We start from the raw sequence: 44,307 nt of genomic DNA, 5'->3' as shown, positions 1-44,307 counted from the left end.
TTCGCTCACCCCAAGGCCGAATACACGACTGCAACCGATTCATTCACCCCGCATCGACTGCTGCAGCACTCCGGGCTAGTTGCATGAGGAGTCCATACACGAGTTGTTAGAACTTAGCCGCGCCACTTGGTTACGCGACCTGAGGTTCGCTCCACCAGGAACCAAGCGACGCTCCCCATGAAGCCAAGAATGCAGATGAAGATAGCTGCGAAGACCATCATGTAGGCGGCATGCCAGCCAAGTTTTACACACGCAAAGGCAGCGCCCATGAGTATTGCAGCCACGCCCCAGCAAGCCAGCCCAATGACAAACGCCTTTGGGAGATGCGCCGGAATTTTTTCTGCGAGCCATCGAAGCATGGTGAGTTCTAACTCAAAGTAGATCCCAAAATGCAATGTAATCCCGCAGCCTATCCCGCGCAGTCAACGCGCGCAGCACGGCATTGCCCTACAAGAATCAACGACTTTCTCCCCTGTGTGCAGCCTAATCCTGCCGCCTAATCTCGCAGCGTTTGGCCACGCTGGAGACGATGATGACCGCATCCTTCCACGAAGCGGCACAAGGGGCAAGCGACGCGGCGGAACGGCGCCCGAAGCTGCTGGATCAGGTGCGCGGGCGCATGCGCAGGCTGGGCATGGCCCGGCGCAGCGAGGAGGCGTATGTCGGGTGGTTACGGCGCTTCATCCTGGCCCATGGCAAGCGGCACCCGGCCGACATGGGCGCGCCGGAGGTCGAGCGGTTCCTGGCCATCCTGGCGGTGCGGGAGCCGTTGCAGGCGCAATTGCGTGAAACCGCACGCCTGCATGAACGCGACAAACTGGCCGGCTTCGGGCGGGTGTGGCTGCCCGGCGCACTGGCCCGGAAATACCCCGATGCCGCCATCGAGTGGGGATGGCAGTACGTGTTTCCCGCGTCGGTCCGCAGCCTGGATCCGCGCGACGGTACCGAGCGGCGCCATCACCTCGACGAATCGTCGCTGCAGCGCGCGGTGAAGTCGGCCCGGGTCCGGGCCGGGATCGCCAAGCCGGCCACCTGCCATACCCTGCGCCACTCCTTCGCCACGCACCTGCTCGAAGCCGGGCACGACCTGCGCACGATCCAGGAACTGCTGGGCCACAAGGACGTGAAGACCACGCAGATCTACACGCACGTGTTGAACCGCGGCGGGCACGGCGTGACCAGTCCGTTGGACCGCTGAACACCGGCATCCCGCGCCCGGGCAAAGCGGTGCGTTTCCTGCGCCGCATCACGCCATCCCCGTCGCCCGCGCACGCTAAACTGGGCCGATGGCACCCACCCCGCGCAAGCGCCAGCGGCGCAGATCCCCTCCCCCGGCGTCGTTGCCGACGCGACGCGCGGCCGCACCGGCCACGGCGCGTCCGGCCGACAGCTCCACCCGCGCCAGCCGCGTGCTGGACTGGCTGCTGCACAAGCTGCCCCCGCGTTACCGCGAGAAGGCGCACGACTACCTGGTGCTCACCCGCATGGACCGCCCGATCGGCGCGCTGCTGCTGCTGTGGCCGACGTGGTGGGCGCTGTGGCTGGCGGCGGGCGATTTCCCGCCGTGGAAGCTGCTCGTGATCTTCACCCTCGGCGTGTTCGCGATGCGCGCGGCCGGCTGCGCGATCAACGATTTCGCCGACCGCAAGCTGGACCCGCAGGTGGCGCGCACCGCGGGACGGCCCATCGCCAGCGGCCGGGTGACCCCGCGCGAGGCGCTGGTGGTGTTTGCCGCGCTGCTGGCGTTCGCCTTCGTGCTGGTGCTGTTCACCAACGCGCTGACGATCAAGCTGTCCTTCGCCGGCGCCGCGCTGGCCGCGACCTACCCGTTCACCAAGCGCTGGACCTACCTGCCGCAGGTGGTGCTGGGCGCGGCGTTCGGCTGGTCGATCCCGATGGCGTTCGCCGCCGTGCTGGGCACGGTGCCGCCGCTGGGCTGGCTGCTGTTCATCGCCAACATCCTGTGGTCGGTGGTGTACGACACCGAGTACGCGATGGTGGACCGCGACGACGACCTGAAGGCCGGCGCGAAGTCCACCGCGATCCTGTTCGGCGACGCCGACCTGCCGATCCTCGGCATCCTGATGGCGACGCTGCTGCTGGCGATGCTGTTCGTGGGCCAGCGCGCGCAGCTGGGCTGGCCGTACTGGCTGGCGCTGCTGGTCGCCGCCGGCCTGTTCGCGTACCAGCTGTGGCTGATCCGCAGGCGCGAACGCGGCCCGTGTCTGGCCGCTTTCCGCCACAACAACTGGTGGGGGCTGGCGGTGTGGATCGGCATCGTGCTGGCGCTGGCGGTGAAGTAGATCGTCAGCCCGGCCCGACCTGGCGGCGCCGATACGCGTAGAGATCTTCGTCCCCGTCCCTGACGACCACGGCACCGAACGGGCGCCCGCCGCAGCCCGCGTTGTCGTGGGCCAGGGTGATGGCCTCGCGCAGGAACTGTTCGTCGACGGGCATGGGGGCTCCTGGCCGGGGCGCGGGCAGGGGGCGCCTGACGAAGTGCGGCACGCGGCCAAGGCATGCCTGCGTCCCGACCCGCGTCCGTGGAGGGGCACGCATGCTGCGCGTGACCAGCTTGGCAGCCGCCCTTGCGTCCGATTGCCGCCTCCACGCCGGCCCCGGACAGGCGCCATGCCGGCCCTTCCGCTAACCGCGCGGCGACGGCGCACGCGCCAAGGCCCACACGTCCACCCGTCGCACGCCGGCGCGCTTCAGCGCGCGGGCGCATTCGGCCAGGGTGGCGCCGGTGGTCATCACGTCGTCGAGCACCGCCACGTGGGCGGGCAGCGCCAGGCCGGCGCGCACGGCGAAGGCGCCGCGCACGTTGCGGCGGCGCGCGGCGGCGTCGAGTTCGGTCTGCGCGTCGGTGGCGCGCAGGCGTTGCAGCACGTCGTGGCGCAACGGTACGCCGCAATGGCGCGCCAGCGGCCGGGCCAGTTCCAGCGCCTGGTTGTAGCCGCGCCGGCGCAGGCGCGCGTGGTGCAGCGGCACCGGCAGGATCAGTTGCGGCAACGGGAGGACCGGCGGCTCGCGCTGCCACAGCGCCGACAACGCGCGACCGGCGGCCAGCTCGGCACCGAACTTGTAGCCCGATTCCAGCCGGCTCAGCGGCCACGCATAACGGAATGGCGCCCAGGCCGCGTCCCATGGCGGCGGGTGTCGCTGGCACAGGCCGCACAGCGCGGCGGGCGCGGCCAGCGGCAAGGCGCAGCGCGCGCAGCAGTTGCGGTTGCGCGGCAGCTCCGCGGCGCAGGCGGCGCACAGGTCGATGTCGCCGTCGCCAGCGACGCCGCACAACAGGCAACGAGGCGGCAGCAGCCAGCGCCCGATGCCGGCGATCCATGCCTGCGCGTTCTTCCGCACGTCCGTTCTCCCTGTGTCCCGATGCCGATGGTAGTGCCGCCATGCGCCGGCGCATCGTCAACTGTCAGTCCATGTCTCATGGTTGACAGCTTGTCGGGCGGCTTCCACACTCGCCGCCCGTCTCCCCACGAAGCCATCGCCGTGACCGATACTCCGATCCGCCACGACTGGACGCGCGACGAAGTGCTCGCGCTGTTCGACCTGCCGTTCAACGAACTGGTCTACCGCGCCCACACGGTGCACCGCGCGCACCACGACCCGAACGCGGTGCAGGTGTCCACCCTGCTCTCGATCAAGACCGGCGGCTGCCCGGAGGACTGCGCCTACTGCCCGCAGGCGGCCCGCTACGACACCGGCGTGCAGGCGCAGAAGCTGATGGACGTGGACGACGTGCTGGCGCGCGCGAAGGCCGCCAAGGCCGCCGGCGCCAGCCGCTTCTGCATGGGCGCGGCGTGGCGCGGGCCGAAGGACCGCGACATTCCCAAGGTGGCCGCGATCGTGCGTGCGGTGAAGGACCTGGGCCTGGAGACCTGCGCCACGCTGGGCCTGCTCGGCGACGGCCACGCGCAGCAGCTCAAGGACGCGGGCCTGGACTACTACAACCACAACATCGACACCGCGCCGGAGTTCTACGGCGAGATCATCCACACCCGCGAGTACCAGGACCGCCTCGACACGCTGGAACAGGTGCGCGACGCCGGCCTGAAGACCTGCTGCGGCGGCATCGTCGGCATGGGCGAGACGCGCGCGCAGCGCGCCGGCCTGCTGCAGGCGCTGGCCAACCTGCCCGCGCACCCCGAGTCGGTGCCGATCAACCAGCTGGTGGCGGTGCCCGGCACGCCGCTGGCGAACCAGGAGAAGCTCGATCCATTCGAGTTCGTGCGCGCCATCGCGGTGGCGCGCATCCTGATGCCGCGCTCGGTGGTGCGGCTGTCCGCCGGCCGCCAGCAGATGGACGACGCGGTGCAGGCGCTGTGCTTCTTCGCCGGCGCCGGTTCGATCTTCTACGGCGAGAAGCTGCTTACCACCGGCAACCCCGACGTGGAACACGACCAGGCGCTGTTCCGCCGGCTCGACCTGCGCGCGATGGAGGTGGTCGAGCAGCCGGGCACGGTGCACGCCGACATCCTGGAAAGCGAGGCGGCCGGCTGCGGCCACGGCTGCGGCTGCAGCGCGGCAGCGTGATCCGTGGCCGTCGCGCGGCGGAGTCTTTCTCCGGCTGTCGGGAACGGGGTTCACCCGGTGGCGCCCGTGCAGTGCGCGGGTGGGGTCGCCGGTACGCACCGGGCCCCTTGAACTGAAGCACACGTCGTGACCCGTCCAGACCTGCTCCAGCGCATCGCCGTCCAGACGGCCGCACGCGAACGCGACGGCCTGCGCCGGCGCCTGCGCGCGATCGACCACGCCGAGGGCGCCTGGCTGGAAGCCGGCGGCCGCCGCCTGCTCGGCTTCTGCGGCAACGACTACCTGGGCCTGGCGCAGCACCCGCAGCTGATCGCCGCACTGAAGCGCGCCGCCGACGACGAAGGCGTGGGCAGCACCTCGGCACACCTGATCTGCGGCCACCGCCGCGAACACGCGATGCTGGAGGAGGCGCTGGCCGAGTGGACCGGCCGCGAACGCGCGCTGCTGTTCTCCACCGGCTACATGGCCAACCTCGGCACGCTGCAGGCGCTGCTGGAACGCGGCGACGTCTGCGTCGAGGACAAGCTCAACCACGCCTGCCTGCTCGACGGCGTACGGCTCGCCGGCGCCGAGCTGAAACGCTACCCGCACGCCGACGCCGACGCCGCCGCGCGCCAGCTGCAAGGCCGGCCGGGCGCCGCCGCCCTGCTCGCCACCGACGGCGTGTTCAGCATGGACGGCGACGTGGCGCCGCTCACCGCGCTGGCCGCGCTGTGCGCGCGCGAACACGCCACGCTGATGGTGGACGACGCGCACGGCCTCGGCGTGCTGGGCACGGACGGCGCCGGCAGCGTGGCCGCCGCCGGCCTCGGCCCGCGCGAGGTGCCGGTGCTGATGGCCACGCTGGGCAAGGCGCTGGGCTGCAGCGGCGCCTTCGTCGCCGGCTCCGCCGCGCTGGTCGACGGGCTGGTGCAATTCGCCCGCCCCTACATCTACACCACCGCGATGCCGCCCGCGCTGGCCGCGGCCGCCCATGCCGCGGTCGTCCTCGCGCGCGGGGAAGGCTGGCGCCGCGAAAAGCTCGCCGCGCTGGTCGCCCGTTTCCGCGCCGGCGCGGGCGAACTCGGCCTGCCGCTGCTGCCGTCGCCCAGCGCGATCCAGCCACTGCTGCTGGGCGATGCGCAGGCCGCGCTGGAGGCCGCGCGGTCGCTGGAGCAACGCGGCTTCCTGGTCGGCGCGATCCGCCCGCCTACCGTGCCGCGCGGCCAGGCGCGGCTGCGCATCACCCTGTCCGCGGCGCATGGGGAGGCCGACGTCGACCGCCTGCTCGATGCGCTGGCCGATTGCCTGCATGGCCACGCCCCGGAACCCGGTCATGCCGCCGCTACAGGCAGTCGCTGAGCCCGTCGTACAGCGTGGCCCCGGTCCGCGGCAGCGGCGCCTGCAGCGGATGCGCCACCGCCAGCGCGGCCAGCAGTTCGTGGACCGTGGTGTGCGGCGCCAGCGGACTGACGCAGCGCCAGCCGGGAATCGACGCACGCACCCGTCCATGACGTTCGCCGATCCGCTCGTCGCTGGCGGCGAAGCTCCACACGCATTGGCCGATCTCGCCCGTCGCCGCGTCGGCGGAACAGACGAAACGCAACGACATGATGTCGCTGTAGTCGCCCTCGCAGAAGGTGTCGCCGCAGATGTCGTCGAAGTCGCGCCGCAGGGCGTTGGTGATGCCGTACCACGCATCGATGTCCGCATCGTCCTGCAGCGTGTTGGTGAGGTCGGTGTAGCGCGCGGCCGCTGCGGCGGATACCGCCGCCGGTTGCGCGGATGCCGCGGAAATCCCGAGCCCAAGCAGCCCGGCGGCGGCGATGACCATGCCTGTCTTCATGTCGAGTCCTTCCGGTCGCACGCCCCGGATCGGGGCCGGTGCAGCGTGCCCCGAGGCCCCGGCCGTGGTCTGTCGTCGCGCACCGCGACGCCGCGTGCGTGCGCCGGGTCGCGGCGTGTCAGCCGCGGCCGGCGGCGGTGTCGGCGAGGAGGGCGGGCACACCGCCTATAATCATGCGTCGATCCCGCCCGTTTCCCTGCATGCCTGTCCTCAACCTCTCCGCCTATCGCTTCGTCGGCCTGGACGACCTGCCCGCGCTGCGCGAGCGCCTGCGCGCGCGCGCCGAGGCCCTCGCGCTCAAGGGCACCATCCTGCTTGCGCCGGAAGGCATCAACCTGTTCCTCGCCGGCGCGCCTGAAGCCGTCGGCGCCTTCATGGACGAACTGCGCGGCGACCCGCGCTTCGCCGGGCTGGAGGCCAAGGCGTCGTGGTCCGACACGGCGCCGTTCGGCCGCCTGCGCGTGCGGCTGAAGCAGGAGATCATCACCTTGCGCGCGCCGGCGATCCGGCCGGAAGCCGGTCGCGCGCCGGCGGTGGACGCGGCCACGCTCAAGCGCTGGCTCGACCAGGGCCACGACGACGACGGCCGCGAGGTCATGCTGCTGGACACCCGCAACGCCTACGAGACCGACGCCGGCAAGTTCCCGCAGGCGGTGGACTACCGCCTGGCCCGCTTCACCGAGCTGCCCGCCGCCGTCGCCGCCGACCGCGCGCGCTACGAGGGCAAGACCGTGGTGTCGTACTGCACCGGCGGCATCCGCTGCGAGAAGGCCGCGCTGCACCTGCGCGCGATGGGCATCGACCACGTGCTGCAGCTCGACGGCGGCATCCTCAAGTACTTCGAGGACACCGGCGGCGCGCACTGGGAGGGCGGCTGCTTCGTGTTCGACGAGCGCGGCACGCTGGGCCCGGATTTGCTCCCTCTCCCCGCCGGGGTGAGGGGCCAACCTTGCGACGGCACGGCTACAAGCCACGCCCCCGTCAACACCTCCGCGAGCACCCGCCCCTCATCCGGCCCTGACTCGCGCCATCCCTGGCGCTCGCCCTACGGGGCGGCTTCGCCGTTCCGCGGGTGCATCCACACCGGCAGGTCGGGCCACCTTCTCCCCGGAGGGGAGAAGGAAACAGGCACGACCGTGGAAGTTCGCGCATGACGCTCTACGTCGAACAGGCCGGCCACGGCCCCGTGCCGCTGGTGCTGATCCACGGCTGGGCCATGCACGGCGGCCTGTTCGCCCCGCTGGTCGAGGCGCTGCAGGCGCGTTGCACGATGTACGTGGTGGACCTGCCCGGCCACGGCCGCTCGCGCGATTGCGGCCTGCCGCTGGAGCCGCGCGCCTGCGCCGAAGCCATCGCCGCCGCCACGCCGCCGGCCGTGTGGCTGGGCTGGTCGCTGGGCGGGCTGGTGGCGCTGACCGCCGCGCTGGAGAACCCGCGTCACGCGCGTGGCCTGGCCATGCTCTGCGCCACGCCGCGCTTCCTGCGCGCACCGGACTGGCCGCACGGCAACGACGCCGCGATGGTGCAGCAGCTCGCCAGCGACCTCGAAACCGACTACCACGCCACGCTGGAGCGCTTCATGGCCCTGGAGGCGATGGGCAGCCCCGACCCGCGCGCCGAACTGCGCCAGCTGCGCGCGCTGGCCTTCGCCCGCGGCGAGCCGGAACTGCGCGTATTGCAGGAGGGCCTGCGGGTGCTGGAAACCGCCGACCTGCGCGACCGCCTGCCGCAACTCGCGGTGCCGAACGCGTGGATCGCCGGCCGCCGCGACCGGCTGGTGCACCCGCTCGCCATGCAGGCCTCGGCCGACGCCGCGCGCGGCGGGTTCACCGAAGTCGCCCACGCCGGCCACGCGCCGTTCTTCGGCCATGCCGGCGCGGTGGCCGAAGCACTGCAACCGCTGCTGGCCGGCTTCGCGGCGGAGGCCACGGCATGAGCGGATTCCACGTCGATCGCGCGCAGGTGCGCCGCCACTTCGGCCGCGCCGCGCACAGCTACGAACGCCACGCTGCCCTGCAGCGCGAGGTGCAGGAAACCCTGCTCGGCCGCCTGGACTTCTATCTGGAAGAACCGTCGCTGGTCGTCGACGTGGGCGCCGGCCCCGGCCGCGGCACCGCGCAGTTGAAGAAGCGCTGGCCGAAAGCGCGGGTGATCGCGCTGGACGCCGCGCTGCCCATGTTGCGCGAGGCGAAGCGCCACAGCGGCTGGCTGAAGCCGTTCCAGCGCGTCTGCGCCGACGCCACCGCGCTGCCGCTGCCCGACCACAGCGTGGACGTGCTGCATTCCAACCTGTGCTTCCAGTGGATCGACGACCTGCCCGCGCTGTTCGGCGAGTGCGTGCGCGTGCTCAGGCCGGGCGGCCTGCTGGCCTTCTCCACCTTCGGCCCCGACACGCTGAAGGAACTGCGCGCCGCCTGGGCCGCCGCCGACGGCCAGCCGCACGTGAGCCGTTTCCTCGACATGCACGACGTGGGCGACGCGATGATCAACGCCGGCCTGCGCGACCCGGTGCTGGACGTGGACCGCTACACGCTCACCTACAGCGCGCCGCGCAAGCTGCTGGAAGAGTTGCAGGGACTGGGCGCCACCAACGCCGACGCCGCGCGCGCGCGCGGGCTCACCCGCAAGTCGCGCTACCGCGCCATGCTCGACGCCTACGAGGCGATGCGCGTGGACGGCCGCATCCCCGCGACGTGGGAAGTGGTGACCGCGCACGCCTGGGGCCCGCCGCCCGGCCAGTCGCGCCGGACGCCGGGCGGCGGCGAGATCGCCAGCTTCTCGATCGACAGCCTGCGCGGCTCGCGGCGGCGCTGACACGGGATGCCGTGCGCCGGGGCGCACGGCATCCGGGAGATAGATCAGAACGTGTACTTCAGCGTGGCGCCCACGCCGTAGTCCGGGCTGCCGTCGGCGAAGCCGCCCATCACGTAGGCCTGCAGGCGCCAGCTGTCGCCGAGCCTGTGGTTCCAGTAGCCGGTCAGCTCGCTCTGCGGCGCGCCGCCCTCGGCGACGCGCTGGCGGTAGTAGTAGTACGCGCCGAAGCTGTCGTCGCGGCTGAGCCTGTATTCGGCGCCGAGGTTGGCGTTGAAGGCGTTCTTCAGCTGGATGTACTGCGAGCTGGTGTACTTCATCCAGCCCACGCCGCCGAACGTGGTCCAGTCGCCGACCACCTTGTACAGGTCCAGCGACAGGCCGTAGTCGTCCTTGCCCGTGCCCAGGCCCTTGTCCTCGTCATCCAGTAGCCGTACGGCCTGAGTAAGCGTGGTCGCTACTGGATGACTCGCTGCGCTCGCCCCTTCGGAGCCGCCCTGCGGGCGTTCTGCGCGCTGCGCGCTTGTCCGGCCTGCGCCGGGATGACGAGCCGGAGAGGTGGTCGCTACCAGAAATGAAGTCGCCCCCTTGCTGCATCTCGTATAAACAGCCTGGACCTTCACTCTCCAGCGGCGTCCCCGGATTATCCCGGACAGCAGTGGCCTGCGCGGGAATGACGGGAAGGGGCGGCCGGGCAGATCGCGGGCAGCTTCTAGAAGCTCACCTCGCGGCGCAGCAATGCCGTCAGCCAGCGCAGGAACCGTCCGGCCACGCTGCGTGACTCGCCGGTGATGACGGCCTGGCCCGACAGTTCGCTGGCCGGTTCGTAGGCGTCGCGGTCGCAGTGGCCGAAGCGGACGCGGAAGGTGGAATCCAGCGGCACCAGGGTGCCGTCGGGGCGATGCAGGCTCGATATCGGGCCGCCGTAGACGCTGGCCACGTACGGTTCGTCGAGCGAGGCCAGGTTGAGGCGGTCCACGCCGCCGACCGTGCAGTGCAGCTCCGCCGCCTCCAGCATGCGCGGCACGAAACGCAGGCGCTGGCCGGCGCGCAGGCGCGCCAGGTCGGATTCGCCGGCGAAGGCCTCGCCCTTCACCCCGGCGTCGCCGATCACGCCCAGCACCTGCTCGCCGCCGCGCAGCCAGCCGCCCTGGTGCAGCGCCGGGTCGACGTCGACCACGCGACCGTCGAACGGCGCCTTCAGGGTCAGCCGCTGCTGTTCTGCGCGATAGCCGTCGACCAGCTGCTGCGCGGTTTCCCAGCGCTTGCGCAGGGCCGGGCCAAGCGCGCGCAGGTCGTCGTTGAACGGTTGCTGGTCGAGTTCCCACTTGCTGCGCGCAGCCTGCTGCCCGGCGGCCTTCAGGCGGTAATCCAGCTCCGGCGAACGCAGCACCAGCAGCACCTCGCCGGCATGCACCATGTCGCCATCGTGCACCTTGAGCTGCACCACCTCGGCGGCGCGCGGCGCGTACACCACCTGCGCCTGCGCGCGTTCCAGCACCGCCGGCACGCGCACCGCATTCTGCCACGGCACGAACAGCCACAGGGCCAGCAGCGCGGCCAGCACCGCCGTGCGCACGGTGCGCCGGTTCCAGTGCATGCCGTGGCGGCGACGCCACCACACCTGCAGTTCGCGCAGGATCGGCAGCCCCAGGAACCAGCCCAGCTCCACGCACATCAGCACGATGCCCAGCGCGCGGAAGAAGAAGTGGAACACCAGCAGCGAGATGGAAAGGAACAGGACGAAGCGGTACACCCAGGTGACCAGGGTGAACACGATCAGCTTGCGCTGCAGCCGCGGCGGGAACACTTCCGGCAACGGATCGCCGAAGCCGAACAACTGCTCGCGCAGCCACCAGCGGCCCAGCGCGAACGCGCGCTCGTGCAGGTTGGGCACGTTCCACCAGTCGCTCAGCACGTAGTAGCCGTCGAAGCGGGTGAACGGGCTGGCGTTGATCGCCAGGGTCGCCACCCAGGTGCTGGTGGCCAGCATGAACACGCCGGCGCGCAGCGGTCCGTCGGGCAGGACGTTCCACAGCAAGGTGGCGAACGCGGCCAGCGCCAGTTCCGCCAGCACGCCGGCCATGGCGATCTGCAGGCGCTGCCGCCGCGACGGCAGCTTCCACGCCTCGCTGGTGTCGGTGAACAGCACCGGCCACATCACCAGCAAGCCCACGCCCATGGCCGGCACCTTGCAGCCGTGCCGGTAGGCGGTGAGCGCGTGGCCCATCTCGTGCACCACCTTGGCGAAGCTCAGCGCCAGCGCCAGTCCGAGCAGGCCCTGCCAGGTGGTGTAGGCGTGGAAGGTGTGCGCGAAGTGTTCCCACTGCCGCGACACCAGGTACAGGCCGAGCAGGGCCACCGCGCCGACCAGCCACCAGAAGGCGGGCCGGTAGACGAAACCCACCCACGGCGACACCCGGCGCAGGAACGGCATCGGCCGCACCAGCGGCACGCGCAGGAACAGGTAGTTCTTCAGCAGCCACTTGCCCACCGACAGCTGGTGGCGCCTGGCCGCCTGCCGGAGCTGTTCGCTGTCCTGGGCGCCGGCGGCCATCAGCAGGTGGTGGCTGGACAGGAACTGCAGCAGCGAGGACACGTCATCGTGGTCGATCCGCAGCGTGGTCTGCGCGTTCACCGCGGCCACCACCGCGTCGGCTTCGCCCAGCGTCCAGCGCGAGAGGATCTCGAACGCGGCCCAGCCGATCTGGTAGAAGCGGTTGGCGGCGGGGTCGTGCAGGGTCCAGGTGGGCGTGCCGTCGGGCGCGGCCGGCGCCGGACGCAGGGTCAGTTCCTGGCGCAGCGGCGGCAACCGCAGCGGCGGCGTGGCGGAAGCTTCCTGCATGCGCTCAGCCCAGCCACTGCCGCAGGCTGGCCAGCGGCCGGCGCAGCAGGTAGTAGATCAGCGGCACGCGGCCGGCGTACAGCCGCGCGGTGCCCATCAGGCCCAGCCGCGGCACCGGCTCGCCTGACACGAAGCGCGCCTTCACCCGGTAGGCCAGCACCGCCTCGTCGGTGGGCGCGGCGCGATAGGCCACGGTTTCCACCCTGGCATGGTAGGCGGTGAACGGCGAGGCCTTGGGGTAGAAGGTGACGTCGGCGCCGGGCTTGAGCGCGATCTGGTCGGCCACCGGCAGGTAGCCGGTCAATTCCACCTTGCCCGGGTCGGCCAGCACCAGCACCTTCTCGCCCACCGACACCGCCTTGCCGGTCCAGTCGTTGACGTCGGCGAAGACCGCCACGCCCTCGCGCGCGGCCTTCACCTGCACGCGGGCGAGCTGGTCGGCGGCGAAGTTCATGTCGACCGCCTTCTGCGCCATGTCGCCGCGTCGCTCGGCCATCTCCAGCCGGCTCTTGTCGTCGGTGACGGCCTGCTGCGCGCTCTGCTGGTATTCCTCCTGCGCCGCCTCGAAGGCCTTGCGCGCGGCGTCGTAGCGGCTGCGCAGGGTGGTGGCGTCCAGGTCGAACAGCGGCGTACCGGCCTTCACCGGCTGGTTGGGCTGCACCTGCATGCGGTCGATCACGCCGTCCAGCGGCGTGCGCACCACGAACGGGTCGACCGGGGTGACCTCGGCCTGCGCCAGCGCGGACAGGCGCACCGGGACCAGGCTGACCACCAGCAGGCCCAGCGCCACCTTCCACCACGCGCGACGCTGGCGCAGCAGGCCGCGGACGCGCTGCCACAACGCCTCGCGCGGGCGCAGCGCGTGCAGCGCATGGCCGAACAGGGCGCCGAGTTCGCCGGCCAGCGCCTTCTCCTCGTCCGACCACGCCTGTTCGCGGGCCAGCAGCAGCACGCCGCGCACGCCGCCCACCGACGAGACCAGCGGGATCGCCAGCGCATGCTGCGGCAGCCAGGTCGACCATTCCTCGGCCAGCAGGACCGGCAGCGCCGCCGGGTCGATCGCCTTCGGCGCGTTCACCGGGGCGATCGCGCGGAACAGCCGCGCCAGCCATTGCACGTAGGGCGCATCGCGTTCCACCTGCGGCACGCCGGACAGCGCCACCACGCCGCCCGCGCCCTCACGCCACAGCGCGGCCTGGCGATAGGCGAACACCGTGCGCGCCTCGTTCACCGCGATGAAGCCCAGCGCCTCGGCGGTATCGGCCGCGCGCGCGCGCTGGCCCAGCTGGAGCAGGCCGAGCAGTCCCTGGATGGACGCGTTGACCGTGCTCATGGGTGGCCGGGGAAGCTGGCCCAGCCGCTCATCCCGGGCAGCAGCCGCGGCTGCTCGCCGACGATGCGGCCGCTGATCGACACGGTCTGGCTGACCGGATCGATACGCGCGCCGATGCGCACCACCTCGGCATCGACGTCGGTACCCAGGTCGTCCATGTGCAGCACGAAACGGGTACCCGGCTTCAGCGTGGCCAGCCAGCGCGAGGGCACGATCAGCTTCACTTCCAGCGCGCCGGTTTCGAGGATCTCCAGCAGCGGCTTGCCCGGCACGACGTACTCGTACGGCGCCGCGTCGCGCTTGGCCACGCGGCCGGTAAACGGCGCGCGGATGCTGCACTTGTCCACCGTGGTGCGCATGTAGTCGGCATCGGCGGCGGCTTCCTTGGCGTGCGCCTGGGCCTGGGCCACGTCCATCGCGCCCACCGAATGCAGCTTGGCCAGCTGCCGGGTGACGTCGAGCTGGCGCGTCGCCGCCGTCGCGGTGGCCTGGGCCTTGGCCAGTTGCGCCCGGTACAGGCCGCAGTCGAACTCCACCAGCAGCGCGCCCCTGGCGAAGCTGTCGCCTTCCTTCAGCGGCAGGCGCGCGATCTTGGCCGCGATCTCGCTGGAGATCTCCACATCGCTGGGCGCGGCCAGCTGGGCACGGATGCGCCCGCCGCCTTCCCCGGCCTGCGGCACCGGCGCCACCTGCGCCAGCGCCAGTCCCGCGCATGCCGCCCACGTGGCGGCGACTGCCATCGCACCTTTCGTCACTTCGCGACGGCCCCCGTGGTGGACGGGTGCGCCCATTCGCTTTCCGTGTCGCGGATGGCCTTGCTCAGGGTCGGCAGGTCGTAGCCGGTCACCTTGGCCGGCACCGGGTCGAGGCCCAGGCTGGCGATCATCTGGCCATAGGCGCCCTGGAAGGCGGCGTAGTTCTGGTACAGGCGCAGCTCGGACATCAGCGCGCTGGTGGCGGCGCGGATCTCGGCCAGCTTGCCTTCGGCGCTGGCCTCGGTGGCGTTGCGGGTGTGTTCGAGGATGCGCTGCTCGACGTCGTTCAACTGCCGGGTCAGCTCGAACTGGGTGCGCCGGCTGTTGTAGTCGATCCAGGCCACGTGCACCTGGGTCAGCACCGCCATGTTCAGCGCCAGCCGCTGTTCGCGGGCCAGGTCGTACTGCGCCTTGGCGGCGGCCTTGATGCGCTTGGCGTTGAACAGGTTGAGCAGGTTCCAGCTCACCTGCACGCCGGCGTCGCGCCAGGTGTTGTTGACCAGGAAGTCGTTGCTGTCGTAGTGCGCGCCCACGCTCAGTTCCACGCCGGGCAGCAGCTTGGCCATCGCCTTCCTGGTCTCGGCCAGGCCGATGCGTTCCTGGTAGTCGGCCTCCAGCAGCTCGGGCCGGTGCATCAGCGCGATCTGCTCCATCTTGTCCGGTGCGATGTCCAGCGCCGGCATCGGGAAGCTGCTCGGCGGCGCCAGCTGGAACGGCTTGCCCGGCGGCAGGTCCATGATCGAGGCCAGCTTGGGCTTGGCCTGCGCCAGCTCGTCGCGGATGCCTTCCAGCTGCAGCACCGTGTCGATCAGTTCGCGCTGGTAGGCCAGCGACTTCAGCGGGTCGTTCAGGCCCTTGCTCTCGATGGTGCGCGAGTCGTCCAGCGCCTGCTTCGCCTGGGCCAGCAAGGGCGCGATCTGCGCCTGCAGCTTCTGGGCGCCGGCCGCCTGCCAGTAGGCCTGGCGGGTCTGCTGCATGAGCATCTGCACGACCTTGCGGCGACGTTCGCGCGAGGCCAGCACGCGGTCGGCCTGCTGGTGTGCGGCGTAGTAGCTCACGCCAAAATCGAGAATGTTCCAGGACAGCCCGAGGCCGGCATTGCGGGCCTGGCGATCGCTGGAGGTGGACGGCACCAGCGATTGCTGGCCGGTGTAGATGTCCTGCGAGGACGAGGCCAGCACGTTGTCGCGCGAGGTGTAGCCGGCCGAGGCGGTGAGCTGGGGCAGCAGGTCGACGTTGGCCAGGTCGAGCTGCCGGTGCGCCAGCGCGTCCTCCATCATCTTCACCCGGTGATCGAGGTTGTACTTCAGCGCGCGCGCCATCGCCTCGTCCAGCGTGATCGGCCCGGCGACGGGCGCCTGGTGGCCGAACATGGCCTGCTCGTCGGACTGGACCGCGGCGGCGCGCTCGGCCTGGGTGATCGGCTGCAGGTGGGCGGCGCAGCCGCCCAGCAGGACGGTGGCCAGCGTGGCGGCGAGAATCTTGCGTGGCTTCATGGCGGAGTCCAAGGCACACCTCTTCAAAAAGGGAAAAGCGGAATGGGAACGACGGGACGGCTTCCGGCGGCTCATGGCGCCACCGTCGTCGAGGCGTGGCGCTGCGCCACGGCGAGCTGGCGCAGCAAGGCGGCGTGGTCGACCAGGCCGGCCTGGCGCACTGCGCCGAACTGCGCATGCAGCGGCGGCTTGCCGGCCGGCAGCGGCGATGGTGGCGACACGCTGGCATCGGCGCCGTGCCGTCCCGGCAGCGCCCCGTGCACCGGTGTGCCGCCGACCACGCGCAACTCCAGCGTGCGGGCATGCACCTGGCCGTGGCCATCGATGTAGACCACGCGCAGCACCAGCGCCTCGCCCGAACCGGCAGGCGCCTTGCCCGCGAGCACGCCGGCCACCGGGTCGAAATGCAACCAGTCCGGCAGCGGCCGGCCATCGGCCAGCGATACCTGCACGGGCATGTCGCGACCGGCGGGCCCGGCCAGCGGCAGCGCGAACGCCGACCCCGCGTCCAGTGGCAGTACGTTGGGCACGGCGACGATGTCCGGCAAGGCATGATCGGGCGGTACGTGCGACATTCCGCCCAGGCCGGACACATCGCCTGCCTGCCCGAACGCCAGTCCACCCGCCTGCCACGCCGGCACCGCCGGCTGGAAATCAATGGTCGGCAACGCCCCCGTCCCGGACGACGGCACAAGCGCCGGTGGCGTGAACCATGGCGATGCAGGCGGCGTCGCGTGCTCCGGCGGCGGCAACAGCACCGGCTGCACGCCGCCGATGGTGTAGACCTCGCCCTGGCCGCCCGCCGCCAGCGGGTTGCCGGCCAGGTCGGCGATGCCGGTCGGCGCCATGTCCAGGCGCAGGGAGCCGGTACCGCCCACGTGGTCGAGCTGCACCACGTAGGTATGCCCGTCCACGGCCGTGACCTGCCGGATCGAGGCGTGCGCGTTGCCGCCCAGCACCAGTTGCAGGTCCGCCGTGGTGAGGCCGGTGACGTCCTCGCTGAAGGTGATGGTGTAGCTCACCCCATGCTGCCCGCTGTTGGTCTGCGCATCATTGCGCGCGATCGAAAGCAGCTGCGGCGGCTGCGTATCCACCGCGTAATCCGGCGAGTGCGCCACGCTGGCGCCGGTGTTGCCGGCCGCGTCGGTGTAGCCCGTGCTGTCCAGCGTGATGACGTTGCTGGCGTCGGTGACGTTGGCCGCGGGCGTGAACGTGGCCGTCCAGGTGACGCCACCGTCGGTGGTGGTCAGGCCGCTCAAGGTGCCATGGTCGACGGTGAAGTCGCTGGCGTCGAGGCCGCTCACCGCTTCGCTGAAGGTAATCGTCACCGTGCTGGTGTCGCCCACCTTCAGCGCCACGTCGGACAGGGCGATGGTCGCGGTGGGGCGCGCGGTGTCGATGGCGTAGTTCGGTGAAGTGGTCGTGCCCGTGCCGGTGTTGCCGGCGGTATCGGTGTAGCCGGTGTTGTCCAGCATGATGACGTTGCTGGTGTCGGTGACGTTCGCCGCCGGGGTGAACATGGCCGTCCAGGTCACGCCCCCGTCCGTCGTGGCCAGGCCGCTCAAGGTGCCGTGATCCACGGTGAAGTCGCTGGCGTCGAGGCCGCTCACCGCTTCGCTGAAGGTGATCGTCACCGTGCTGGTGTCGCCCACCTTCAACGCCACGTCGGACAGGGCGATGGTCGCGGTGGGGCGCGCGGTGTCGATGGCGTAGTTCGGTGAAGTGGTCGTGCCCGTGCCGGTGTTGCCGGCGGTATCGGTGTAGCCGGTGTTGTCCAGCGTGATGACGTTATTGGTGCCGGTGACGTTGGCCGAGGGCGTGAACGTCGCCGTCCAGGTCACGCCACCGTCCGTCGTGACCAGGCCGTTCAAGGTGCCGTGATCCACGGTGAAGTCGCTGGCGTCGAGGCCGCTCACCGCTTCGCTGAAGGTAATGGTCACCGTGCTGGTGTCGCCCACCTTCAGCGCCACGTCGGACAGGGCGATGGTCGCTGTCGGGCGTGCCGTGTCGATGGCGTAGTTCGGTGAAGTGGTCGTGCCCGTGCCGGTGTTGCCGGCGGCATCGGTGTAGCCGGTGTTGTCCAGCGTGATGACGTTGCTGGTGTCGGTGACGTTCGACGCCGGGGTGAACGTCGCCGTCCACGTCACGCCACCGTCCGTCGTGGCCAGGCCACTCAAGGTGCCGTGATCCACGGTGAAGTCGCTGGCATCCAGGCCGCTTACCGCCTCGCTGAAGGTGATCGTCACGGTGGACGTGTCGCCTATCTTCAACGCCACGTCGGACAGGGCGATGGTCGCCGTCGGGCGTGCCGTGTCGATGGCGTAGTTCGGCGACGCCGTGGTACCTGTGCCGGTGTTGCCCGCTGCGTCGGTGTAGCCGGTGTTGTCCAGGGTGATGACGTTGCTGGCGTCGGTGACGTTCGCCGTGGGCGTGAACGTGGCCGTCCACGTCACGCCACCGTCCGTCGTGGCCAGGCCACTCAAGGTGCCATGGTCGACGGTGAAGTCACTGGCGTCGAGGCCGCTTACCGCTTCGCTGAAGGTAATGGTTACCATGCTGGTATCACCTACCTTCAGCGCAACGTCGGACAGGGCGATGGTCGCCGTCGGGCGCGTGGTGTCGATGGCATAGTTCGGCGACGTCGTGGTGCCCGCCCCGGCGTTGCCGGCCGTGTCGGTGTAACCCGCGTTGTTCAGGGTGATGGCATTGCTGGCGTCGGTCACGTCGGCCGTGGGCGTGAAGGTCGCCGTCCAGGTGACACCGCCGTCGGTGGTGGCCAGGCCGCTCAGGGTGCCGTGATCCACGGTGAAGTCGCCCACGTCGAGGCCTACCACCTTCTCGCTGAAGGTGATGGTCACGGTGGACGTGTCGCCCACCTTCAGCGCCACGTCGGACAACGCGATGCTGGCCGTGGGCGGCACGGCATCGACAAGCACGGCGGCTGTCGAAGCGACGCCGTTGAGCGCATCGACCTCGGCATTGCCGACCCCGTCGTGGATGGCGCCGCCGTGGGTGTCGATGGCGCCGGCCAGGGTGACGCCGGTGGCGTCGTTCTGCCCGGCCGCCACGGTGTAGCGGAATACCAGCGCCGTAGTGCCGCTGCCGGACACGTAGTCGGCGTAGACGGTGCCGCCGGTGTCCAGGGTGACGGCGATGCGGGGCGTGCCGCCGCTGGTGTCCACCGTCACCGCTTCGCTGTAGTTGACCGTGAAATCGAGCTGCTGGCCGGCAACATAGGTGCCGTTGGCCGGCGCGTCGACCGAGACCACGGTCGGGGCGATGCCGTCCACCACGATGGCGTGCTGGCCGGCGACCGAACGGGCGCCGCCCGTGGCCGGCAGGGTCAGTACCGCATCGACGCCTGCGCTGCTGCGGATGGTGCCGCCGTCGAGCGTGAGCGCCGAGGTCGAGGCGTAGTCCAGGTCGGGGCTGGCGTCGCCGGCCTGCACGGTATAGGCGAAGGTCAGCGTGTCGCTGCCCGAGCCGGAGACGTAGACCGCGTCGTGGTCGATGCTGCCGGTCTCCATCCGCAAGGTCGGCGTGCCGCCCGCGTCGTCCACCACGACCGCCTGATCGAAGGTGACCGTGAGGTAGATCGTGTCGCCGACCTTGTAGCTGCCGTCGGGCGTGGTGCTGCTGACGTCGGTGACCTTCGGCAGGCCGAGCAGATCGACCGTGTCGATGGCCACGGCGCTGGATTTCGAGCCGTCGTTGGTCGCGAACTCGATCGTACGGCTGCCGTAGCTGGTGCTGGCGCTGGAGAAGGTCACCGACGACAACGCGTTGGACCACTGCGCATCCGTCGCCGTCGCACCCGACGAGGTCAGCGTCAGCACGCCTGTCGCCGCGTTGTACGAACCGACGATGTTGCCGAAGTTCGCCGAACTGGTATTGATGAAACCGAGCACGTCGCCGCTGTGGAAGCCCGCGCCGATCGCGACCGTGGCCGAGGACTGGGTGGCGTTGTCCAGGTCGGACACGGTGATGCCGCCGTCGATCGTGACCGCCACGGTGCTGGACACGTAGTCCGTGGTGCCGCCCGTGGTGGTCACGATCGGCGTCTGGTCGACGGCCGTCACCGTGATCGTGCGCGTGGCCGTGTTGCTGGTGGTGCCTGCGCCGTCCACCGCGGTGAAGCTGACCGTACGCGTGGTCGTGGCGGGCGTGACCGCCGTGTCCGTGTACGTCACCGAGTCCAGCGCGCTCTGCCACTGCGCCAGCGTGGCCGTGGCCCCGGCCGAGGTCAGCGTCAGCACGCCGGTAGCCGCGTTGTACGAGGCGACGATGTTGCCCATCGTCGCGCCGTCGTTGGTGAACGACAGTGCATCTTCGCCGGCATGGAAGTTGCCGGTGATGGCGATCGTTGCCGACGCCAGCGTCGAACTGCTGGCGTCGGTCACGGTGAGGCCGGCGTCAATCGCCACCGGCGTCGAGATCGTGTTGTCGCCGGCGACGAACGAGGTGGAGCCGGAGTCGGTGGTGATCTGCGGCGGGCCGAGGACGTCCACCGTGTCGGTGGCCACCGCGCTGGACTTCGAGCCATCGTTGATCGCGAAGTCGATCGTGCGGCTGCCCGGCGTGGCCGAGCCGCTGGCCGAGAACGTCACCGCCGACAAGGCGTGGGCCCATTGGGCGTTGCTCGCCGTCGCGCCCGACGAGGTCAGCGTCAGCACGCCCGTCGCCGCGTTGTACGAACCGACGATGTTGCCGAACGTCGTGGAGTTCGTGTTGACGAACGTGAGCGTGTCCCCGGTGTGGAAGCCACCGGCGATCGAGACGATGCCCGTCGACTGCGAGGTGTTGTCCAGGTCGCTCACCACGATGCCGCCGTCGATCGTCACGGCCGACGTGCCGCCGACGTAGTCCGTGGTGCCGCCCGTGGTGGTCACGATCGGCGTCTGGTCCACGTCGGTCACCGTCACCGTGCGGGCCACCGTGGCGCTGGCATGGCCATTGCCGTCCACTGCGGTGAAGCCGACCGTGCGCGTGGTCGTGTCGGGGGTGATCGCCGTGTCGGTGTAGGTCACCGAGCGCAGCGCCGCCTGCCATTGCGCCAGCGTGGCGGTGCCGCCCGCCGAGGTCAGCGTCAGCGCGCCGGTGGCCGCGTTGTACGAGGCGACGATGTTGCCCATCGTCGCGCCGTCGTTGGTGAACGACAGCACGTCTTCGCCGGCGTGGAAGCCCCCCGTGATGCTTGCCGTCGCCGACGCCAGCGTGCCGCTGCTCAGGTCCGTCACGGTGATGCCGCCGTCCACCACCACCGGCGTGCCGGCCACGTTGTCGCCGGCCACGAATGCGGCCGAGCCTGCGTCGGCCGTCAGGATCGGCGGGGCGTCCACCGACACCGTGTCGGTAGCCACCGCGCTGCTCTTGGTGCCGTCGCTGACCGCGAAATGGATCGCGCGGTCGCCCGGCTGCGTGGCGGCGCCCGCGGAGAACGTCACCGCGTCCAGCGCCGCCTGCCACTGCGCCAGCGTCGCCGTGCCGCCCGCCGAGGTCAGCGTCAGCACGCCCGTCGTGGCGGCGTAGCTGCCGACGATGTTGCCGTAGGTCGCCGCGGACGTGTTGCTGAAGGCCAGCGTGTCGCCGGCCTGGAAGTTGCCGGCGTCGATGCTGGCCGTCGCCGAGACCAGCGTGGCGTTGTCCCGGTCGCTCACCGCGATGCCGCTGTCGATCGTCACCGCCGCGGCGCCGCCGGTATAGCCGGTCGTGCCGCCCGTGGCGGTGACGACCGGGGTCTGGTCCACGTCGGTCACCGTCACCGCACGCGTGGCGATCGTGCTGTCGTCGGTGCCGTCGTTGACGGTGAAGCTCACCGTGCGCGTGGCCGCGTCGGGGGTGATCGCCGTGTCGGTGTAGGTCACCGAGCGCAGCGCCGCCTGCCACTGCGTCAGCGTCGCCGTGCCGCCCGCCGAGGTCAGCGTCATGACGCCGGTGGACGAGTCGTAGCTGGCCGCGATGTTGCCCATCGTCGTGCCGTCGTTGGCGAACGCGAGCACGTCCTCGCCGGCATGGAAGCCGCCGGTGACGCTTACCGTCGCCGACGCCAGCGACGTGTTGTCCACGTCCGACACGGTGAGGCCGCCGTCGACCGCCACCGGCGCACTGGCGACGTTGTCGCCGGCCACGAAGCTGGCCGCGCCGCCGCTGGTGGTCACCACCGGCGCATCGTTGACGGCGGTGAGGACGACGGTCTCGCCGATGCCGGGCGTGGCGGTGTCCACGCCGCCGTTGGCGGTGCCGCCGTTGTCCTGGATGCTGGCCAGGGTGATGGTGCGGCCGCCGGCGACCGTGGGGTTGTCGCTGCTGTTGCTGTAGGCGAGGCCGTTGACCAGCGCCTCCGCGTCGGCGGTGCTGTAGTCGCCGGGCCGGGTGATGGCGACGGTGGCGGTGCCGCCGGCCAGCGTCACGGCCACCGTGTAGCCGTGGGTGGCGGTCGTGACGCTGTTGCCATCGGTCAGCGCCACGGCGGTGCCGTCCACGCTGAGAATTTCCGCGGCGCCATCGGCCACCCCGGCGACCGTCACGGTCAGCGCGTGGATGTCCTGGCCCGCTTCCACCGTGTTGATGGATGCGCCGGCGAACAGCGCCACCGCACTGCCGCCCTCGGTGAAATGGGGCGCGGGATTGGCGATGGCGGATACCGTGGGCGCGTCGTTGACGCCGGTGACGCTCACCGCCTTGGCGGCGGCGACGCTGTCGCGGGTGCCGTCATTGACCGTGAAGCTGACCGTGCGGGCGCTGCTGTCCGGATCGTCGGACGTGTCGGTGTAGGTCACCGCGCGCAGCGCCGCCTGCCATTGTGCCAGCGTGGCCGTCCCGCCCGCCGAGGTCAGCGTCGCCACGCCGGTGGCGGCGTCATAGGTGGCCGTGATGTTGCCCATGGTGCTGCCGTCGTTGGCGAACGACAGCACGTCCTGGCCGGCATGGAAACCGCCCGTCAGCGCCACGGTGGCGCTGGCCAGGGTGGCGTTGTCCGCGTCGCCCAGGGTGAGGCCGCCGTCCACCGCCACCGGCGTGCCTTCGACGAAGGCGGTGGTGCCGCCGCTGGAGGTCACCACCGGCGTGGCATCCACGTGGCTGGCGGTGATGCCGTTGCCGGTCGTGTCGGCCACGACCACGGCCGCGTCGGCGCCGGCCGCCCAGTCCTCGGCGGCGGCCAGGTTGTAGGTGGTGCCGCCGGCCGAGCTGGTGCCGTCCTTGTCGACGATCCGGTCGATCGCCGCCTTGTCGGTGGCGCTCAGGACCAGCGTGAAGCTGGTGCCTGAGGTGATGTCGACATTGGCGGTGTCGGTCAGCGTGTAGGTGGCCCCGCCCTCGCCGGTGAAGGTGAACTTGTCGGCGACGATGTCGTTGGCTGCGCCGTTCAACGGCAGGAAGCCGGTGCCGGTCACCACCACGGTGCCGGTGCTCGCGTCGTAGGTCGCCGACGTGATGGCCGGTACCGCCACGTTGCTGACGGTGATGCCGTTGCCGGTGGTGTCGGCCACGACCACGGCCGCGTCGGCGCCGGCCGCCCAGTCCTCGGCGGCGGCCAGGTTGTAGGTGGTGCCGCCGGTCGAGCTGGTGCCGTCCTTGTTGACGAGCGCGTCGACGCCCGCCTTGTCGGTGGCGCTCAGGACCAGCGTGAAGCTGGTGCCCGAGGTGATGTCGACATTGGCGGTGTCGGTCAGCGTGTAGGTGGCCCCGCCCTCGCCGGTGAAGGTGAACTTGTCGGCGACGATGTCGTTGGCTGCGCCGTTCAACGGCAGGAAGCCGGTGCCGGTCACCACCACGGTGCCGGTGCCCGCGTCGTAGGTCGCCGACGTGATGGCCGGCACCGCCACGTTGCTGACGGTGATGCCGTTGCCGGCGACATCGGACGTGTCGGTATCGTTGATGACGCTGTCCCAGTCGTCCGCCGCCGCCAGGTTGTAGGTGGTGCCGCCGGTCGAGCTGGTGCCGTCCTTGTTGAACATCTGCTCGACCTGCGCCCGGTCCGTGGCGTCGAGCGTCACGGAGAACGAGGTGGCGCTGGTGACCTCGACGTTGGCGCTGGTCAGCGTGTAGGTGGCGCCGCCCTCGCCGGTGAGGGTCAGCTTCGAGACGGTGATGTCGTTGTTCGCGCCGAGCGTGCCGACGAGTCCGGTGCCGGTGACGGTCAATACATGGGTATTGGCGTCGTAGGTGGCGGAGGTGATGGTCGGCGACGCTACGTTGCCGACGGTGATGCCGTTGCCGCTCAGGTCGGCCGAGGCGCCGGCCGTGCTGTCCCAGTTGGCGGCGGCGGCCAGGTTGAAGGTCGTCGCGTCGACCGAGCGGGTGCCGTTCTTGTCGAGCAGGCCGTTGACGGCCAGCTTGTCGGCCGCGTTCAGCGTGATGGAGAACGTCGTGCCGCTGCTGGCGGTCACGCTGCCGGAGGTGAGGGTATAGCTGCCGCCGCCCTGGCCGGTCAGCGTGAGCTTGCCTGCATCGATCGTGTCGCCGGCCGTCATGTCGGTGCCGGTCACGGTCAGCACGCCGGTGGCGGCGTTGTAGGTGGCGCTGGTGATGCTTGCGGACGGCAGTGTGGTACTGCTGCCGCCGGCATCATTCATGGAATCCGGCTGGCTGGTCGTCGCCGGGTGCGAGGGGTTCGAACTGCCCAGTTCGCCCCGTTCGCCGCCCGCGGCGGCGTTGCCGCTGAACGAGGCGACCGTGGCCGTATCGATCTGCAAGCTGCCGCGATTGAGGATGCCGCCCGCGGCTACGCCGCCGGCACCCGCCACGTAGGTCGAGCCCCCGCCGAACGACGGGCCGGCGCCGCCGCCGCCAGCCGCGGCATTGTTGGTGATGCTCGAATGGCGGATGGTCAGCGTACCGCTGTTGAAGATGCCGCCCGCCGCATCGCCGCCGCGCCCCGAGGCGCCGCCGGTATTGCCCCAGCCGCCACCGCCACCGCCGATGCCGCCGGCCGTGCCGCCGCTGCCGCCGCCAAGGGTCGATGCCTGGTAGGCGCCCACGCCCCCGGTGGTCGAACCGCCACCGCCGCCGTAACCGTGGCCGCCGTAGTCGAAAGACTGCCCACCGGTACCGCCGATCCCGTTGCTGCCCAGGGTGCGGCCCGCGCCGCTCGGGTTGGTGATGTTCGCCGCACCGCCGGCGCCGCCGCCGATGCCTGCGTAGCCGCCGCCGCCGCCGCCACCGAAGCCGTAGGTCGTGCCGCCGGCGCCGTAGACGTTGTTGTTCGACGTAAAGGACGCGCCGCCGCCGCCGGCCGCCCGGTTGCCGGTGACGGTCACGTCCTTCAGGGTCAGGCTGCCGGCGTTGCGGATGCCGGCCCCCAGGGCGTCGCCGCCATTCAGGGCCGCGGCGCTGGTCCCGTCGCCGCCGCTCCCCGAAAGCAGGCCGTGCTCGATCACCAGGCCATCCAGGGTGACCGTGCTGCCCGCGGTGATGTCCACCACCCGGCCGTTGTAATGGCCGTCCAGGATCACGTCGGCGGTGCCGTTGCCGTCGATGTCGCCCTCGATGGTGAGGTTCTTGTTGATGACCAGCAGCGAATCACCCGCGGCATGCGTGGACAGGCTGATCGTCATGCCGCTGGCGAAGGTGATGGTGTCGCCGTTGCCCGCGGCGGCGATCTCGGCCCGCAGCGAGCCGGCGCCGCTGTCGGCATTGGTGGTGACGGTAAGGGTGGCCAGGTCGTGCGCATAGCCCGCCTCGTCGGCCGCCGACAGCACCGGCGTGGCGTCGATGGTGCCGGTGGTGACTTCCAGGTCCCAGTCGGAGCCGGCGCCGGTGCGGTCGTTGGAGGCGGCCACGTCGCGATGGGTGAGCTGGGCCAGTGAGGTGACGAAGGCCGCGCCCTTGTCGCCGGCGGCGGTGTTGCAGGCGTAGATCAGGATGTCGCCGCCGGGCCGCATGTCGGCGCCGATCCGCGCCAGCTCGCCCGCGTGCTGGCCGATGTTGTCGGCCGACAGGTAGGTGCCGCCCAGCCACAGGTCGCCGTCGTTGCCGTGGGCGATGATCTGCACCGAGGCGGCACCGGGGTGCGCGTCGAGGTAGTCGCGCATCTGCGTCAGGCCGTCGCGGCCCTGGTCCAGGTAGACCACTTCGGTGCCGGGACGCACGTGGGCCAGCAGCTCGCCGGCGTCCTGCACGCGGGCATCGACGAACAGCACGTTGCGACCGCCGGCCGTCGCCGCGTGGGCCGCAGCGTCGTGGTCGCCCGGGTCGTGGAAGACGCGCTGCGCCAGCTCGTGCGGCAGCAGCGCGGCAGGCTCGTGGCGGGCCACGTCGTGCGCCACGTCGTGCGCGGCGGGCGCGGCATGCGCCGGCGGGGGGGCGGTGAACTGCGCGGCGGTGACCACGGCGGCGCCGTCGAACATCACGCGCGGCTCCAGCGCCAGCGCCAGCGGCCGGCGCGGCGGCAGGCTGGTGCCGGCAGCGGGCGCGTCGGATGCGGTCGGCTTGCGGGTAGTGCGCTTGAACCAGGCCATGTGGATCACCCCTGTCACGGTATTGCGCTGCGGCCGGAGCGCCGCGGGCAGTCAATGGGCAGTCAATCGGCTTTCGCCCGGATCACGTGCGCGGCACTGCCGTCGCCGCTGCGCCAGAACGAAAGTTGTGCGTATTTCTCGAACAGGTCCGGCGGCAGCACGGTGCGGCGCGGCTGGACTTCCACCCGCGGCCGCACGTGATGCAGGCCGGCCACTCCGAGCGCCGCGTCGAATTCCGGCGCGTCATAGGACACGTTGCAGAAGTCGTGCTCGAACCATGGCTCGCCGAGGAACTCGTAGACCAGCCGCAGCACCCGTTCGGGCGAGCGCGCCAGCAGCTCGTACTCGACCACCAGCAGCGAGTCGGCCTGGGCGCCGTAGTAGGCCTCCTTCAGCGCCGACCAGGCGAAGCCGACCAGGCGGTTGTACTGCGCCAGCGTGTCGAGGCGGCTGTAGACCGTGTTGCGCTCCGCGTCGTTGCCGTAGAGCTTGGTCTGCTCGTAGGGGTTGGCCCGATAAAGGCGTTCCAGGCTGTCCATCACCCACGCCACGTTGCGCACGCAGGCGATCACCCTGGCGCCGGGGAACAGGTCCACCACGGCGGGCAACCGGGCGCTCCACAGCCGGTTGGTGTCGAACAGCACGGCCTTGTCCGCCTGGTCGGCGTAATAACTGTCGAACAACCCGCGCAGCAGGCGGCGGCGGGTGTCACGGTCGAGCACGGGACCGAATTCGCTGCCCGCGCTGAACTGGTCGAGCATGCCGGCGAACAGCCCACCCACGGGACTGGTCATGCCGGCATGGAAACGGGGGTTCTGGCGCAGCAGGGCCGCCAGCAGGGTCGATCCCGACCGCGGCAAGCCCGAAACGAAATGGAACTTGCGTTCCATCGACCCCCCTGATTCCGCGCGCTGCAACACGCTCCCCCCAAGCTGGGTGATGGTAACACCCAAATGCCGGCTGTCACCGCCGACCGGGCGCGGCGGGTTTCCCATGACGGCCGGCAGGCTGCACAATGCTCGCGCCGCTTGTCGGACCCGGCGGCCTCGCATGATGCTTCTCCGCACCTGCCAGGCTCGTCGGCAAGTACGTGGAAGCATCCCTGTCCATATCGAATCAGGGGGTATTCCATGGAAGTGTATCTCGGCACCATCCAGGCTTTCGGCTTCAACTTCGCGCCGCGCGGCTGGGCCAACTGCAGCGGCCAGATCCTCGGCATCGCGCAGAACACGGCACTCTTCTCGCTGCTGGGCACCAGCTACGGCGGCAACGGCCAGACCACCTTCGCCCTGCCCGACCTGCGCGGCCGCGCGGGGTTGAACATGGGCCAGGCGCCCGGGCTGTCGACGTACAACCTGGGCCAGGCCGCGGGCACGGAAAACGCCACGCTGACCCTCGGCAACATGCCTGCGCACACCCATGCCGCCACGGCCAGCACGGCCGTGCAGGTCGCCGGAACGACGTCCCACCCGGCCAATACGCCGACCGACACGAACATGTACCTGGGGGCCAGCGGAGGCGGCCCGGGCAGCGCCACCATCTGGTCGGACGCGCTCAACAGCCCCGTGAAGATGGGCGGCGTCAGCGGCTCGGTGCAGGTGGGGATGGCCGGCTCCAACCTGCCGTTCTCCCTGCTCAACCCGTACCTGGTGCTGAACTTCTGCATTGCGCTGGAAGGCATCTTCCCGCCGCGCGATTGAGTACCACGCCGCAGCGGCCGTCGCCGCTGCGGCTGCCCGGGGCCACGCATGCTCGACCGACTCGAAGCTTCCCACTTCGCTCCGCTGCTGGCGCAGCCGCAGCGATTGATCCTGCCCGACGGCCACCCGCTGCCGGTGCGCGTGGACGCCATCCACGAACATCCGCGCTCGCGCATGCCGGGCGCGCCGGCCGAACGGCGCACACCGTTCACCGTCACCCTCACGGCGCTGGAGCCGACCGCCTTCATCGACGGCCTGTGCGCCATCGACCTTCCTGCGCTGGGCCGGGTGGACGGGATCTGGGTCGGTCGCCTGGCGGCGCTGGGCCGCGATCAGGCGAGCGCGTATTTCCAGATCGTCTTCAACTGACTCACGACATCACGACCCTCGGCCGCGCCGGCGGATACCACACCAGCCGCTCGGCCGCCGGCAGCGTCTCCTCTACCACGAAGCCCAGCGCCAGGTACAAGGCACGCGCGCGCGGATTGTTGCGCCACACGGTGACTGCCAACGGCGCCCCCGCGCGCGCCGCCGCCTGCTGCAGCCCCCGCACCAGTTGCTGGCCGTGACCCTGGCCGCGCGCGGCCGGCAGCAGGGCCAGGTAGACCAGCCGCACCTCGGCCGGGCCGAAGTCGACGATCACCGCGCCCACGCGCCCGGCCGCTTTCTCGACCACGAAATGCATGGCGTTCGGGAACGCCTCCGCGGTGCCGGCCTGCAGCACCTCATATTGCTGCGCCACCAGGGCTTCCGCCTGCGCCGGGCCGAGATCGAGCTGCAGCAGGTCAGCCCGCGTGGCGCGGTACAACTGCTGCAGGAACGGGGCGTCCTTCGCGGTCGCCGGCCGCATCGCCAGCCCGGTTGCGGCGAGGTGGTCCTGGTTGAACATGCCGCCGATCCTCCGTCAGGAAACGCGATGCCGGAAGCAGCCGACGAGGTGGTCGTTGACCATGCCGGTGGCCTGCATCAGCGAGTAGCAGATGGTGGTGCCGACGAAGCGGAAGCCGCGCTTCTTCAGCGCCTTGCTCATGCGGTCCGACAGCGGCGTGCTGGCGGGCACTTCGCTGCGGTCCTTCCAGCGGTTGCGCAACGGCTTGCCGTCCACGAACGACCACAGGTAGGCGTCCAGGCTGCCGAACTCCGCGATCGCCTCCAGCGCGGCGACGGCGTTGTCGCGCGCCGCCGTCACCTTGAGCCGGTTGCGGATGATGCCGGGATCGAGCAGCAGCTTCTCCAGCTCGCGCTGCTTCATCGCGGCCACGCGGGCGATGTCGAAGCCGTGGAAGGCCTTGCGGTAGTTGTCGCGCTTGGCCAGTACGGTGCGCCACGACAGGCCCGCCTGCGCGCCTTCCAGGCACAGGAACTCGAACAGCGCGTTGTCGTCGTGCAGCGGCACGCCCCATTCGGTGTCGTGGTAGGCGCACATCAGCGCGTCGTCGGCGGTGGCCCAGTGGCAGCGTCGCATGCGGGTTCTCCGTGGAAGCGGCCAATGTAGCGCAGCCGCCTCCGGCGCGGCTTCCCGGCGCCGGCGAAAGCGTACACTCGCGCTTTTCCCGGCCGCCGACGCCCATGCCACCCTCCGTTTCTCCGCCGCGCGGCGCCGTGCTGGCGCTGCTCGCCACGATCCTGCTGTGGGCCTACAGCTGGGTGGTGATGAAACAGGTGCTGGCCTATGCGGGGCCGTTCGATTTCGCGGCGCTGCGCTACCTGCTCGGCGCGGCGGTGCTGTTCGCGGCCATGCTGCTGGCACGGCAGTCGCTGAAGCCGCCGCCGCTGCTGCCGACGATCCTGATCGGCCTGTGCCAGACCGCCGCCTTCCAGGGGCTGGAGCAATGGGCGCTGGTCCGCGGCGGCGCGGGCCACGTGGCGCTGCTGGCCTACACCATGCCGTTCTGGGCGGTGCTGCTGGCCTGGCTGATCCTGCGCGAACGCCCCACCCGCCGGCACTGGCTGGGCCTGCTGCTGGCGGCGCTGGGCCTGGTCTGCATCATCGAGCCCTGGCGCGGGCTGGGCAACGCGGCCAGCACCGTGCTGGCGGTCGCCGGCGGCGTGGCCTGGGCCGCGGGCACGGTGCTGAGCAAGCGGCTGTTCCGCCAGCACGCGGTCTCCGCGCTGGGCCTCACCGCGTGGCAGATGCTGGCCGGCGGCGTGGCGCTGGGCACGGTGGCGCTGGCGGTGCCGCAGCGGCCCATCGAATGGAGCGGCGCCTTCGTGGCCGGCCTGGCCTACAGCGTGCTGATGGCCTCCAGCCTGGCGTGGTGGCTGTGGTCGATCGTGCTGCGCCGGCTGCCCACCACGGTCGCCAGCGTGAGCAGCCTGGGCGTGCCCATCGTGGGCGTGCTGCTGGCGTGGTGGATCCTGCGCGAGCGGCCCACGGCGATGGAATGGCTGGGCATCGTCTTCGTGCTGCTGGGCCTGTGCGCGGTGAGCGGCCTGCGCCTGCGGCGGCGTTCAGCGCCACCGTGAAGCAGCGGCGCTATCATCCGCCTCCGTCGTCCCCCTCGATACGCCGATGCCTTCCCTGCCCCAACTGTGGTCCCACCTGGTCGACTGGCTGAGCAGCCATGCCGTGGCGCCGGCGCTGGACCTGCTGCACCTGGGCAAGCTCTCCGGCGACCCGCGCGACATCGCCGCCTCGCTGCTGATCGCGGCGCTGCAGATCGGCATCATCGGCTTCGTCTTCCGTCCGCTGGAAACCTTCTTCCCGGCGGAAAAATGGAGCGACCGCAGGCTCACCCTGGTGGACCGCAACTACACGGTAATGATGCTGCTGGGCATCTTCCCGCTGTTCACCTATTTGATCCTGATGCCGTTCAGCCACCTGTTCGGCGGCGCGGATGCCGCCACCTCCGGCACCGGTTCGCCGCTGGCGATCACGCACTGGGCGCCGTGGTTCAACGGCCATCCCTACGTGCTGTTCGGCGTGTACTACGTGGTCTACGACTTCACGTACTACTGGATGCACCGCACCCAGCACGCGCTGCCGTGGTGGTGGGCGCTGCACAGCATGCACCACAGCACGCGGCAGATGAGCTGCTGGACCAACGACCGCGGCAACCTGATCGACGGCTTCATCCAGTCGATGATCCTCGCCGTGGTGGGCCTGGCGATGGGCGTGGACCCGGACGAGTTCGCCTGGCTGATGCTGCTGGGCGAGCTGGTGCAGAACCTGTCGCACACCAATACGCGGCTGGGCTTCGGCCGGCTGTTCGGGCGCGTGTTCGTCGACCCGAGGTTCCACCGCCTGCACCACATGCTGGTGGACCCGGAGCGGCCGAAGCTGCACAACTGCAACTTCGGCCAGGTGCTGTCGATCTGGGACGTGCTGTTCGGCACCGCGCTGTACGGCGAACCGCCGCGCCCCACCGGCGTGGGCGACCCGGTGGTGGACGCGGACAACGATTACGGCCTGCTCGGCCTGCACTGGGCATCCACGAAGCGCTTCCTGCGCACGGTGTTCCGGCGCGAAGGCTGGACGCCGGGCGAGGTGGCGTTCGACCCGGACACACTGCGCCCGGTTCCGGTCGACCAGCTCGACCTGCACGCGCTGGCGCGGCACCCGCCCAGCCATGCCGCGGCGCCGCCCGCGGCCACGGACGGGACGGTGGCCGGGGAATCCGCGGCAGCCTGATCAGCCGCGCCAGGGCAGCGCGTCGAGGTCGACGTTGCCGCCGGTGAGCACCACGCCCACGCGGCGGCCGGCAAAGCGCCCGCGCGCCTTCAGCAGCGCCGCCAGCACGGTGGCGCTGGATACCTCCACCACCTGCTTCAGTTCCGTCCACAGCAGCCGCATCGCGGCGACGGTTTCCGCGTCGTCCACCGCGATCACCTCGACGCGGTGCGCGCCCAGCGCGTCGAGGTTGCGTTCGCCCACCAGCGCGCGCAGGCCGTCGCAGACCGTGTCCGGCACCACGTCGGTGACGCGCCGGCCGGCGGCCAGCGAGCGCGCCGCGTCGTCGGCGCCGGCCGGCTCGGCGGCGAACAGCGCGACGTCCGGCGCCAGCGCATGCGCCGCGACCGCCACGCCCGCGGCCAGCCCGCCGCCGCCGACGGGCGTGATCACGGCGTCCAGCCCCGGCGCCTGCCGCAACAGTTCCAGCGCGATCGTGCCCTGCCCCGCCATCACCCGCGTATCGGCGTAGGGATGCACCAGGGTCGCGCCGGTCCGGGCCTGCACTTCGGCGCACATCGCCTCGCGCGCGGCCTGGGTGGGCGCGCAGCGATGCAGCGTGCCGCCGGCGCGCGCGATGGCGTCCAGCTTGGCCTGCACCGCGCCCTCGGGCACCACCACGTGCGCCTGGATGCCGCGGGTGGCGGCGGCCAGCGCCAGTGCATTGCCGTGGTTGCCGGAGGAGTGCGTGACCACGCCGCGCGCGGCCTCCCCGTCCGCCAGCGACCACACCGCGTTGCAGGCGCCGCGGAACTTGAACGCGCCGCCGCGCTGCAGGTTCTCGCACTTGAAGAACAGCGCGGCGCCGACGCGCTGGTCCAGCGCCGCGCTGCGCAACACCGGCGTCACCGTGGCGTGCGGCGCGATGCGCGCGGCCGCATCGCGCACCTGCGCCGGGGTCGGCAGCACGTCGAGCGCGCTCATGGCGATTCGATCTCCACGCCACAGCGGAAGTGGCGCTCGGCGCCCGGCTCCAGCCGGATCGCGTCCGCGCATTCGGGACGGTTGAACGCGTTGGCCATGCATTCCATCGGCTCCAGCGCCACCGCGCGGCGCACGCTGCGGCTGATCGTGTCGGCGGTGAAGGCGTGCATCACGCCGTGCTCCTGCCACACGGCCAGGCCGAAACCGCTGTCCGGGTCGCGCAGGCGGGTGCGGATGCGGCCGTCCGCCTCCGCGTCGAGGTCGGTATAGCCCTGGTCGATGATGTGGTCGCCGATCCGGCGCGACTCGCGGAAGTCCAGCGCCGGCGCGTCGTCCAGCGCCACGTAGGCGGCGGCGCCATCCAGCGCGATCAGGTCGGCGCCGGTGCGGATCAGGGTCTGCGCGGGAATCTGCAGGTCCCAGTCGTCGGCCATGCCGTCGCCGACGCGGAAGTACGGGTGCCAGCCGAAGAAACACGGCGCGTCGCCGTCGCCCACGTTGCGCAAGGCCACGTCCAGCGCGAGGCCGGCGGCATCCAGCGCGTAGGTCACCGCGAGGTCGATCGCGTGGGGGTAGCCGGGCCGCGGGCGGATCGCCGAAGTGGCCAGCGTCACCCGCGCCGAGCGCGCGTCCGCGGCCAGCGCACGGACCTCGAAGTCCGTGCCGCGCACGAAGCCGTGCCGGAAGCCCCGGTCCGGCCCGGCCACGCCCGGCTGCAGGTCCTGCACCTGGCTGTCGTAGGTGTAGCGCGCGTCGGCGATGCGCCCGCCGAACGGCACCATGATCGCGAAGCGCGAGCCGGAATGCGCCACGATCTCGGCTTCGTCGCGGTTGCCGTCGGCGATGTCGAAGCTGCGGCCCGCGCGCAGCACCTCGAAGCCCAGCAGCGCGGCGCCGTGGCAGGCGATGCGCACGCGCCGGCCCGCGCCGTCGTCCAGCACCACGATCGGTTGTGCGCCCAGCATGGCGCGTTCTGCGGCATAGCGGCCCATCGGCTTTGTCCTGTGCGTAACGCACCCCATGTTAGCCTGAACGAATCCCCCTGCCGCATGGCTTTCCGCATGAGCGCACGCCCCGAACACGCCCCCGCCCCCACCCGCCTGCGCGACTACCGCCCGCCCGCCTGGCGGGTGGAGCGCGTGGAGCTGGAATTCGACCTGGGTATCGACGCCACCGAGGTCGCCGCGCGCCTGCACCTGCGCCGCGACGAAGCGCAGGATGCGCCGCTGCAGCTGGACGGCGAAGGCCTGGATCTGCTCGCCATCGCCCTCGACGGCCGCGCACTGGATGCTGGCGAGTACCGCCACGACGACCGCTCGCTCGAAGTCGACGGCGCCCGCGACGGCAGTGTGCTGGAGACCCGCGTGCGCCTGAAGCCGGCGGCGAACACCGCGCTGGAAGGCCTGTACCTGTCCGGCTCGCGCGAGGCCGGCTTCCTGCTCACCCAGTGCGAGGCGGAGGGCTTCCGCCACATCACCTTCTTCCCCGACCGGCCCGACGTGCTGGCCCGGTACACCGTCACCCTGCGCGCCGACCGGGCGCGTTTCCCGGTGCTGCTGGCCGGCGGCAACCCCGACGGCGCGGGCGAGCTGGCGGACGGCCGCCACTGGGCGCGCTTCGTCGATCCGCACCCCAAGCCCAGCTACCTGTTCGCCCTGGTCGCCGGCCGGCTGGAGAAGCTCGAGCGCGGCTACACCACCGCCGACGGCCGCGCGGTGAAGCTGGTGATGTGGTCCGAGGCCAACGTGATCGACTGCTGCCACTACGCGCTGGACGCGCTGGAACGCGCGATGCGCTGGGACGAGCAGGCCTACGGTCGCAACTACGACCTCGAGGTGTTCCACGTCGTCGCCACCCACGACTTCAACATGGGCGCAATGGAGAACAAGGGCCTCAACATCTTCAACGCGAAGTACCTGCTGGCCGATCCCGACTCCACCACCGACGACGAATACCGTGCGGTGGAGGCCGTCGTGGCGCACGAATACTTCCACAACTGGAGCGGCAACCGCGTCACCTGCCGCGACTGGTTCCAGCTCTCGCTGAAAGAGGGCTTCACCGTGTTCCGCGAACAGAGCTTCTCGGCCGACATGAACTCCGCGCCGCTGAAGCGCATCGAGGACGTGGCCCTGCTGCGCCGCGCCCAGTTCACCGAGGACGCCGGCCCGCTGGCGCATCCGGTGCGCCCGGCCGAGTACCGCGAGATCAACAACTTCTACACTGCCACCGTGTACGAGAAGGGCGCCGAGCTGGTGCGCATGCTGGCCGGGCGGCTGGGTGCGGAGGGCTTCCGCCGCGGCGCCGACCGGTACTTCGCACGCAACGACGGCCGCGCCGCCACCCTCGAGGATTTCCTCGCCGCGCTAGGCGAGGCCAACGACATCGACCTCGCGCCCTACCTCGCCTGGTACGGCCAGGCCGGCACGCCGCGGCTGAAGGCGTGCGGCGAATACGACGCCACCCGTCGCGAATACGCGCTCACGCTGTCGCAGCACACCCTGGCCACGCCGGGGCAGCCGCTCAAGCAGCCGCTGCCGATCCCGGTGAAGCTGGCGCTGTTCGACCACGGCGGCCGCATGCTGCCGCTGCACCTGGACGACCAGCCGCCCGCGCCCGAGCGCGTGGTGGTGCTGGCCGCGGCCGAGCAGCGCTTCGTGTTCCGCGACGTCGACGCGCCACCGGTGCCCTCGCTGCTGCGCGGCTTCTCCGCGCCGGTGATCCTGGAGTGCGACTACGCCCCCGACGAGCTGGCCCTGCTGCTCACCCACGACGCGGACGGCTTCAACCGGTGGGAGGCCGGCCAGCAGCTCGCCGCGCGCGCGTACGATGCGTTGCGCGACGGCGGCGATGACGCGGCCCCGGCCGCCTGGTGCGCCGCGCTGGCCGCGCTGTTTGCGCGGGACGGCCTCGATCCCGCCCTGCTCGCCGGCCTGCTCACCCCGCCCGGCGAACTCGAATTGGCCGACCGCCAGGCCGAGGCCGACCCCGCGCGCATCCACGCGCTGCGCCAGGCATTGCAGCGCCGGCTGGCCGAACATATCGGCGCCGACGCGCTGCATGCGCGCTACCGGGCGCTGGCCGCGCCGGCCGGCCTCGACCTCGGCGCCGCCGGCCAGGCCGCGCGTCGGCTCAAGCGCCGCGTGCTGGAACTGCTGGCCCTGGTCGATGCCGGGCAGGCCTTCGCGCTGGCCGCGGCCCAGTATGACCATGCGACCGGCATGACCGACCGCCTCGCCGCGCTGGCCGTGCTGGTGCACCACCAGGCGCCGCAGGCCGCGGCCGCGTTGGCGCACTTCCGCGCGCGCTACGACGACAACGCGCTGGCGCTGGACAAGTGGTTCGCGGTGCAGGCGCAGGTCCCCGGCGAGCCCGCGCTGGCGCGGGTGCGCGCGCTGGAGGCCGATCCGAAGTTCACCCTGAAGAATCCCAACCGCGCACGCGCCCTGCTGGGCAGCTGGGCCAGCGGCAATCCCAGCGGCTTCCACCGCGCCGACGGCGCCGGCTACGCCCTGTACGCCGAGCGGCTGGCCGAGCTGGACGCGCTCAACCCGCAGATCGCCGCGCGCCTGGCCACCGCCTTCAACGGCTGGAACCGGCTGGAGCCGGTGCGCCGCGAGGCGGCCCGGCAGGCGATGGCGCAACTGGCGGCGCGCCCCGCGCTGTCGCGCAACCTGGGCGAGATCCTGGGCAACATGCTGAAAGCTTGAGGCACGCGCTCAGCCGGCCAGCTGGCGCCACTCGGCACGCAGGTCGTCCATGCGCGACGCCAGCCGCGCGCGCAGCTGCGCCTGGCGGGCATCGTCGTGCCGCGCGAGGTAGTCCATCGCCATCTCGACCTTGCCGATCTCCACAAGGAGGTCGTGGCACGGATAGATGGGCGCGATGTCGTGGTCGATGTTCATGCGTCGCCTCCGTGTATGCCGGAGGGGCTGCATCAGCCATGCCACAACGTGATTTGCATCACGTCGCAAACGGGCCTGGATCACAAGCTGACACATTGCGTCAGCTGCTGCCGTGATCCGGCACAAAAGCGCATTTCAGTCACTCCATGTTCACATGCCCGGAGCCATGATCGCCCCACGCTCACGGCAGCGAAAAGCTGCCCAGCGCCACCCGTTCCACGGTTTCTGGCGCCCGGCAACACGGTCATCCTGGATTCCCCCTGTTCCTGAGACCGCCGGGCGCCAGATCTCTTCCCGCCAAAGCCCGCGCCCTGCGCGGGCTTTGCGTTGGGCGCCCCGCAGGAATGCAGGCGCCGGAAAGGACGACGGCGCCCAGGGAGACCCGGGGCGCCGTCCTTGCTTCCTCTCTCGGCACGCGGTCGGACCCCTGTCTGTCCAACCTCGGCGCGCGTCGCCGCGCTGCGTCTGCCCTCGAAAGTGCGGGGATTCAACATGCAGAATGCGTGCCATACCCATGCCGCACGACGGCGGCCGCGCGTCGAACTGCACCGGGCACGGCCGCGGGTTACCATAAGCGCTTGTTTTGGCAGGCGCGCCACGCGCGACCTGGCAGCCATCGCGAACGGGCCCGTCCATGCGGCGCCCGCCCGCGTCCCGCGACGTGATCGCCCGACCGAACCCACGACCATGCTCCATCCCCAGCACTACGACGTCATCGTCATCGGCGGCGGCCATGCCGGCACCGAGGCCGCGCTGGCCGCGGCGCGCACCGGTGCGCGCACGCTGCTGCTCACCCACAGCATCGAGACGGTCGGCGCGATGAGCTGCAACCCGGCCATCGGCGGCATCGGCAAGGGCCACCTGGTGAAGGAGATCGACGCGCTGGGCGGCGCGATGGCGCGCGCGGCGGACCGGGCCGGCATCCAGTGGCGGACGCTCAACGCCTCCAAGGGTCCGGCCGTGCGCGCCACGCGCTGCCAGGCCGACCGCGCGCTGTACCGCGCCGCGATCCGCCGCATCGTGGAAAGCCAGCCGGACCTCGAGCTGTTCCAGCAGGCGGTGGACGACCTGATCCTGGAAGGTGGCCGGGTCGCTGGCGTAGTGACGCAGATGGGCCTGGCGTTCCGGGCGCGCAGCGTGGTGCTCACTGCCGGCACCTTCCTCGCCGGCCGCATCCATATCGGCCCGAGCCAGTACGCCGGCGGCCGCGCCGGCGACCCGCCCGCCACCACGCTGGCCGAACGCCTGCGCGCCCTGCCGCTGGCGGCCGAGCGCCTGAAGACCGGCACGCCGCCGCGCATCGACCGCCGCAGCATCGACTTCACCGGCCTGGAGGAACAGCCCGGCGACGACCCGGCGCCGGTGTTCTCCTACCTCGGCACGCGCGACGAGCATCCGCGCCAGGCGAGCTGCTGGATCACGCATACCGGCGAGCGCACCCACGAGATCATCCGCGGCGCGCTGGACCGCTCGCCGCTGTACACCGGCCAGATCGAGGGCGTGGGGCCGCGCTACTGCCCGTCGATCGAGGACAAGGTGGTGCGCTTCGCCGACAAGGGCTCGCACCAGGTGTTCATCGAGCCGGAAGGGCTGGACTCGCTGGAGATCTACCCCAACGGCATCTCCACCTCGCTGCCGTTCGACGTGCAGCTGGCGCTGGTGCGCTCGATCAAGGGCTTCGAGCACGCCCACGTCACCCGCCCCGGCTACGCCATCGAGTACGACTACTTCGACCCGCGCGGCCTGCAGCCGTGGCTGGAGACGAAGGCGATCCCGGGCCTGTACTTCGCCGGCCAGATCAACGGCACCACCGGCTACGAGGAAGCCGCCGCGCAGGGCCTGCTGGCCGGCCTCAACGCGGCGCTCGCCGTGCACGGCAAGGCGCCGTGGTACCCGCGCCGCGACGAGGCCTACCTCGGCGTGCTGGTCGACGACCTCACCAGCAACGGCACGCTGGAGCCCTACCGCATGTTCACCTCGCGCGCCGAGTACCGGCTGCACCTGCGCGAGGACAACGCCGACCTGCGCCTCACCGAAAAGGGCCACGAACTGGGCGTGGTGCCGCAGCCGCGCTTCGACGCGCTGCGCACCAAGCGCGAAGCGGTGGAACGCGAGACGCAGCGCCTCGGCGCGCTGTGGGCCGCGCCGGCCAACGCGCTGGGCGCGGCGGTCGGGCGCCGGCTCGGCATCGCGGTCAGCCGCGAGACCAGCGCGCTGGACCTGCTGCGCCGCCCCGAGGTGGACTACGCCGCGCTCACCCGCGTGGACGGCCTCGGCCCGGCGGTGGCACGCGACGACGTCGCCGCCCAGGTCGAGGTGCAGGTGAAATACGCCGGCTACCTGGAGCGCCAACGCGAGGAAATCGAGCGCCAGCGCCGCCACGAGCACACCGCGATCCCCGCCGGCTTCGACTACGACACCGTGCGCGGCCTGTCCGCCGAGGTGCTGGCCAAGCTCAAGCGCAGCCAGCCGGCCACGGTCGGCCAGGCGGCGCGGATCAGCGGCGTCACCCCCGCGGCGATCTCGCTGCTGCTGGTGCACCTGAAGCGCCACGCCGCCTGAGGCGCCCTTCCCCGGCAAGGACTTCCGGCAGGCGCAGCACGTCGCGCTCGTGGCATCATGCCGGCTCGGCATCCACAGCACGGGAGCAGGCGATGGACGTTTGGATCGGTCGGGACGGTGAACGGCACGGCCCCTACAAGGAAGAGGACGTGCGCCAATGGCTGCGCAGCGGCCAGGTCAGCGGCGACGACCTGGCCTGGTACGACGGCCTGGCCGACTGGCAGCCGCTGTCGGTGCTGTTCCCCGACGAGCGGCGCAGCGCGGCGACGGCGCCCGGGGACACCCCCTATTCGGCCCCGGCCGCGCCGCTGCAGGGCCTGCCGCAGACCAACACCGCGGCGCTGGAGGATTACGCGGGGTTCTGGAAGCGGCTGGCGGCCTTCATTATCGACACCATCCTGCTTTACGTGGTCTTCCGGTTCATCGGCATGCTGTTCGGCTTCAACGCGATCGAAGAAGCCGCGCAGGCCGCGATGAAGCAGGAAATGCTCAATGGCGTGAGCTTCATGCATGCCTGGCAGCACACCCAGGCCACCCTGTGGCCTTACAACCTGATCAATACCGTGCTGGGCTGGCTGTACTTCGCCATCTGTGAAAGCTCCGCGTGGCAGGCGACCGTCGGCAAGCTCGCCCTGGGCATCCGGGTGACCGACATGCAGGGCTCGCGCATCAGCTTCCTGCGCGCCGTGGGGCGCTATGCCGCCAAGTTCCTCAGCTACATCATCCTGCTGATCGGCTTCCTGATGGTCGCCTTCACCCGCCGCAAGCAGGGCCTGCACGACCTGGTCGCCGGCACGCTGGTGCTCAACGGCCGCGCCAGCGAGTTCAAGGACGCCGCGCCGAAATCCTCCGGCAACTCCTTCAACGCCTGACCGCGCCAACCTCTCGGCGGCGCCGGCCCCTGGCCGGCGCCGTTTTCGTTTCACTGCCGCGGCCATGGCCTGGCGCGCTTGCTACCATCCCGCTCCTGCCGCCGGCAGTCTTTCATCGCAAGGAACCGAATCCGCCCCATGCTCAGCATCGAACAACGCATTGCCCAGGACATCGCCGCCAAGACCGACCAGGTGCGCGCGGCGGTGGATCTTCTCGACGAAGGCGCCACCGTGCCCTTCATCGCCCGCTACCGCAAGGAGGCGACCGGCGGGCTGGACGACACCCAGTTGCGTCTGCTGGAAGAGCGCCTGCGCTACCTGCGCGAACTGGAGGACCGCCGCGGCGCGATCCTCGCCAGCATCGAGGAACAGGGCAAGCTGAGCGATGCGCTCAAGGAAGACATCCTGACCGCCGACACCAAGGCACGGCTGGAGGACCTCTACCTGCCCTACAAGCCCAAGCGCCGCACCAAGGCGCAGATCGCGCGCGAGGCCGGACTGGAGCCACTGGCGACCGGCCTGCGCGAGGACCCCACGCAGTCGCCCGAAGCACTGGCCGAGCCGTTCGTCGATGCCGACAAGGGCGTGCCCGACGTGCGCGCCGCACTGGACGGCGCCCGCGCCATCCTGATGGAGTCCATCGCCGAGGATGCCCACCTGGTCGGCGAGCTGCGCGACTGGCTGTGGGACAAGGGCCAGATCCGCGCGAAAGTCGTCGAGGGCAAGGAAAGCGAAGGCGCCAAGTTCCGCGACTACTTCGACCACGTCGAGCCGATCGGCAAGATCCCCTCGCATCGCCTGCTGGCGCTGATGCGCGCACGCAACGAGGGCATCATCGAACTCGAACTGCAGCCGGCGCTCGACGCCGAACAGGGCCACCTGGAAGGCGAGGGCCGCGTCGCCGCGCACGCCGGCATCCACGACCGCGGCCGCGCCGCCGACACCTGGCTGCGCGAGACCGTGCGCCTGACCTGGCGCGTGAAGCTTCACCTGCACCTCACGCTGGACCTGTTCGGCCGCGTGCGCGAAGGCGCCGAGGACGAGGCGATCCGTGTGTTCGGCGACAACCTCAAGGACCTGATGCTGGCCGCCCCCGCCGGCGCGAAGACGGTGATGGGCCTCGACCCCGGCATCCGCACCGGCTGCAAGGTGGCGGTGGTCGATCCCACCGGCAAGCTGCTGGCCACCGACACCATCTACCCGCACGAACCGCGCCGGCAATGGAACGAATCGCTGGCCGCGCTGGCGCGGCTGTGCCAGAAGCACGGCGTGGACCTGATCGCGATCGGCAACGGCACCGCCTCGCGCGAGACCGACAAGCTCGCGGGCGAACTCATCAAGGGCCTTGCCAAGACGCATCCCGAGCACAAGCTGTCGAAGGTGGTGGTGAGCGAGGCCGGCGCCTCGGTGTATTCCGCCTCGGAAACCGCGGCGAAGGAATTCCCCGACCTCGACGTGAGCCTGCGCGGCGCCGTTTCCATCGCGCGCCGCCTGCAGGACCCGCTGGCCGAACTGGTGAAGATCGAGCCCAAGGCGATCGGCGTGGGCCAGTACCAGCACGACGTGAACCAGGTGAAGCTGGCGCGCGCGCTGGACGCGAAGGTCGAGGACTGCGTGAACGCGGTGGGCGTGGACGTGAACACCGCCTCGGCCGCGCTGCTGTCGCGCGTGGCCGGCCTGTCCGCCAGCGTGGCCGAGAACGTGGTGAAGCACCGCGACGCCCACGGCCCGTTCCCGAACCGCAAGGCGCTGCTCAAGGTGCCACGGCTCGGCGACAAGGCCTTCGAGCAGTGCGCCGGCTTCCTGCGCGTGCCCAACGGCGACAATCCGCTCGATGCTTCCGCGGTGCATCCGGAAGCCTATCCGGTGGTCGAGCGCATCATCGCCCAGTGCGGCCGCGAGGTGCGCAACATCATCGGCGACACCGGCTTCCTGCGCGGCCTCAAGGCCGAGCAGTACACCGACGAGACCTTCGGCGTACCGACCGTGCGCGACATCCTCAAGGAACTGGAGAAGCCCGGCCGCGACCCGCGCCCCGAGTTCGTGGCACCGAGCTTCGCCGAGGGCGTGGAAGACCTGAAGGACCTGCGCCCCGGCATGATCCTGGAAGGTCGCGTCACCAACGTCGCCGCGTTCGGCGCCTTCGTCGACATCGGCGTGCACCAGGACGGCCTGGTCCATGTCTCGGCGCTGTCGCACAGCTTCGTCAAGGACCCGCGCGACGCGGTCAAGGCCGGCGACATCGTCAAGGTGAAGGTGATGGAGGTGGACATCCCGCGCCAGCGCATTGGCCTGTCGATGCGCCTGGACGACGAGCCTGGCCAGGCGCGCGGCAAGCCGGGCGGCCCGGCGGGCGACCGCGGTCCCTCGCGCGGCCCGCGCCCCGGGGGCGCGCCGGCCAAGGCTGCCGCGCCGGCACCCGCCAACAGCGCCTTCGCCGACGCCATGCGCCGCGCGATGAAGCAATAAGCACCCCGCCGGCCAAGGCCGCCTTGACGCGGCCTTGGCCGGCCACTGCGCTACCTTCCCCACCGCCCGTCTGATCCGAACAGCAAAGTCTGTTCGGATCACTAGGCCGAAATATGTGCACCAACGAGATGAGAAGTACGAACTTTGCTCACCAGATGTGAGGAACAGTGCAACATGTGCCGACAAATCAATAATTTGTGATCATCGGACATGTGCGCCTTTGCCGTGCCCTACTGCCATAGCTTGTAGGGGTCACGAGAAGGTCAGGGAGGTCGACTCCTGGAGCGAGGGCACACGAGCAGCTTCTTGAGAGTTCTTCATCATGCCAGCGCCAAGGCTGTGTCATGCTCGCATCGGCGCTGGTCACCATGAGGGGAGCTCCTTGACCGATTTCCTCTTCCAAGACACGCATGGCAGTCATATCGTATCCCCAGGCAAAGTCGCCCAATTACTGGGGCTCTCACCCGGTGACTTAGCTTCTGCCGCAGGCGTCCACCAGAACACCCTTACCGCGTGCCCACAATCGCCACGCGTGCAGGCTTTTCTGCGTGACATCGTCAACGTCTTGAATGAAGCCAAAGAGACCTTCGGCGATGACGAGTTGCCCATCGCCTGGCTCCTCAACGAGCCGCTGTCGGCGTTCCGTAAGAAGAGCGCGTGGGAGTTGATCGCGATGGGTCGGGGCCAGGATGTCCTCGCTTACCTCCACTCCTACTCCGCGGGCTTCGTCGGTTGATGAGTATTGCCATCGAACTGACCGCTCATCGCCACCCCGACTGACCAGGCCGGCGACAGCATCTAAGACCACTCGGCCGACTACAACGACTGAAGGTGCACATGGACCGGCAAGACATCAACTACGGCGTGGACTTTGAGCGTGCCCGAGAACACCTCGATGCCGAAGCGGGACGCCTGTTTCGGGTCTATCTGACCGCCAAGAAATCGGGCACGTCGGAGGAGATCGAGCAGGCCAGAACCGCCTACGAGGCGGCGCACCATCGTGCCCAGACGTTACGCCCTAGTGACGATGCCTCGATTCGAGCCGTACTGGAAGAATGAGCGCCGAAGCAGCCCACCGGTTTGGCGTAAACGAATTGCTTTTTCTGGACACCGAGTGGGCAAACGACCGCCGGGACCTAGTGAGCCTGGCGCTGGTCAACGTCGATGGCTCACGCGTGCTGTACCTGGAACGCGACCCGCTGCCATCACAGCCTTCTGCGTTCGTTTTGAGTGTCGTGTATCCGTTGCTGGATCGTAGCTCGGCGCTGCCCGATCATCAGTTCACGGATACGTTGCGGGCATACGTGGCGGCGAGCGGCGTGCCGCACATCCACTTCGATTCTCAATGGGACAAGGTCTTGCTTGGTCAAGCCCTGAGCGAATGGGGGCGGAATCTGACCGGGATCCCGGAGTTCGTGTCGGTACTCATCGAACGGAACGACGTTCGAGACGAAGTGGAGGTGTATTTCAAGAACAACCCGGAAGCCTTGGCACGGCGGCATCATGCCTTGGTGGATGCCGAGGCCTTGCGTCATGCCTTCGTCGAGGTGGTTGACCCTTGATCCTCTGCATGGGCGACAAATGATCGAAGTAGGCGCTCACCGAGTCGCACAACAAACCTGCTGCGCGAACAGAAGCAATAGCCTGCGCACCCGCTCGCCGTGGAAAGCGCCCCACGTCGTTGTCGAAAGTGTTCTCAGACTATCGGTTGCGCACGAGCGCTGCGCGCGACCGAATATCTTCGGCAGATGCCCGCGGCAACGCGATGAAATCTCGCTCTGCCATGACCTCATAGGCGTCTTGAAACGGAAGGTACAGGTCAACCATCCAAACACCTCCGTCCTGTCGGCCTGCATAAGGGTGAAGGACTTCCCCATCCGATCGGCACCGATCGAAACGAAGCACTCCTTTGTTCGGGTACCGATGGGCACGCCGCCTTTCCAGCATCCGTCTTACCGCGTGGTCCGGATAGCCGGGATGGCCCACGGTTCCGTGCTCATCGATTGCGGCGGATAGCGTATCTTCGAGCGCGAGATCGACGTCCCCCCGCTTTGAGTAGCGGGTCGGTTTAGAGTCCTGAGTTACTTTAACTGCTTCGCGTAGGCGGCGGGTGTCAGCCCGCCCAACGACTTCTT

General features: G+C 70.5%; 34 protein-coding genes. 18 read left to right on the top strand and 16 right to left on the bottom strand.

Annotated features, from left to right (window positions below):
* Positions 1-113: 113 nt before the first annotated feature.
* Positions 114-359: a hypothetical protein gene (locus tag QMK61_RS16135; protein ID WP_302073260.1), complete on the bottom strand. Its 246-nt coding sequence runs from the start codon at positions 357-359 to the stop codon at positions 114-116.
* A 173-nt stretch (positions 360-532) separates the two neighbouring features.
* Between QMK61_RS16135 and QMK61_RS16130 the strand changes: the two genes are divergently transcribed.
* Positions 533-1,198: a tyrosine-type recombinase/integrase gene (locus tag QMK61_RS16130; RefSeq protein ID WP_302073259.1), complete on the top strand. Its 666-nt coding sequence runs from the start codon at positions 533-535 to the stop codon at positions 1,196-1,198.
* A gap of 211 nt (positions 1,199-1,409) precedes the next feature.
* The gene (ubiA, locus tag QMK61_RS16125) at positions 1,410-2,303 is read left to right on the top strand and encodes a 4-hydroxybenzoate octaprenyltransferase (RefSeq protein WP_302073261.1); all 894 of its coding nucleotides are present in this window, start codon (positions 1,410-1,412) and stop codon (positions 2,301-2,303) included.
* A gap of 4 nt (positions 2,304-2,307) precedes the next feature.
* Here the strand turns inward: ubiA and QMK61_RS16120 are convergent, their stop codons facing one another.
* Both QMK61_RS16120 and QMK61_RS16115 read right to left on the bottom strand, forming a co-directional pair.
* Complete coding sequence (locus tag QMK61_RS16120) at positions 2,308-2,457, bottom strand: hypothetical protein (protein ID WP_302073258.1); 150 nt, start codon at positions 2,455-2,457, stop codon at positions 2,308-2,310.
* Between the two features lie 189 nt (positions 2,458-2,646).
* Complete coding sequence (locus QMK61_RS16115; protein ID WP_302073257.1) at positions 2,647-3,363, bottom strand: ComF family protein; 717 nt, start codon at positions 3,361-3,363, stop codon at positions 2,647-2,649.
* 141 nt (positions 3,364-3,504) lie between these two features.
* Here QMK61_RS16115 and bioB point away from each other — a divergent pair, with 141 nt between their 5' ends.
* Positions 3,505-4,548, top strand: a complete 1,044-nt coding sequence (bioB, locus tag QMK61_RS16110) for a biotin synthase BioB (protein ID WP_302073256.1) — start codon at positions 3,505-3,507, stop codon at positions 4,546-4,548.
* Between the two features lie 126 nt (positions 4,549-4,674).
* Positions 4,675-5,889: an 8-amino-7-oxononanoate synthase gene (bioF, locus tag QMK61_RS16105; RefSeq protein WP_302073255.1), complete on the top strand. Its 1,215-nt coding sequence runs from the start codon at positions 4,675-4,677 to the stop codon at positions 5,887-5,889.
* Here the strand turns inward: bioF and QMK61_RS16100 are convergent.
* Positions 5,873-6,373, bottom strand: coding sequence for a hypothetical protein (locus QMK61_RS16100; protein ID WP_302073254.1), 501 nt, complete (start codon positions 6,371-6,373; stop codon positions 5,873-5,875). The genes bioF and QMK61_RS16100 overlap by 17 nt on opposite strands.
* 200 nt (positions 6,374-6,573) lie before the next feature.
* On the opposite strand from QMK61_RS16100, the gene QMK61_RS16095 reads away from it, so the two are divergent.
* Genes QMK61_RS16095 through bioC form a run of 3 tightly spaced genes read left to right on the top strand, consistent with a single transcriptional unit; the run spans position 6,574 to position 9,187 of the window.
* Positions 6,574-7,527 carry a sulfurtransferase gene (locus QMK61_RS16095; RefSeq protein WP_302073253.1) on the top strand — a complete coding sequence of 318 codons (954 nt, stop codon included), beginning with the start codon at positions 6,574-6,576 and terminating at the stop codon, positions 7,525-7,527.
* Positions 7,524-8,309, top strand: coding sequence for a pimeloyl-ACP methyl ester esterase BioH (gene bioH, locus QMK61_RS16090; RefSeq protein WP_302073252.1), 786 nt, complete (start codon positions 7,524-7,526; stop codon positions 8,307-8,309). The genes QMK61_RS16095 and bioH overlap by 4 nt, the downstream gene beginning before the upstream one ends.
* Complete coding sequence (bioC, locus tag QMK61_RS16085) at positions 8,306-9,187, top strand: malonyl-ACP O-methyltransferase BioC (RefSeq protein WP_302073251.1); 882 nt, start codon at positions 8,306-8,308, stop codon at positions 9,185-9,187. Before bioH ends, bioC begins: the two co-directional genes overlap by 4 nt.
* A 44-nt stretch (positions 9,188-9,231) precedes the next feature.
* Here the strand turns inward: bioC and QMK61_RS16080 are convergent, their stop codons facing one another.
* From QMK61_RS16080 to QMK61_RS16050, 7 genes are all read right to left on the bottom strand, one after another.
* Positions 9,232-9,543: a hypothetical protein gene (locus QMK61_RS16080; RefSeq protein WP_302073250.1), complete on the bottom strand. Its 312-nt coding sequence runs from the start codon at positions 9,541-9,543 to the stop codon at positions 9,232-9,234.
* A 353-nt stretch (positions 9,544-9,896) separates the two neighbouring features.
* Positions 9,897-12,029 carry an HlyD family efflux transporter periplasmic adaptor subunit gene (locus tag QMK61_RS16075; RefSeq protein WP_302073249.1) on the bottom strand — a complete coding sequence of 711 codons (2,133 nt, stop codon included), beginning with the start codon at positions 12,027-12,029 and terminating at the stop codon, positions 9,897-9,899.
* A 4-nt stretch (positions 12,030-12,033) separates the two neighbouring features.
* Positions 12,034-13,362, bottom strand: coding sequence for an HlyD family efflux transporter periplasmic adaptor subunit (locus QMK61_RS16070; RefSeq protein ID WP_302073248.1), 1,329 nt, complete (start codon positions 13,360-13,362; stop codon positions 12,034-12,036).
* A complete protein-coding gene (locus tag QMK61_RS16065; protein WP_302073247.1) occupies positions 13,359-14,102 on the bottom strand; it encodes an efflux RND transporter periplasmic adaptor subunit in 744 nt (247 codons plus the stop codon). The genes QMK61_RS16070 and QMK61_RS16065 overlap by 4 nt, the downstream gene beginning before the upstream one ends.
* Before the next feature lie 11 nt (positions 14,103-14,113).
* Positions 14,114-15,613: a TolC family protein gene (locus tag QMK61_RS16060; RefSeq protein ID WP_302073246.1), complete on the bottom strand. Its 1,500-nt coding sequence runs from the start codon at positions 15,611-15,613 to the stop codon at positions 14,114-14,116.
* 71 nt (positions 15,614-15,684) lie between these two features.
* Positions 15,685-26,073: an Ig-like domain-containing protein gene (locus tag QMK61_RS16055; RefSeq protein ID WP_302073245.1), complete on the bottom strand. Its 10,389-nt coding sequence runs from the start codon at positions 26,071-26,073 to the stop codon at positions 15,685-15,687.
* A gap of 62 nt (positions 26,074-26,135) precedes the next feature.
* A complete protein-coding gene (locus QMK61_RS16050) occupies positions 26,136-26,963 on the bottom strand; it encodes a sulfotransferase (RefSeq protein ID WP_302073244.1) in 828 nt (275 codons plus the stop codon).
* Positions 26,964-27,203: 240 nt separating this feature from the next.
* Here QMK61_RS16050 and QMK61_RS16045 point away from each other — a divergent pair, with 240 nt between their 5' ends.
* Together QMK61_RS16045 and QMK61_RS16040 are read left to right on the top strand one after the other, a co-directional pair.
* Positions 27,204-27,773: a tail fiber protein gene (locus QMK61_RS16045; RefSeq protein ID WP_302073243.1), complete on the top strand. Its 570-nt coding sequence runs from the start codon at positions 27,204-27,206 to the stop codon at positions 27,771-27,773.
* Between the two features lie 48 nt (positions 27,774-27,821).
* Positions 27,822-28,142, top strand: a complete 321-nt coding sequence (locus tag QMK61_RS16040; protein ID WP_302073242.1) for a hypothetical protein — start codon at positions 27,822-27,824, stop codon at positions 28,140-28,142.
* A 1-nt stretch (position 28,143) separates the two neighbouring features.
* On the opposite strand, the gene QMK61_RS16035 is transcribed toward QMK61_RS16040, so the two are convergent.
* Together QMK61_RS16035 and QMK61_RS16030 are read right to left on the bottom strand one after the other, a co-directional pair.
* Positions 28,144-28,662 carry a GNAT family N-acetyltransferase gene (locus QMK61_RS16035; RefSeq protein ID WP_302073241.1) on the bottom strand — a complete coding sequence of 173 codons (519 nt, stop codon included), beginning with the start codon at positions 28,660-28,662 and terminating at the stop codon, positions 28,144-28,146.
* Between the two features lie 15 nt (positions 28,663-28,677).
* Positions 28,678-29,238, bottom strand: coding sequence for a DNA-3-methyladenine glycosylase I (locus QMK61_RS16030; protein ID WP_302073240.1), 561 nt, complete (start codon positions 29,236-29,238; stop codon positions 28,678-28,680).
* A 104-nt stretch (positions 29,239-29,342) separates the two neighbouring features.
* Here QMK61_RS16030 and QMK61_RS16025 point away from each other — a divergent pair, with 104 nt between their 5' ends.
* Together QMK61_RS16025 and QMK61_RS16020 are read left to right on the top strand one after the other, a co-directional pair.
* Positions 29,343-30,239: a DMT family transporter gene (locus tag QMK61_RS16025; RefSeq protein ID WP_302073239.1), complete on the top strand. Its 897-nt coding sequence runs from the start codon at positions 29,343-29,345 to the stop codon at positions 30,237-30,239.
* A gap of 46 nt (positions 30,240-30,285) precedes the next feature.
* On the top strand, positions 30,286-31,404 hold the full coding sequence (locus tag QMK61_RS16020; RefSeq protein WP_302073238.1) for a sterol desaturase family protein: 1,119 nt from the start codon (positions 30,286-30,288) through the stop codon (positions 31,402-31,404).
* On the opposite strand, the gene QMK61_RS16015 is transcribed toward QMK61_RS16020, so the two are convergent.
* Both QMK61_RS16015 and QMK61_RS16010 read right to left on the bottom strand, forming a co-directional pair.
* Positions 31,405-32,367, bottom strand: coding sequence for a pyridoxal-phosphate dependent enzyme (locus QMK61_RS16015; protein WP_302073237.1), 963 nt, complete (start codon positions 32,365-32,367; stop codon positions 31,405-31,407). It abuts the gene before it with no gap.
* Positions 32,364-33,359: an aldose epimerase gene (locus QMK61_RS16010; RefSeq protein ID WP_302073236.1), complete on the bottom strand. Its 996-nt coding sequence runs from the start codon at positions 33,357-33,359 to the stop codon at positions 32,364-32,366. Before QMK61_RS16010 ends, QMK61_RS16015 begins: the two co-directional genes overlap by 4 nt.
* A 69-nt stretch (positions 33,360-33,428) precedes the next feature.
* Here QMK61_RS16010 and pepN point away from each other — a divergent pair, with 69 nt between their 5' ends.
* On the top strand, positions 33,429-36,074 hold the full coding sequence (pepN, locus tag QMK61_RS16005) for an aminopeptidase N (protein ID WP_302073235.1): 2,646 nt from the start codon (positions 33,429-33,431) through the stop codon (positions 36,072-36,074).
* 9 nt (positions 36,075-36,083) lie between these two features.
* Here pepN and QMK61_RS16000 read toward each other — a convergent pair whose 3' ends face one another.
* Positions 36,084-36,269 (bottom strand): hypothetical protein, encoded by a 186-nt coding sequence (locus tag QMK61_RS16000; protein WP_302073234.1) that lies wholly within the window; start codon positions 36,267-36,269, stop codon positions 36,084-36,086.
* 687 nt (positions 36,270-36,956) lie between these two features.
* On the opposite strand from QMK61_RS16000, the gene mnmG reads away from it, so the two are divergent.
* From mnmG to QMK61_RS15970, 6 genes are all read left to right on the top strand, one after another.
* Entirely contained in the window at positions 36,957-38,831 is a 1,875-nt protein-coding gene (gene mnmG, locus QMK61_RS15995) for a tRNA uridine-5-carboxymethylaminomethyl(34) synthesis enzyme MnmG (RefSeq protein ID WP_302073233.1), read from the top strand.
* A 92-nt stretch (positions 38,832-38,923) separates the two neighbouring features.
* Positions 38,924-39,703, top strand: a complete 780-nt coding sequence (locus QMK61_RS15990) for an RDD family protein (protein WP_302073232.1) — start codon at positions 38,924-38,926, stop codon at positions 39,701-39,703.
* Between the two features lie 138 nt (positions 39,704-39,841).
* Positions 39,842-42,172, top strand: coding sequence for a Tex family protein (locus tag QMK61_RS15985; RefSeq protein WP_302073231.1), 2,331 nt, complete (start codon positions 39,842-39,844; stop codon positions 42,170-42,172).
* 382 nt (positions 42,173-42,554) lie between these two features.
* Positions 42,555-42,908 carry a DNA-binding protein gene (locus QMK61_RS15980; RefSeq protein ID WP_302073230.1) on the top strand — a complete coding sequence of 118 codons (354 nt, stop codon included), beginning with the start codon at positions 42,555-42,557 and terminating at the stop codon, positions 42,906-42,908.
* Positions 42,909-43,009: 101 nt separating this feature from the next.
* A complete protein-coding gene (locus tag QMK61_RS15975; RefSeq protein WP_302073229.1) occupies positions 43,010-43,231 on the top strand; it encodes a hypothetical protein in 222 nt (73 codons plus the stop codon).
* Positions 43,228-43,734, top strand: coding sequence for a hypothetical protein (locus QMK61_RS15970; protein WP_302073228.1), 507 nt, complete (start codon positions 43,228-43,230; stop codon positions 43,732-43,734). The genes QMK61_RS15975 and QMK61_RS15970 overlap by 4 nt, the downstream gene beginning before the upstream one ends.
* The last annotated feature ends 573 nt before the right edge of the window (positions 43,735-44,307 follow it).

Source organism: Fulvimonas sp. R45 (assembly GCF_030504985.1).
Classification (GTDB): domain Bacteria; phylum Pseudomonadota; class Gammaproteobacteria; order Xanthomonadales; family Rhodanobacteraceae; genus Rhodanobacter_A.
Note: the sequence above shows the minus strand (reverse complement) of the source record. Positions and strands in the feature narration are given on the sequence as shown.

Bases quoted from the DNA above. Each gene is read 5' to 3' on its own strand.
- QMK61_RS15970 (WP_302073228.1), top strand. From the start codon at position 43,228: ATGAGCGCCGAAGCAGCCCACCGGTTTGGCGTAAACGAATTGCTTTTT.
- QMK61_RS16045 (WP_302073243.1), top strand. From the start codon at position 27,204: ATGGAAGTGTATCTCGGCACCATCCAGGCTTTCGGCTTCAACTTCGCG.
- QMK61_RS16060 (WP_302073246.1), bottom strand. From the start codon at position 15,613: ATGAAGCCACGCAAGATTCTCGCCGCCACGCTGGCCACCGTCCTGCTG.
- QMK61_RS16030 (WP_302073240.1), bottom strand. From the start codon at position 29,238: ATGCGACGCTGCCACTGGGCCACCGCCGACGACGCGCTGATGTGCGCC.
- QMK61_RS16020 (WP_302073238.1), top strand. From the start codon at position 30,286: ATGCCTTCCCTGCCCCAACTGTGGTCCCACCTGGTCGACTGGCTGAGC.
- QMK61_RS16065 (WP_302073247.1), bottom strand. From the start codon at position 14,102: ATGGCAGTCGCCGCCACGTGGGCGGCATGCGCGGGACTGGCGCTGGCG.
- QMK61_RS16035 (WP_302073241.1), bottom strand. From the start codon at position 28,662: ATGTTCAACCAGGACCACCTCGCCGCAACCGGGCTGGCGATGCGGCCG.
- pepN (WP_302073235.1), top strand. From the start codon at position 33,429: ATGAGCGCACGCCCCGAACACGCCCCCGCCCCCACCCGCCTGCGCGAC.
- QMK61_RS16130 (WP_302073259.1), top strand. From the start codon at position 533: ATGACCGCATCCTTCCACGAAGCGGCACAAGGGGCAAGCGACGCGGCG.
- QMK61_RS16055 (WP_302073245.1), bottom strand. From the start codon at position 26,073: ATGGCCTGGTTCAAGCGCACTACCCGCAAGCCGACCGCATCCGACGCG.
- QMK61_RS15975 (WP_302073229.1), top strand. From the start codon at position 43,010: ATGGACCGGCAAGACATCAACTACGGCGTGGACTTTGAGCGTGCCCGA.
- QMK61_RS15985 (WP_302073231.1), top strand. From the start codon at position 39,842: ATGCTCAGCATCGAACAACGCATTGCCCAGGACATCGCCGCCAAGACC.
- QMK61_RS16025 (WP_302073239.1), top strand. From the start codon at position 29,343: ATGCCACCCTCCGTTTCTCCGCCGCGCGGCGCCGTGCTGGCGCTGCTC.
- QMK61_RS16010 (WP_302073236.1), bottom strand. From the start codon at position 33,359: ATGGGCCGCTATGCCGCAGAACGCGCCATGCTGGGCGCACAACCGATC.
- QMK61_RS16070 (WP_302073248.1), bottom strand. From the start codon at position 13,362: ATGAGCACGGTCAACGCGTCCATCCAGGGACTGCTCGGCCTGCTCCAG.
- QMK61_RS16000 (WP_302073234.1), bottom strand. From the start codon at position 36,269: ATGAACATCGACCACGACATCGCGCCCATCTATCCGTGCCACGACCTC.
- bioH (WP_302073252.1), top strand. From the start codon at position 7,524: ATGACGCTCTACGTCGAACAGGCCGGCCACGGCCCCGTGCCGCTGGTG.
- QMK61_RS16015 (WP_302073237.1), bottom strand. From the start codon at position 32,367: ATGAGCGCGCTCGACGTGCTGCCGACCCCGGCGCAGGTGCGCGATGCG.
- QMK61_RS16075 (WP_302073249.1), bottom strand. From the start codon at position 12,029: ATGCAGGAAGCTTCCGCCACGCCGCCGCTGCGGTTGCCGCCGCTGCGC.
- bioC (WP_302073251.1), top strand. From the start codon at position 8,306: ATGAGCGGATTCCACGTCGATCGCGCGCAGGTGCGCCGCCACTTCGGC.
- QMK61_RS16100 (WP_302073254.1), bottom strand. From the start codon at position 6,373: ATGAAGACAGGCATGGTCATCGCCGCCGCCGGGCTGCTTGGGCTCGGG.
- QMK61_RS16040 (WP_302073242.1), top strand. From the start codon at position 27,822: ATGCTCGACCGACTCGAAGCTTCCCACTTCGCTCCGCTGCTGGCGCAG.
- mnmG (WP_302073233.1), top strand. From the start codon at position 36,957: ATGCTCCATCCCCAGCACTACGACGTCATCGTCATCGGCGGCGGCCAT.
- QMK61_RS16120 (WP_302073258.1), bottom strand. From the start codon at position 2,457: ATGCCCGTCGACGAACAGTTCCTGCGCGAGGCCATCACCCTGGCCCAC.
- QMK61_RS15990 (WP_302073232.1), top strand. From the start codon at position 38,924: ATGGACGTTTGGATCGGTCGGGACGGTGAACGGCACGGCCCCTACAAG.
- QMK61_RS16050 (WP_302073244.1), bottom strand. From the start codon at position 26,963: ATGGAACGCAAGTTCCATTTCGTTTCGGGCTTGCCGCGGTCGGGATCG.
- QMK61_RS16095 (WP_302073253.1), top strand. From the start codon at position 6,574: ATGCCTGTCCTCAACCTCTCCGCCTATCGCTTCGTCGGCCTGGACGAC.
- QMK61_RS16135 (WP_302073260.1), bottom strand. From the start codon at position 359: ATGCTTCGATGGCTCGCAGAAAAAATTCCGGCGCATCTCCCAAAGGCG.